Origin of the sequence: Methanogenium sp. S4BF (assembly GCF_029633965.1) — an archaeon.
In the GTDB taxonomy this organism is placed as follows: Archaea; Halobacteriota; Methanomicrobia; order Methanomicrobiales; family Methanomicrobiaceae; genus Methanogenium.
In genome coordinates this window covers 634,388-692,058 of sequence record NZ_CP091277.1, presented here as the reverse complement: position 1 = coordinate 692,058, position 57,671 = coordinate 634,388, and the positions used below count along the sequence as shown (strand labels likewise).

Sequence of the window (57,671 nt, the reverse complement as noted above, 5' to 3'; positions counted from 1 at the left end):
GATAACGATTCCATAACTGACCGGATTGCATCAATCGAGAGGAGGGGCTCACCGCCATAAAAGGTAAGGCAGGGATTCTCATCCATCCGGATAAAACGGCACAAATCATCAATCGTATAGGTAATATCCGTTTGAACCTGCCGGGGGTGGGTGTCCCAGCAGTCAGTGTCCATCTGGGGAAATATCCGTCCTTTACAGTATCTGCAATTCAGATTACAGACATCATTTAACAAGATATAATAATACACACTGATACCCGGATTCAATCATCAGTAATTGTTATGCTGCCGGAACCGCCATCAACGGATGCGGATGCGCCGTCTTCCAGATCATTGATTGCTGTCTCAGGACGGTCGACCATCGGGATTTCTGCGATTATTGCACCGACAGCGATTATGGGTTCGGCTTCGGTATTGATTATCGCAGAAGGTGCCACATTGTTCCGTCTGAGTGCATAAATGACATACGAACCAACCGTAGATCCTTTTCCATAAGGGAACGCAAGCACTTTTCCTGCTATTGACTGCCCTTCCAGAGGGTGACCGGATTCAATCACAACACCAGTTTCCGGGTCTACTCCTGAAAGAAAAGAGATCGGTTCACTGCTGACAAGAACAGCACCGGACCCGATCCCTGCTGAAATGCCACGTGCCTGAATTGTAATGGACATACTACATAAATGTGGTGAGAACAAAGATAAATATGACATGGATGAGACCATCATCGACAATACTCATACCGAACGAAATCTGACCAGCCTGACCGATCAGGAATACGAGGAAATAATTGACGATCTGCAGGGAAAGATTGAAATCCAGACCAAAGAAATCTTCAGTCTGAAAAAAGAGGCTGAACAGCTGAGGAAGGAGAATAATCAGCTAAAACGGACGCCACTCTTCGTAGCAGCTATTATTGACATTCTCGATTCAGGAGAAGTGTATCTTCGCCAGCAGGGAAATAACCAGGAATATATTACCGGAAGCACGGATGAACTGAGGCCCCAACTGAAACCCGGCATGAAGGTTGCTGTAAATAATGCGCTTTCCATTGTGCGTATCGTTGCCAATTCTGTTGATTCGCGCGTCCGGGTGATGGAACTTGTTGAATCTCCGGATGTATCCTTCGAAAAGATCGGGGGACTCAGAGAGGAGATTGAAGAAGTGAGGGAAGCAGTTGAATATCCATTGACAAAGCCTGAGGTATTCCGCAGAATCGGTGTCGAACCACCCAAAGGAATTCTGCTCTACGGTCCGCCGGGTACCGGAAAAACGCTGATCGCAAAAGCAGTCGCCCATCAGGCAAATGCCACCTTCATCAGGATGTCGGGCAGCGAACTGGTGCATAAATTCATCGGAGAAGGTGCGCAGATGGTGCGGGAGCTCTTTACCATGGCACGGGAACGGGCACCATCCATCGTATTCATTGATGAAATTGATGCAATCGGTACAATGCGGATGCATGACGGGACGTCCGGAAGTGCTGAGGTCCAGCGCACCCTGATGCAGCTCCTGGCTGAGATGGATGGATTTGACAACCGGGGAGATGTCAGGATAATGGGGGCAACAAACCGGGTGGATATGCTTGACCCCGCACTGCTGCGGCCGGGACGGTTTGACAGGGTCCTGCTGGTTCCGCTTCCGGACACCGCGGCCCGTCTTGAAATCCTGAAGATTCATTCCGCAAAGATGCAGCTCAGGGGCGTACCTCTTGACAAACTGGCAGCGGAGACAGAAAACACCACTGGTGCAGAACTCGAAGCAATATGCCGTGAGGCAGGAATGATGGCTGTCAGGCGTGATTCAGATGCAATCACCTGGACTGATTTCGAAGAAGCCATGCGGAAAGTCAAGGATAAAACCCAGAATCCGGACATCATGTTCCTTTAGATCATGAAGGTCCTGCTCATACAAAAGGAAGGGACTGACCTCCATTCCACCCTTCTGGCATCCGAGACCAGCCGGGAAGTCCTCCGTTTTTATCACCCGAAAAAAACCGACTGGGGCGTCTGCATCGAAGCATCAACCCTGGGAAGTGCGTTATCGGTCATTTCAGAACTGAAATGGTACATCCAGCGGTATGTATCACAACCGCTCTGTCTGCTCTCAAATGGCGTTATCTGTACTCCCGGATATGCAGGAATTATCTATGGGCGTGAGGAATCCGTTCATGACAGCTGGGACTGGGAAATCCTCTTTGGCATAAAATACCACACGGTCATGGACCGTATTGCCATCACTCCTGATTCCGCGCTGAATGATATCACTGAATTTACATCAGGAATGGACACCACATTCCGTGCCCGGTGTTCTGAAGAAGAGCTTGAAAAAATATGAGAGTTCAGGCAAACATCGCACTGTCGTACGGGCTGCACTTCGGGTGATGGGAAAGATCGAAGGTAACTTTGTCAATTGCCTTGATGAAATCTGACTGATACACCTTTGTCCGTTCAGCACGAATAGCAAACATTCCTGCCTCGGTGCAGACCGCACGGAGTTCAGAACCGTTTTTCCCTTCTGTCAGTTCAGCAACTTCACGGAGATCAACACCACTGTCAAGAGCCATATTTGCTGAATGAATTTCCATTATTGACTGTCTGCCATCACAGTTGGGAAGTGGTATCTCAATGATGCGGTCAAAGCGCCCGGGACGCAGCAGTGCATGATCCAGAATATCAATCCTGTTTGTGGCGGCCACTATCTTGACATCGCCCCGGGACTCAAAACCATCCATCTCAGCCAGGAGCTGCATCAGGGTCCGCTGCACCTCCCGGTCACCGGACGTGGTGCTTTCACTGCGCATTGCCCCAATCGCATCAATTTCATCAATGAAAATAATTGATGGGGAATTTTTCTTCGCCAGTTCAAACAGTTCCCTGACAAGACGTGATCCCTCACCGATGTACTTCTGAACCAGTTCAGACCCGACTACGCGGAGAAACTGTGCCTGTGTTTCATGTGCCACCGCACGGGCAAGGAGAGTCTTTCCCGTTCCGGGTGGCCCATACAGGAGTACTCCTTTCGGAGGCAGAATTCCCACAGAGGCAAACAGGTCCGGGCGTGTTAACGGCAGTTCAACAGCCTCTTTTATCTCACGGATCTGTTCTTCAAGTCCGCCAATATCATCATATGTCTCATCGGGAGAATCGACGACTTCCATGCCATATATCTGGCTGTCAAATGCTTCCGGCAATACTTCAACAACAGTCAGTGACTGCTGATTCATCGTGCACCTCAGCCCGGGCTTCAAATCTTCCGGCTTCACAAAATTTGATACCCGGACCATAAAACGCGGACCGGCACTGCTCTGCACGATCACGCGCTGTTCATCAATGAGATCAGAAACAGTGCCGATAACCAGGGGGGGGCTTCTGAGTTTTTCGACTTCACTCTTTAGTTTTCTGATTTCACGTTCATACCGGATTTTTTGGTTTTCAATGTTCTTTTTTTCAATATCGAGCTGACGCACCTGCTCTTTGTACTGCATATTTTTAGATTCAAGTGCTGCAATCCGGTTCAGAAGATACTCTTTCAGGTCTTCATCGCCGATTTCCGGATTTGGCACAGAGTAATCCCCCATTTGATACCTCAATTAGGTATATCTGTTCATATGACTATAAATTTGTTTACGATTTGAAATGTCCGAATGTGAAGTGTGTGGCGCATCTATCCCTGGCGAACCAATTCTCGTTCAGATTGGTGGGGCTAAGATGTGGGTGTGCCCGAAATGTGCAAAACTTGGTACAGAGATTAAGAAACCGCCAGGAGCCAGAGTCCCTGGAGCAAAACCAAAGGTCAGCTCAAAAAAACCACAGACAAGCAGACCCCGTGATGTCTTTGATCTGATGGTAGGGGATATTGTCGATGATTTCAATGTTGAAATCCGTGAAGCCAGGATGGCGAAAGGATGGACACAGAAAGATCTCGCGCTCGAAATCAAAGAAAAGGAAAATCTCATCAAAAAAATCGAAACAGGATTTATCCCGGAAGATCAGGTCTTAAAGAAGATCGAGAAGGTCCTGGAGATTCAGCTTATAGAATCAGTTGATGGGAACATGAAAACATCCGGAACCTCTGCAATGACAACAACGCTTGGAGATGTTATACGGATAAAAAAGCAGGGAAGATAAAAAAAAATAATAACAGAAGCGTAACAGAAGGTAAACAATATGACAGTTCCATTCATTCTCATAAACCTGAAGTCCTATGCAGAAGGATTCGGGCATAATGCACAGAAGATTGCACAGAGTGCAGAACGAATAGCACATGAGAATGATGTCAGAATCGGTCTTGCACCCGGATATATGGATATTCACCCATTCCATGTTCATTATTCGCTGCCGGTTTTCGCCCAGCACGTTGATGGCGTTCTTCCGGGGGCGCATACCGGTCATATTGTTGCAGACGCCCTGAAGGCAGCAGGTGCCACAGGCACGCTGATAAACCATTCTGAACGCAGGCTGACCCTGGCAGACATTGAATCCGCGAACCGTTCAGCACAGAATGCAGGTCTTGAAACGGTCATATGCACAAACAATGTTGCAACGAGCGGTGCCGCAGCTTTTTTCCACCCTGACTATATTGCGATTGAACCCCCGGAACTGATTGGCAGCGGGGTATCTGTTTCAAAAGCAGACCCGGGAATTATTGAAAAATCCGTCGAAGCCGTCCACTCCGTGAATGCGTCGGTAAAAGTGCTGACGGGAGCAGGCATCAGTACCGGTGAATGTGTCAGAACAGCACTGGACCTTGGCACTGATGGCGTGCTCCTCGCATCAGGTGTTGTGAAGGCAGCGGATCCTGAAGCGGTTCTTCGCGATCTTATATCAAAAATTTAAGGCAGGTGCCGTATACAGTCGTGCTTGGTGATTACACCAACCACTTTCCCTTGCTCCATCACAAGAACGGCATGATGGTTTCGGAGACTGTGGACAATGGCATCTATTTTTTCAGACGGCGGGACGGTGGGGAATCCTTCTTCCATGATGTCCGTGACAGCATTTTTCATCGAACGCTGAATCGTTCCGTTCTCCATTGCCCCGATGATTGCTGATTCTGATACACATCCAATCGGGACGCCGTGTTTTATCACCGGAACCTGTGAAATACCATACTTTTCCATCACATCCACGGTATTTTCAATCGTTTCTTCCGGAGAGATGCTGATGACAGGCGTGGTCATGATATCACCGGCCGATGTCCGGGATGTCTCGGATTCATTGAGAATAGCAATAATCCGCCGGAGTGTACTTGCCCGCGGATCAACGGTCCCTGCCTCTATCCGTGCAATCATTGACTGGGAAAATCCTGCCCGTTCTGCAACATCTGATTGCGTCAGACCTGCCTTGATACGTTTTTCCCGAATCTCACCAGATGTTGGAATCTGCATATTATTATTAGAGGTGATAATCACAGAAATAATATATGCCCTTAGAGGATATTCTGCCGCTCAATTGTCAGAGAGCCTCTTCTGCTTCCTCACGGTAGAGTCCAAGGCGCTGAATGAGGTAATCATAAAGGTGCTCTTCCATCGCCTGCTCATCCATCGGCGAAGAACAGACAGCCACCCCATATAAGAGCATCAGAGCGGTATCAAGCATATATGCATCACGGATATCTGCCTTTTCTTCAGGGAGTGGCACAGCCAGCCACTGAATGCTGTCTGTATCGAATGCATACTCCGTATCATCACCGGATATGACCGTTGTCCCGTTGTGTGAGGGGCCCTGCCCTTCCCAGTCGAAACTCGATTTAATGGTCACCTGATCAGGCATCTTTTCCCGGGCATCACTCGTTATGATTGTAACCGCCTGTAAAAGGGCCCCGGGAATAGTGTTCTCCTCTTTGAGAAGCAGCAATGCCTTTTCCCCCTGTGCAACAGCCCGGTCATATAATCCCATCCGGTGTCCGATGAGCATGGAGGCAATCGCATGTCCGGCCATTTCATCAGGAAGAGGGCATGCAGTCTTTATTTTCAGAATATATGCAGAAAAGTAATCGGCATTTTTCATAGCTACCATTTCCGTACTGATACCTTATGGTACACCGGTATATACCTTTTTAAAAGTAAAGGATGAGTGGGAGTAGTAAGCCCCATTCTGTTTCTCTGCGGCATTCAGCTACGCGCCATACCTGGGCAGGCCCGGACGACCCTGATGCCCTGTTCTGGCTTGCACCCGTAGGGTTTCACCGTTCCATCGAATCCTGCCGCTGTGCATCAGCGAGTTAACTCAGCACCGAAAGTGCCTTCTCGCCACCAGTATGCACCGATGGCTCAGTCGCATCATCGCTAACGGCAGGCCGTGTCGTTTCTGTGTCAGAGCCGTGACTCTCGCCACCCGCACTTGCATGCGGCTACGTATCCGGCTGGTGTGGGGACTTTCCTCAGCAGCATTTTCTGCCACCGTCAGCCGCACACTCCCTCTCCTATTAATATCGTATCTCGCAATATATATGGGCATGGACGGGATCAGCAGTGAAGAGGGTGCGCTGGCGGTAAAGCTCGCACGAATGGTTCTTCTGGAAAACATTGGCGGTGAAACAATGCCGGAAGTTTCAATTCCGGCTTCGTTCCATGAAAAACGGGGTGTATTTGTCACTCTGACCCTCAACGGCCAGCTCAGGGGCTGTATTGGATATCCAAGACCGGTACTTTCACTTGCAGAAGCAATTCCCGGGGCCGCACTCTCTGCCGCACTCGAAGATCCACGTTTTCCACCCGTACGCGCCGACGAACTTCCCGAAATTTCAATAGAGGTAACGGTACTCACACCCCCCGTTCTTATTTCATCACCGCCTGCCTCACGTCCGGAGGCGGTAATCGTTGGAAAACACGGGCTTATCATTGCAGGGTACGGAAGAAGTGGCCTTCTCCTTCCGCAGGTACCGGTCGAGTATCACTGGGACGCACGCACATTTTTAGATCAGGTCTGTGTCAAAGCAGGCCTTCCTCCCGGAACATGGAGAAGTAATGACACTGAACTATACACATTTGAAGGACAGATATTTTATGAGGAGGAACACACGTGATCACCTTTGAGAGCCAGCATAAAGACATATGGGCGAGGACGGGGAAACTCCGGGTCGGGGATAAAACCGCAAAAACACCCCTTCTTCTTCCGGTAATAAACCCCCACATCCAGTTAATCCCTGCTGAGGAGATGCAGAAGATGGGCGTTGAAGCGCTGATCACCAATGCATACATCTTCAGTAAAAGTGAGGAGTACCGGGAACGGGCAATCAATGAAGGTCTTCATTCCGTTCTCGGGTTTCAGGGGATCATCATGACGGATTCCGGTGCATTTCAGCAGTCTGTATACGGAGATGTGGCATTTTCAAATACTGATACCGTACAGTTTCAGCGCCGGATTGGGAGTGAAATAATTGTTCCCATGGACCTTGCTACCCCTCCTGACCGGGACCATGAAGGAGCAGCTGAGGAACTTGCTGTGACCATGCAGCGGATTCGCGAAGCGATGGAGATCATTGATGATGGTCATCTCGCAGCCCCGGTGCAGGGAGGCATCCATCCCGATCTCCGGAGGAGGGCAGGAGAGGAAGTCCGTGAAACCGGAGCCATATTCTGTCCTATTGGTGCTGTGGTGCCACTCATGGAGTCATATCGCTACCGCGATCTGGTAACGGTTGTGATGGCGGCAAAACAGACTCTCTCCCCCGGCTCATGCATCCACCTCTTCGGGGCAGGTCATCCGTCGATGTTTGCCCTTGCAGCAGCGATGGGATGTGATGTCTTTGATTCTGCCGCATATGCACTCTATGCCCGCGAAGGCCGATATATGACACCATCCGGGAGTTTTAAACTTGCTGAACTCAGTGAGCTCCCCTGTGCCTGTGAAGTCTGCCGCGCCCATACGGCACGTGAACTGCAGGCATCGCCGGATAAAGAGAAACTGCTTGCCAAACATAACCTCCTCGTGAGCCTTGCAGAGATTGCCCGCATCCGGCAGTGCATTCAGGATGGCACTCTCTGGGAGCTCGTGGACGAACGCTGCAGAAACCATCCCCGCCTGCTTGACGGCTACCGGGAACTGCTGAAATATTCAGAAGAACTCCTGACACGGGATTCGGTGACAAAACGCCGGTTTTTCTATCGGGGAAGCGAATCCTGCAGCCGGACTGAAGTGATACGATATCACGGGATGATTCCCCGGTTTTCCGTCGGAGAAGCCATCCATATCAGCCTGAATGATGAGGAAGGCCCTGCCGGTGCAACAGCATTCCGCTTTAAGCCCCCTTTCGGTCCGTATCCACCTGAACTGAGTGAAACATTCCCGATAGGTCAGAGCGAGATTCCGGAATGGGATGAAGATATGGTCAGAAGCGGGTGCAGGGGAATCATCGAACTTATTCATGCAAACCCCGGCATTCCGGTCACCATCAATGCAGGTGTGCGATGGAAACCGGTCATCGCAGATGCACTGCAGAATATGGAGAAATGCTATGAGTTTATTTGAGCGTATCATTCGTGACGGTCCGGGCCGGACGGGAAAATACCGTTCCGGAGACACAGGTGTGGCGACACCTGCTGTCATCAATCCACAGGAGATGTTTCCCGATTTATACAACCATCCGTTCGCAAATACCCCTCCTGAATTTCCGGATAAAATCCGGTGGCCAAAGCCAGTCCAGTATGAAGGTGTCCTGAATGCATTCGTCGGGGAGATGCCGGACGGCTCAGAGGAGTCAGCGGTAATCGTTCCGGGATGCCACATCCTCTTTGAAAACCCACGCCGGTTTACGGATCTTATAATTGACCTGAAAGAACGGTTCCCGATGGACACTGCCTGGTATGCACCGGCAAGTGCGCTGCCGTCGAATGTGTCCGTCCTCATCTACTGTGGATTTGATCTCTTTGATTACCGGGCAGTTGACCTGATGACGGTACGGGGAATGTTCTGCACGCCGGACGGTGAGTTTTCGTATGATGAGGTGCGTGATTCCGGTATCTGTTCATGTGATGGCTGCAGGAATGGCGATCTAAAACTGCATAACCGGACTGCACTCGATACAGAGATTGCATCCGCACGCTGGTTCATCCGCTCACACGTGTTCCGCGAATTTATAGAGAAACGGGTTCGGAATGCTGCCTGGCAGGTGGCTGTTATGCGCCTCCTCGATGCCGCATCCGCATACTCTGAACCGGTCATACCGATTGTACGGACCACACCATTCTCGGCAAACAGCGCAGACTCCCTGAAGCGAACAGAGGTCACGCGGTTTGTCAACCGGGTGATTGACCGGTTCATCCCGACCCGGACAGACACCGTGGTGCTTCTTCCCTGCTCTGCGCGCAAACCATATTCCCTCTCACAGAGCCACCGCAAATTCACGTTTGCCATCCAGAACAGGGCACATGAACTGATTCTGACCTCCCCTATGGGGATTGTGCCACGGGAGCTGGAGGCCATTTATCCGGCAGGCCATTATGACATTCCGGTCACCGGCTACTGGGACCGTGAGGAGCGGGAATTTATCTCGTCATCTCTTGCACGCTACTTTGAAAAACATCAGTTCGGAAGAATCATCGCGCATCTTGATGAAAAGACGCGTATCCTTGCAGAAGATGCGGCGAACCGTGTTGGTATGGAGATTGAATCCACCTGCGTCGGCGACCGCACGACATCTCCGGAATCCCTCAGGCGGCTCGAGGAAAGCCTGAAAGGGAACCGCAAGATGGGATCTGATGTTATCCGGGGAACACTCTCCTGGCAGTTTGATACAGATGTGGATACCAGCCGTCTGATGCTGAAGGGCCGCAGGGGCCGCCGGAAAGTGATGAGCGGACGTACCCAGCTATTCAGTATTGATGAATCCACCGGGCTGATGCGCCCCACAATGGAAGGCTGGGGTCTGATTGGTGACCGGTATCAGGTTCACATTGATGACTTCATCCCGCAGGGCGATGTACTTGCTCCCGGTGTACTGGATGCAGACCCTGCAATACGGGAAGGGGATGAGGTATTTGTCACCGGCCCCCGTGCGCAGGCAACCGGCAGGGCAGTCATGGGTGCCAAAGAGATGCTGCATTCAACTCGCGGTGTCGCAGTAAAGTTGCGTAAGGTAAAGAAGGGGTAACTCCCAATAATATTCACATTATTTGTATCTCCTGGAGATGGCGCTGTGTACAGGATAATTAAACGGAACCAAATAGCGGATAATATCTACGAATTCTGGATCAATGCACCCCATGTAACAAAAACGGGTCGTGCAGGACAGTTTGTCGTACTTCGTATTGATGAACACGGGGAGAGAATCCCCCTGACCATTTCGGCCACCCGCGGGGATGACGTCAGGATTGTCTTCATGACAATCGGCAAAACAACCCAGCAGCTGGCTGCTCTTCAGGAAGGAGAGAGTATCCGCGATATTGCCGGTCCCCTTGGCACACCGTCAGAGGTGAAAAAATGGGGCCGCTGTGCAGTCATCGGCGGCGGCGTCGGTATTGCCTGTCTCCCTATTCTCGCACGGGAATTAAAAGCTGCAGGAAATGAGGTCACCGGCATTATCGGTGCACGAAATGCAGGGCTTCTCCTGCTGGAAGATGAACTCCGCGAGGCATGTGACGAACTGGTCATCTGTACGGATGACGGTTCAAAAGGGCATCACGGATTCCCTGCTGATATCCTGAAGGAGAAGGTCGCTGCAAATGCACTGGATGCCGTCTGGATTATCGGCCCTGCTATTATGATGAAAATAACCTCGCTTGCAACACTCGATACCGGCATTAAGACCTTTGTCAGCCTGAATCCGATTATGGTTGACGGTACCGGCATGTGTGGTTCATGCCGGGTGACCGTCGGCGGCGAGACGAAATTTGCCTGCGTCGACGGCCCGGAATTTGATGCGCATCAGGTTGACTGGAACGAACTGATGAACCGTCAGCGCACATACAACCCACAGGAGAAGGAATCTTTGGAGCATTATCATGAACACAAATGCCGGTGTGGTGAGCATCAATGAACCGAAGACCTCCGGAAGAACGCATTCACGATTTTGAAGAGGTGGCGACAGGCCTTCCGGTACAGACCGCAGTATTTGAGGCACTGCGATGCATGGGATGCCCCCGTCCCCTCTGTGTAAACGGGTGCCCGGTCTCAATCGATATTCCCGGTTTCATCAATGCAATAGCCAATGAGGACTTCAGGACTGCTGCAAGAATTCTCAAACAGGACAATATGCTCCCTGCAATATGCGGCCGGGTCTGCCCTCAGGAGGCACAGTGCCAGGGCACCTGTATTCTCGGAAAGAAAGACAAGCCGGTGCGCATTGGAGCGCTTGAACGGTTTGTTGCAGACTGGGAGAGAGAGAATGGTGTTGAAGCGCCACAGACCGCACCGGCAACAGGCAAACGGGTGGCCGTTGTCGGGTCCGGTCCTGCCGGTATCACGGCAGCAACAGAATGCCTCCGTGCAGGCCACGAGGTCACCATCTTTGAGTCCCTGCATGAAGCAGGCGGGGTACTGACCTATGGCATTCCCGCATTCCGGATGCCAAAGGACATCGTCAGATTTGAGATCGACCAGGTCCTTGCCCTTGGTGCCGAACTGCGCCTGAACCATATCGTCGGAAGAAGTGTCCCGGTTGATGAACTGCTGGCCTATGACGCCGTATTCATCGGCACCGGTGCCGGTCTTCCCTACTTCATGGGTATTGAGGGCGAGAATTTCAGCGGAGTGTATTCGGCCAATGAATTTCTGACCCGCATAAACCTGATGCACGCCGATAAATTCCCGGAGTATGACACCCCGGTCATCCGCGGAAGCAGGGTGGCCGTGGTCGGCGGCGGCAATGTGGCAATGGACTCTGCCCGTGTCGCCCGCAGGCTCGGGGCAAAGGTATACCTCATCTACCGGCGGCGTGAAGAGGATCTGCCTGCCCGGCAGGAGGAAGTGGAAAACGCCATTGAGGAAGGGGTGGAGTTTGTCTGCTGTGCCAACCCGACCCGGATTCTGGGCGGTCCGGAAGTGCAGGGAATCGAGTGCAACCGGATGGACATGTGCGAGCTGGATGAGAGCGGCAGACCGGTTCCCCGTGCCTGCACCGGAGAGGGCAGCACATTCACCCTCGATGTGGATGTGGTCATCGAAGCAATCGGCCAGGGCCCGAACCCGCTTCTCGCAGGACTCATCCCCGGACTGAAACGGGGCAAACGCGGCAATATCGAAGTGGATGAAGACGGACGGACATCCATTTCGCATGTGTTCGCGGGCGGCGACATTGCAACCGGGGCCGCAACGGTCATCTGGGCGATGGGATCTGCGAAGAAGGCGGCGGGTACCATCAACCGTATGCTTGCCGGAACTGAGTAAGAATATTCATTTCATTTTTTTCGGAAAAAATAGGTTCTCCTGACTCTATTCACAGGACTCTTTGCTGTATTTTTTGGATAGATGTCTCCGTGTTTCTCTAATGGAATGGAGCGGCATAAAATAATCGTGCATTTTGCACGTACATTTGATTCTGCACTGAAAATTCGGACAAAAATTGTCCTTAATCCTTACAAATAACAGGACTGCCACATTCATTCCGACTATTTAGAGATCGGTAATTATCTCAGATCAACATACCCCCTCTCACCCGCCCGGCATACGCCGGGCTCCTCCTCTCCCCCCAGAGGGTGAGAGGCAGTTCATGTGACAGAACCCTGATTTAAATGTCACACATAACCCACAATATAAACAGGGGGATCAAATAACTGGAACATACAGAACCAGTGGACTATTTTTGCCCATCTCTCCTGCGATTCCATCGTACCTGGGGGGTGAGTCTTGCAGGGAAGGGAGCCATCACATGCGATTCTTCATAAACCGGCACGGACAAGAGTGAAAAATGAATTATTATAAATGGTGTTCTCTGCTCGACACAATCCGGGGAATCGTCCTGTGGAACAGGATTGAGGAATAATAATTCCTCAGATTACTTTGATTCCCTCATTATCCACTTTGGTTTCAAGGGCAATCTCTATCCCCAGTGGTTTCAGGACGGCCTCAACCTCTGCACGGGATGCTTCGGTTACAACAGCGATGGTGGGGCCGACTGAACTCATCGCCACAAACTCAAATCCTGCCTCCCTGAGATGACTCATATACTGGTAGATCATGAAACTGTTGTGCTCCACTTCCGCACGTTTTGAGCCCCGGAACTCGATCTCCCAGACGACATCTCCCGCACGCCGCAGGTCGTCATGAATCAGGGCGGGGATGAGGTCCATTAACACCAGATATGCCTTGAGTTCACGGTCCCGGTAATCCAGTACACGTGCCCGGTTCATCAGTACATTGAACTCACTCTCTCCTGCTGCTTCAGCCTCCACCGGAGGGATGATGATGAACACATTCTTGTCTTTGGCAAAGGGATGGCAGCAGATCAGGGTCAGTTCATCTCCCAGCACGGCCATTCCGCCGTAGGCGACAGCAGCAGGCCCGACGCCGGTCTCAAATCCCTGGACGACTTCGCCGGTCGCGGTCTCCTCAACATAATTGTGACCCACCAGAAGGCGCAGCTGTTTTGTTGTCAGAGGAGAGCCAATGGCTGTATTCACTGCATGCGCAACCGCCGTCAGCACGGATCCTGTTGATCCGAGGCCAACATGCTTTCGTTCATGGTCAACCACAGTGATGCTGAATCCGCCGGTATAGCCGGTGACCTTCTGGAGCACCGCCACCAGATGACGGAGCATCGGCACACGGGTATAGTGTATTTCCACACCGGATGGAATGCATTCAACGGTTGCGGTGGAATAGAGCTGAAGGGCAAATCCAAATCCGCCTCCTCCCGGCCTGTTGGGTGCAAACCGGTTCATATCGAGTACTGTCAGATGGATACGTGCAGGCACGCGGACGGTCACGGGTTTCTCAGATATCTCAAGTGGGTAGTCCTTCTCAAACCCTAGGGTATTGATGTAATCCCCTGGTGAGAACGGGGCGAAGTCATACTCGACAAGGTCGAGGTCTCCGCCCCGGATGGTCATTTTCGCCATAATGCCTCACGCCTTCCTGTCAAAGAAAATATTCTTCCCTGCCGCCCGGACGGGTATCGCGTATGCCACTGAACACCCTTCCAGCCAGCCAAGGCTCAGTGCCGCCACACCCGCTGAGTACATGATCCGGTTATCGAGGTTATGGATGGATGCGGTCTTCACGGCAGAGCCAACGGCAATACCCAGGTCTGCCATCTTGATGACACAATTTGGCCCGGAGAATGGCTGATTCTGGTCTCTTTCTGTCCATGCATCGGCCATCTCTTTGCAGGTGGCATAACCGCATCCGCCGCAGTTGAGGCCAAGTATGGTGCCCCCGGCGCATCCAAGGATCACGCATGCATCAGCGGACGTAACATTCCCGGCATCACGGATGAAAAAGCCAACGCCGTCACGTTCCCCAATCCGTTTCATCTCATCAGAAAGGATTGCCAGTTCATTCCCTGTCTTCACAACTGCTGTGACAGAATCAGTTCCTTTCCCTTTCGGGGCGGTCCGTGCAGAGAGGACCATCAGGTCTGCGACCATTCCTGCCGCACGGGTTTCAGGATTCATATCAGATATGAGCAGAACCCGTAATAAAAAGCCTCCTATCCGGAATATTTTCGTTTAAATAAAGAGACTAAAAACCATGATGCATTGTATCCATTATTTTCAATGATATCTTTTGGGAATGGCGGGAACAGAAAAGTCCAGATCAAAACAATGGAAAGGGGGTGAAAACAGAAAAATTCCCCCTCTCACCCGCCCGGCATACGCCGGGCCCCTCCTCTTCCCAGAGGGAGAGCCAGTTCATGGGATGGAACGGGTTAATTGAATGGCATTACAAATCGCAAAAAGAAAATTGCAGTTTGTGTCAGATAATCTGATGCCAGAATAATCTCAATAAATATTTTTGTATGAGGTAAAAGCAGGATATTTACTGGTATTCACGTTTTGAATACTGGCACTCATCGGAGTCCCCGCCCTTTCGTACGATATGTATCCATTCACGGAGGGATTTTATGGTCCCGAACTGATCATATCGGCGCATGGAGAAGGCGACCCGCATCTTTGGACAGAAACGGACAGCTCCTTCATGGACAATCCGCCGCGCAATCTCCAGGTCGTCTCCTGCGTCGCAGACTTTGTACCCGCCAATCTTCAGGAAGGCTGCTTTCCGGAATGCCGTGTTACATCCCAGTGTGTAATAGAGCATCTTTGTGTAATATCCAAGCCGGGAGAAGGTATTCGCGAGGCCCAGATTGATCTGGTTCTTTATGCCTTCCTCAAGCGGGTAGACGGTCCCGTAAATGGCTGCCGCTTCCGGATGGGCTGCAAATTCGTTATAGACTGTCTCGATCCATTCCGGAGGCAGGACGCAGTCCCCATCGGTGGTGGCGATGATATCAGCTGTTGCAAGGTCGGCGCCGTCATTTCGTGCACCTCCTACCTTCGCACGGGTCTGGATGATTACCTGGTCTGCATACTTCCGGGCAATATCACGCGTGCTGTCCTTTGAATTGCCGTCAACCACGATGAGTTCGTAATCTGTTCGGTTCATCGTCTGGTTACAGAGTGATTCAAGGCACCTGCCGATATTTTTCTCTTCGTTGTATGTCGGAATAACTACTGAAACTTTCATGGTCAGCCACCGGTGATATTGCAGAATTGCAGAATACCGTGGGTATATATTGCCGGTAAAAATACTTGAACGTGTGGAAGGGGTTATATTACGGGTGACAGGCACCAGATGTACTATGCTGTTTGCTCTTTCTCTCCTGAAACTGCGGTGAAACGATCCACGTTATTTTTGGTAAAATCCCGGAATATGGTTAAACAACGCATAAATAACCCATAATATGCTCTTCGTATTGGAAAAACACGTCCACACAGAAGCCCTGAGGTGGCAGATCTCAACCGGAGAAAGCCTGTAGATCCTCTCAAAAATATCTGCCAATGGCGACCTTCAGTAGTTCGCAATTATTCATCATTTTAGCAAATAGGCGGCATTACATCCGTATTTTTACGAGTAGGAAAAGAGGGCTCTAAATACGTCCATTCTACCCCCAATTCTCCAAAACATGAGTCTAAAAGGGGGAGGCATATAATCCGGTTCCAGCTGTGCCTGTGGCATTGCTGACCATGTCTGCAATGATTTTGACGATGCCATCACTGGGCAGTTATACTTAAATATTACCTCTTTAAATTAAAGGCACAGCTAAACAGGGAATGAGCCGGCAGAACCAGACAGAGGATACCAAAAATCCCGGAGATATTTCACAGAAGTGTGGAATCTGGATGGAAGCCATTACCCACGGATCACCAATCCCCCAGTTTGCTATAGACAGCAACCACCGGGTTATCTACTGGAACAAGGCCCTTGAAATATACAGTGGGATAAAAGCCGAAGAAGTGGTTGGAACAAAAAGCCATTGGAAAGCGATTTATCCGTATGAAAGACCATCAATGGCGGATTTACTGGTTGACGGGCTGGAAAGCCGGATTCCGGAATTGTATGACGAAAAAAAGAGAAAAATACCCTTTATCAAAGGCACCCACGATGGAACCTTTTTTTCCCGGGCATGGGAGAATCAGGAGTCTGGCTCCACCTCACTGTCTCTCCCATCAGAGATGAAAGGGGCAGGATAATCGGTGCCGTAGAAACGCTCGAAGACATCACCGAACTCAAAGAGACAGAGGGGAAACTCAGGGAGGGCGAGGCTTATATCAGGAAAGTCCTTGATAATCTGCCAATCGGTGTCTCAGTACATTCTGTCGATCCAAATGTTTCATTTAAGTATTTCAATGAAATTTTTCTGAAAATCTACCGGACTACTGCAGAGGCTCTTTATCGCCGGACTTATTCTGGGATATGGTGTATGAGGACCCGTTCTTTCGTGAAGAAATAAAGCAAAGAGTTCTCGAGGATTCTGCCAGCGGCGATCCTGACAAAATGCACTGGGAAGACATCCCCATTACCCGTTTGGGAGATGAGACAACCTTCGTCAGTGCGATGAATATCCCTATTCCGGGAAAAAACCTCGTTATGTCAACAGTATGGGATGTAACCAAACGCAAAATGGCGGAGAATAGACTAAAAACAAGCCAGCTCAGGCTTGAGGAGGCGATGAATCCGGCACACATCGCGAACTGGGAATTTGATGTCACAATGGGTATGTTTACCTTTAATAACCTGTTCTACGCTCTTTATGGCACGACAGCGGAACGCGAAGGCGGCAACCGGATGTCATTAGAGGATTATGCCCAAAGATTCGTTCACCCGGATGACAGGCACTTCATGACAGAAGAATTACAAAAAGCCACAGAGGCCACAGACCCCGGATACATATCAAAATTAGAGTACCGGATCATCCGCAGGAATGGTGACATGAGATATACTGTCGTAAGTCTGGGAACGATACAGGACAAAAACGGCAGGACGATAAGAATCCACGGTGCGAACCAGGACCTCACTATACGCAGAAAAGCGCAGGAAGCTCTTTGTGTGGCAAATAAAAAACTTCAGATGCTCTCCTCCATAACAAGGCACGATATCCTGAACCTGATTATGGTAGTCCGTGGCTATATTCAATTGTCAGAGGATACTGAGGACAAAACCGTTCTGAAAAAATATATTTTAAAAGAGAAAGAAGCCGTGGACGCTATTCATCCGTCAGATCGAGTTTACGCAGTATTATCAGGATATCGGAATGAAGGAGCCGAAATGGCAGAATCCCGGTGAAATTGTTGACGAGGTTTCAGGATCTCTGAATATAGAAGGTATCCGGCTGAATAATTCTCTGAAAGGAGTTGAAGTCTTCGCCGACCCCCTTATCGGGAAGGTATTTTATAATCTGATTGAAAACTCAGTCCGCCACGGCGAACACGTAACCGCCATCTCTCTCATACTCGGAAACTGATGCAGGACTCATGATTACCTATCTCGACAACGGTGTGGGGATTACAGAAATTGACAGGAAGAATCTTTTTCAAAAAGATTATGGCAAACATACCGGGCTTGGCCTGTTCCTTTCCCGTGAGATCCTGTCCATAACCGACATCACCATTCCGGAAAACAGCATTTCGGGAGAAGGTATCAGATTTGAAATTACCTTCCCGAAAGGAAATTACCGGTTTCATTCGGATTACGATTGAAATTATTGTATATACGGATTATACATCCCATTCGGAAGGATTCGGGGCGGATAGTTTAGCTTATATCATTTTTCCGGAGGAAAGTTTGACATGATTATCCCATATTTCCTGATGCACAGAATTTTAGTTTCCGGAAAACCGGCTAATATCGTAATTGTGCCCGACGGCATTCCAACTGATATCATTTGGTCATGCAGGCAGAATGTACGAATTCTCATTGAGGAGGGTGGGTGGTTTTTATTTGTCAGGCCGTTGTGACCCGCTGATCCGGATAAAAGATAAACGGATATTTTATCGCATTTTATTCCTTCTTCAGCGTCATAACAATAACAATGATAAACATCAGGATAACAAAACAGGAAACATACAATCCGGTTCCTGTAGCACCGGCTGCAATATTATAGATACTCGCAATAATTGCAACAAGACCTCCGACAAAAATAACAAGCTCTCTTGCTGTATACGTCATAAAAATTGTTTCACACAGAATTTATTTATGCATACCGTTATGAATGGCTTTATAGCGACCTTTTTTTGAAACGGTGACAAAATGGGAGTTCACTCCACAAAACCTGTGGTTTTTTGGTTCTCAAAAAAGCGCTGCGATTTAGCCACAACCTATAATGTCACACCAATCAGAAATGGATGCACGTGACAATAGAGCAAAAAATTGCATCCCTTTTTCAGATGGATGATGAGACATGGGCCCGGCATGCAAACCCATGGAGTCATCTGGACGTGGATAAACCCGCGTCTCTTTAAAAAGCCAGAATCAACGGATAACTGGGCGTCCATGGCTGTGCTTGGCGAACGGGTCTGGATGAACAGAAAAGAGATCCCCATACCAGAACATCATAGGCTTGCGCCGAATATTCTCTCGTCTCTCTCCGGCATAGGGGCATTGTTTGTTATCTGGGGCGTATTTAGCCTCGAAGTCTGGCCAACCCTGTTTGGTGCGGTTGTCGTTTATCTGAGCAAACTGTGGTTTTTGGACCGGATGGCATGGCTGTATCAGGATATGAAGGACGCGGCACCCGAATACACCGGCTGGATGTATGGTTCGGATGCATAAATACTGTTTATACAAAAAAAGAACAAAAAATTTTAATCCTATTTTCTAAATAGATCCGGGTTTTGCCTCTGGATCAACCAGCGCCTTACAAACAATGCCCCTATGATAGTGATAATCGCACCGATAACTCCGACAACAATCATCATCAGAGGCATCCCCCCATCCGGAGATGTAACTGGCGTAGGTAGTGCTACGGTCGGCGTCAGGGTTGTAGTATTTGCAACGGGTGATGAGGAAACGGGTGTGGGTGTATTTGTTACTGAGGCCGTTACCGCCGCCAATGTGGTTGGAATGGGAGTAACCGTTCCCATATCCGTGCCATCTTTCTGGTATGCAATCGCAAAATACGAGAATGTCGGCGTTGTCGAACGGTAACGAACATTCCCACCGATCTGTGATACAAACTGGGTATTGAGTGTCTGCCACTGCCCTTCCACATTATGCATCATAACGATATCTTCAACGGAAAACCCATGCTCGGTAAGCCATGATAGCGGGATATTGAAATCCAGAGTCGTCTGGTTGACGACTCCGGTTATCGTACTCGAGGTTATTGACATGTACTGGTATATGGTCGTGGGTGGGGCAGCCATTGTTGCAGGCAGGGTACTACGGGGGATGGCCGTGATTACAAGGTTCTTTCCAAGATCAGTTCCTGTCATCTCAGCGCGGGTTACTGCCGATCCGCCACCGACATTGATGATTTCTGTCCGGGTTGGACCAGGAGGTCTGACAAAGGTTTCATCACTGGAATCATAGTATGGAGTCGGAATCGGCACACTAGATTTTACTTGTTTGACCAGTTCTGCATTGTATGAACCATTCGGCAATGGGGACAGCGGATTGTCGAATATCTCCTGGGCGGCGACACCATAAAAACGCGATTTCGCCGCAAGTGACCCGTCACTAACCGCCGGATCAACGTTGGTTATAATGATTGAAATTGTCTCATCGCTGTTGCGGAAAATCTCAAACGTGCGGTACTGCTGAGGATAATCCCGTAATGATGAAGTCTGAACCTCCCAGAACCCGAATTCCGGATAGCTTGGATCCGGTGATGGAAATGCGGATACCGTATTCTGATGAAGATGTCCAGATATCCACAATATGAAGTTCGGGTAGGTATGAAGTTTGTCAATTATCTCTGTTTCGCTTTTATACGAATAAATGCTCCAGCCTGCCATTTCACCCGGATCTAAGACTCCTATCGGTACATGCGCAGCGATTATCATGAGCTTCCCTTCACGCTGACCGTTATCAAGTTCGTTTACCAGCCAGTCATACCGTTTCTTATCAAGAGTGCCATGTCCATATCCGAGAGAATTGGGATCTTCGGGATCGCTATCGGTCTGGGTATCATCAAGCACAATAACCTTGATCGGTATGTCCGAAACTGGTTCGAACGAATAGCAGGCAAATCCTGCTGCTACATCAGATTGATTGAACCCGTGTCCCTGGGGACTTGTTGTGGTATTAAAAAATTCGTTCATCCATTCGGATACGGTGAATGAATGGCGGTTCGGATCGGCTGCAAGTACCTTCGGAGGGGTGATGGGAAAGGTACTGTTCGGGCCAACACCGAAAACCGTAGCATTGGGTGTGGAACCGTTGATGGAACCCATATAGAAACCACGGGAGTTCATGCCGTGAGAGTTGGTGAATACATCTCCCAGGTTGAGGATATCAAGGCCGATCATCGTCTGTCGGGAATAATCATCCTGTGGCAGGAAACCTGTCCAGAAATGATCGTGGTTGCCGAGCGTCTGGTACCACTTGATTGATGGATTAATTCCCGCCGCCTGGAATTCATCCTGGTAATCATTGTGTGTTCCGTTGACCGGATCATCTTTTACACCGGAATCGGGGTCTACCAACTGCCCGTCGATGACATCGATATACCATCGCAATTCGTTGTACTGATTGCTGTTGGCTGCATCGCCAAGTGAGATACCGAAATCAAACGGCTTTTGCAGGTGCTGGGCGTTTATTGTCTGAACGGCTGCGTCTAAAACCTGTGTCGTTAAGGACATAACCGGTGAATATCCCGAAGAAACAGTGCCGTAGATGCCAAAGAATATCGCTGAAGCAGCAGTTTCTTCATCGGTTATATGGATATCGGATATGGTAAAAAAATTGAGAAGTTTTGCCGTATGGTTAACTGAAGATCCGGTATATCCGGATGGCATAAGATCCAATCTTTTTTCATGGCTCAGCTTCGGGCCATACTGCCAGACACCATAACCATACGAAGTATAATTTGCAATATCATCACTACGAAGAAGTGAGGGAGAGTCCGTAGGAACGGGAACAATGTCAACAGTCCTGTTGGCAGTTGTTAACACCGTGGAATTTATTGGATAACTGGGTGTACTCGCCGCAACGATTGTCACGGATACCAACATACATAAAATAATTACCGAGAGAATTTTGCGTCCCGCCATATAATAAAGATCTGTTAGGAAACTGGATATATATTCGGAATTGGTTCTTCGTGAACCATTTGAAAAATTTTTAATTTGCTTCATTTTTTGTTCCAGGTGTTTTGGATAAATGCAGGTGCCAGATAATCCCGGAGTAAAGCCGGATTTTTCGCATTTCTTCTTTGCCCATTCGGGCACCTCACTCTGGACAGCCGGCAACCATGGTCCCGTTCTTTCCCCATCTTTGCAACATTTCCCGACCAGGAGTATGCCCGGAAGATAGGAAAGGGAAGGAGGGGGCAGGCTTTCGTTAAACGAACAGGGGGAGAACGAAGCAACAGAGAGAGCTGTTGTGAGATATATACAGAAAGGCTAGCAGTGATCCTGTCGTCAAATTGCGGCAGGTACATAGCATTAAACCATTATAGAGTGATATTCACAAAATTTCTATGGTGTATATACCCGGATGAGATGGAGATGAAATCGTATGCAAAAAAAGGGTAAAGTAATACGTAATATTCTGGTAATCTGCGTGGTCCTCATCGGATGTTCTTTTCTTGCAGGATGTACCCAACAGGAATCAGAACCCGATGTTGTAAAGACTGACGCCGGATATATTTCAGGACTACAGCAGGACGACCTCCGGATTTTTTTAGGTATCCCGTTTGCGGCTCCTCCGACCGGAGACTTGCGGTGGAAACCGCCTGCACCTGTACAGCCATGGGAAGGCGTTAAGGAGACAAGGGTGTTTTCACCGGCCTGCCCCCAGCCGGCCGCTGCGGATTCCGGAGTTTCTCTCAATATGAGCGAGGACTGCCTGTACCTCAATGTCTGGACCCCGGCAAAGAGTGCTGATGAAAAACTGCCGGTAATGATCTTTTTCTATGGAGGGGCATTCGGAAAGATTGCCGGCTCCATGCCGCTGTATAACGGCACCGCCCTTGCAGAGAAAGGAGTCATTGTCGTCACGACCAATTACCGGGTTGGGGCTCTTGGGTTCCTTGCCCATCCCCAACTGACACGTGAGTCACCGAATAACAGTTCGGGAAATTACGGGCTTCTCGATCAGATTGCCGCTATGCAGTGGGTCCGGAAAAACATCGGGGCGTTTGGCGGCGACCCGTCCCGCGTGACCATATTCGGGCAATCAGCAGGAGGGGAGAGTGTTCTTATCCATCTTATCAGCCCGCAGAGCAGGGGGCTCTACCAGCAGGCAATTGTCGAGAGCGGTACATTCTGGACAAACGGAGCGGAAATTGATTCTTTCAATACAAAAGCCGATGCCGAGCAGCTCGGGGAGACATACGCACAAAGCCTCGGGTATTCCGGCCCGGATGCGATTACACAAATGCGAAAGCTGAGTTTCCAGGATGTCGCCAATGCAACCCCCTGGCCGGCATCCCCTTTCCAGATGGTGAACAGCAGGCATTTCGAGCCAACGATTGACGGGTGGGTAATCCCTGATTCCCCGGACAACCTGTACCGTCTCCACCGTCAGAACCCGGTCCCCATCATCATCGGAAACAACGCTGATGACGGAACCACGCTTGCCGCAGATGCAAACATGACCGTTCCGGAATACCGGACATATATCCAGAACCGGTTCGGTGAGGATGCAGATAAGGTTCTGGTACAATATCCTGCCAGTTCAACCGCAGAAGTCCAGCTCCGGCTTGAGCAGATCATGACCGACTATGACTTCACAGATGCAGCGAAGTTTGTGGCGGGATCGATGGCAGATATCGAACCGAATACCTACCTGTACAGATATTCTTACGTACTTCCCGGACAGCCCTATGGGGCATTCCATGGCAGTGAGACCCTGCTGTTGTTTGGGGTTCCTATACAACGTGATCAGGCGACTGACTCGGTTGCCGATAACATGATAGATCTCTGGACACGATTTGCAAAAACGGGGGACCCGAACGGCGGTATGAATGTAACCTGGCCACAATACACCCGGGATGGAGGCCTGTATCTCGATATAGGGGATATCCCGACGGTGAAGAGCGACAATTAAGTCATTCTTTTTTCACATATTTTTAACAGCCTCAAACGGAAAGGAAAATCCTGTACATCCTGATGAAGAAGGTTTTTCAGAACGTCAATTGGAACGTAATTAATTAAACCTCCGTAGAATACACGATCGAAATCTGCCGGAGAATTTCATTGTTCAGGAGAGGCTGTTGCATGAACTGTTTGCTGTAGACAATGAGGACAATTGGAGTGCAAAATGACATCTGTTGTGTGTTTCATTGTCACCGAAGTATACCTTATTGCCATCATTTGCCAATAAAATTCATTCGTGCAACAGCCTCAGGAGCAGACATAAATTGGATTTTCTGAAACGAAGATCAATGAAAGGTATTCCATTAAAATACCAATTTATTCAAAAGAGGAAAAGGGAGCTGCCACCATGGAAGAAGAGATCATCAGATATGAGAATGTGTCCGTTGTATTTGATGGAAAGACCATCATCAAACAGTTTTCCCTTCCCGTATGCAAAGGGGATAAAGTCATACTCCGGGGACCATCGGGTTCCGGGAAATCAACTCTTCTGAAGATGGCACAGGGATATGCCAGACCTAATACCGGCACGGTTACGTACCGGACGCATGAGATTGATGCTGAGACAGCATGGAGAATACGGCAGGAAACCGCATACATATCACAGGATACCGATATCGGAGAGGGAGTTGTCAGGGAACTGATTGCAGGTGTCTTTGCATACGCTGCAAACACAACAATCCCGTATCAAAAATCCCTGAATCAGTATCTCAGCCTGTTTTCCTTGGACAAAACCATTCTCGACAAAGATTTCCGCTCGCTTTCCGGTGGGGAAAAACAGAGAATCGTCATTATCATCTCACTCCTGCTTGGACGAACGATATTTTTCCTTGATGAAATCACCGCAGCACTCGACGGCCGGATGAAACAGCAGGTTGCGGACTACTTTCTCTCCCATAATGAATGGACAGTCATTGCCATCTCACACGATGATGCCTGGTACCGGGAAGGGGTCCGCATCATTCCCATCGGAGGCACGAAACCATGACAACCCCTGTCATCCACCTCTCGGGCATTCTTTTCGCATTTCTCCTGCTCACAATTCCCGTATACATTATGTACAAAACCCGGCTTCCGATGATCCGGGAGACGGTCTGGTCATTCCTCCGGATGTCCGTTCAGCTTGCTCTTGCGGGAGTATTCCTGACAGTGCTCTTTGAGTATAACGACCCTCTTTTAAACGTCCTCTGGCTGTGTGTCATGATCACTGTTGCGGCATATGAGTCCGTGCGCAAACAGGAGTTAAATATCAAAAAGCTCTATCTGCCGACCTTTGCCGCCTTCGTCATCGCAGTCACACTATCGCTCATCTATTTTGAGACACTCATTCTCCAGGACGGCGGAATTTCCGAGGCACGGTTTCTAATACCCATCGCCGGCATGCTGCTGGGCAACTCGCTTGGAGGGACGATTATAGCGGTATCCCTCTTCTATAATGACCTGCGCAGAAATGAAAACCGCTACATCTCGGCACTTTCCTTCGGCGCCCAGCGAACAGAGGCGCTCCTTCCGCATTTCAGAACCGCACTGAAGTCCGCCCTCAAACCCTCTCTTGGGAATGTCGCTGTTATGGGCATTGTATTTCTCCCCGGCATGATGACCGGACAGCTGCTTGCAGGGCTCTCCCCGATGACTGCCATCTCATACCAGATTGTTTTGATGGTCACGATTTACTCGACCACAACCGTCTGCGTTACGCTTGCGATTATTCTTACATCCTTCATCAGCTTTGATGGGTATGGGATGCTCAAAAAAGAGATCTTTCTCAAAAAATAAGAGCCGGATTTTTGCCTTTCAATCAGGCCGGATTCTTCAAATCCAGGAAATCAAGGACACGACGGATACAGCCGTCCATATTCAGGTATTCAAATTCTCCAAACCGTCCGAGCGGTTCGATTCCCTCATCCCGGAGATAGGAAAGAACAATCCCGATATTTTTCTGATAGGCAAGGTCATACACGACATAGGCATAGTCCTGCCGCCGGACAGCAGCATACACCACATCATCCGGCGATTCCAGAATATTCATTTCTGTCAGTCCTTTCACCGTGTGGGATATTATCGCATCATCCGTCATCCGGGAGACCTCATCTCCTTCATTAAAGGTAATTTCCGCAAGAACCGATGACTGTCCTGAAGGGGCAACGGCATCCGAGTAATTGGACGGGAAGGAAATGCGGTTGAACATCCCAAGCTCCTTCTGGGGCACATACAGCCAGGAATAATCAAACACCTTATGGGATACTCCCAGACAGACGGAAAAGAGGGAGTTATACCGGAGGGCAGTGATGGCCTCACGGACATTCTTCGGCACATCGGAGAGGCATGGCAGCAATTCCTGCGGAGGAATCGTCGATATGCACCGGTCCGCCACAATTGTTTCTGTGCCATTGCTGATTATAAATCCATCAGCAGTTTTCTGAATGGATGAAACGGAAAAACCGCATCTGATTTTATCTTCAACAGGTGCGGCAATTGCACGGACAAGCGCCTCGATGCCGCCTGTCACCGGATAGGTAAAGACTGACTGGTGGGTATAGCCCTCTGTTTCAATCCCTATCGCGGATTTGATGATATCTTCCACCGGAGGGCGGGGGATGCGACCGTCCACCCAGTGCAGTGACATCTTATCTGCCGGATAATTCCATATTTTCTCATTATACGGAATCATATAGAGGTCGGCAATCCCGGCGCCGAAGGTATAGAGAATCCATTCCCGGAAATTTTCCGGAGGCAGCAGTTCTCCTTTTTCAAGAGCGATGAGCGTTTTGATATACTCATTGATGCAGTAAAACCGGTCTTCCGGGGGAAGCCCGGCAAGGCCGTTTTCAAACGGATACTTGACATATGCTCCCTTAAAAAAGATCTTGGTGTTCCGGTTCCGCTCCGCTTTGTTATCCTGCAGCACATCACGCATAAATGACTGGACCTCAGCATCACGCGAGAATATAATATGGGAGCCTCCGTCATCAAAGGTAAATCCATTTTCTGTATGGGAACGGCAGAGCCCTCCGTATGTGTCGTCACGCTCCAGAATAACTACTTCCTCACCCTGTTGGGAAAGGAGTCTGGCAAGCGTGACACCGGTAAGTCCGCCACCGATTATCGCTGTCGTCACAATCTAAATTATTATGCCGCCGGGGCATAAAAAAGGCAGGGAAAAATTATTTGGGCTGAATGAAAGGACCGGTCAGGGTATCATTCAGCACATCTTCACTGTTCTTCGGTGTCATCAGGCTGAACGCAATCATCGCAATGATAGAGAGCGTCAGTGCATAAAGACTGAAATGCACCGGCAGCGGTGACACAAACTTGTGGTAATATCCAAAGATGCCGGACCCGATGAGGCCTGCAAGCATACTTGCAATAGCACCGGCACCATTCGCCCGCCGCCAGTAGAGTGCTGCCAAAAGCGGCACGGCAAAGGTAGCAAGCATGACGCCAATTCCCATCCAGATGAGCCATGCAAGCATTGCAGGCGGATTAATTGCAAGGAAGAGTGACACTGCTGCTGCAATAACCACACAGACCTGACTCACTTTCAGTACCTCACGATCGGAGGCTTTGGGCTTCAGCAGATTCCGGTAGACATCCCAGGAAAACAGGGTGCCGATGGTAAGCATCAGCCGGTCCGTTGTTGACATGACCGCCGCAAGCACAATCACCGCAAAAAATGCCCAGACCAGCATGCTGGGCATGGCATACTCCACGCCATACATGAACGCAAAATCCTGGGTATTTACGGTCGCAGGCAGTACCAGTTTTCCTTCCTCAACCAGCGTCCGCACGGCAAAACCGGTAAATTTCACCAGAAACATCACAACCAGATAAATTCCGAATGCCACCAATGGAGACCACCGGAAGAATCTGGTCTCTTTTGCAGCGAGAATGTTATTGATCACATGCGGGGCGCAGGCAAGACCTACCATCAGAAGAATGCCAAATGAGAACAGAAATTCCGGTGTACAGTAAGCATATGCCGCGTAGGCAGGGGATGGGTAGAAGGGCTGCACCATATTCGGATCAATGGATGACAGCACTTCGTTGATATGGGTCAGACCGCCGGCAGAGATAATGACAAGAGGTGCCATGATGAGGACCCCGGCAATGAGAATGATGCCCTGAATCAGTGTGGTCCATGAGACTGCGTACATCCCGCCGATAACCGTGTATACCGTAATAATGATGGCTGATATAATCAGTGCTGTTGTATGCGGAATATTAAAGAGCCATACTAAAACAAGGCTGATTGCCGTATACTGGCCAACAAGGTAAATCAGGGAAACCACAATGCCTGACACTGCAGCGAGCCCCCGCACCGTCCGCGGGCTCTCATACCGGTGTGCAAGGTAATCCTCGACCGTCATGTACCCGGTTTTTCGCGAGACCGCATGGAGTTTTGCACCAAAGACAATGATGGCAAAGGATGCAGCAAGCGGGACAAATATCTGCTCCCATATACCCGGCCATCCGGATGCATACCCAAACCCGCTGACGCCGACGAGCGTCATTCCGGAACAGACCGATGCCACCATCAGGATGGTGAACACCCAGAACCCAAGAGAACGGCCCGCAAGGATATAGTCTTCAGTGTTATGAATTTTCTTTGAGGCCCACCCCCCGATACCGATGAGCATGATACCGTAGAGGGCAATTATTCCGAGAGTAATGATATCAGACATCGGGCTCGTCACCTCTGAAATGCAGGCCCCACCAGATGAGGAGACCAAAAGATACTGCAAGCGCACAGCCCACAGACACCATCGTTAATACCGGTAATCCAAACATGTAACTATGCTAGTATGTAGCATGCTAACATATAACATGATTGGATATTTTTCCGGATGCCTCCGGCGATTCCTGAAAAAAAGAAGAATAGTTATTTCCTGGGGGAAACGGTCTTTGAACCGCGCGGCATGGCAATCTTTCCGGTCCGCACCAGTTCTTTGATGCCATACTGGTGGAGTAATTTCTCCAGTGCGTCAATCTTAACTGTGTCACCCGTCACTTCGAGAACGACAGTCCGTGTCCCGACATCAATAATACGCGCACGGAAATTATCTGCAAGCTGCATCACCTCAGCACGCGATGTGCCGGGTTCGGCTGAGACCTTTATCAGCGCAATCTCCCGGGCCACGTGATCGATATAGGTGATATCGCTCACCTTAATAACATTGATGAGTTTATTCAGCTGCTTTTTCACCTGCTCAATAATCTCATCGTCTGCAATCACGACGGCAGTAATTCTGCTCATTCCCGGCTCTTCGCAGGTCCCGACGGCAAGACTTTCAATATTAAAACCCCGGCGGGTGAAAAGACCGGCCACACGGGAGAGAACACCCGGTCGGTTCTCTACCAGAATCGAGATCGTATGCGGTTTCATCTTTTATCCCCCAAAATCATCTCATTGATGGCAGCGCCTGCCGGGACCATCGGCATGACATTCTCTTCCCGCTCAATTCTGAAGTCAAGCAAAAACGGCCCGTCACAGGTGAGTGACTGCCGGAGTGCATCCTTTACATCGGCCGGGTCCGTGACACAGATCCCCGGCACGCCGTATGCCTTCGCAATACCGACAAAATCAACCGAAGGCAGTTCGGTGTAGGAATATCGTCTGTCATAGAACAGTTCCTGCCACTGACGGACCATGCCGAGGTACTGGTTATTCAGGATCATGATCTTTACCGGAATATTATACTGGACAACGGTTGCAAGCTCCTGAATATTCATCTGGAAACTGCCATCCCCTGCAATATCAACAACCGTCTTATCAGGGCATGCAATACTTGCGCCGATTGCTGCGGGGAATCCGTATCCCATAGTACCCAGGCCGCCTGACGTAATCCACTGGCGCGGACGGGTAAATGAATAATGCTGTGCAGCCCACATCTGATTCTGGCCAACCTCAGTCACGATGATCCCGGAGTCTGTGAGCAGATCAGAGAGCGTCCGGACAATATACTGAGGCGTTAAAAGACCGGTATCAACTGCCGGAGGCTGTATGGATTGGCTCTTCCATTCTGCCAGCCGGTCATTCCATGGACTCTGAACGCGTTTTTCCGTCAGTTTCAGGTTAATCTCTTTTAGGACCTGCCTGACATCTCCCACAATCGGAAGGTCCACGGCCTTATTTTTACCAATCTCAGCGGGATCGATATCGATATGGATAACCTGTGCATTGGGGGCAAATGACTCGAGTTTTCCGGTGACCCGGTCATCAAACCGTGCACCGACCGCGATAAGGAGATCACATTCGGTCACTGCATAGTTTGCACTCTGGGTCCCATGCATCCCCAGCATTCCCAGGTTCAGGGGATGATGGGCGGGAATAGCCCCAAGGCCCATCAGGGTGGTGGTGACCGGGATCATCATGGTTTCTGCAAAACGCATAAGCTCTGCATCGCCACCGGATGCAATCACACCGCCTCCTGCATAGATAACAGGGCGGGAAGCCCCGGATATCATACTAACAGCCTTTTCAATCTGTTTCGGGTGCCCCCGCACCGTCGGCTGATACCCCCGTATCGAAACCTTCTCCGGCACAGTTTCCGGATCCGCAACAACATCAGTCTGTACATCCTTGGGAATATCGATTAAGACCGGGCCCATCCGTCCGGTGCCGGCGATGTAGAAGGCTTCATGGACAATCTTTCCGAGTTCACCCGCATTATTCACGAGATAACTGTGTTTCGTGATCGGAAGAGTGATCCCCGTGATGTCTGATTCCTGAAATGCATCATTTCCCAGAAGGGTGGTGGGGACCTGCCCGGTAATTGCCACGACCGGTACAGAATCCATATAGGCAGTGGCAATTCCGGTGACCAGATTACAGGCACCTGGTCCGGAGGTGGCGAGGCAAACACCCACTCTGCCGCTTGCCCGTGCATATCCGTCTGCAGCGTGTACCGCTGCCTGTTCATGGCGAACAAGGATGTGCCGGAGTGAAGAATCATATAATTCGTCATATATCGGCAGAACAGTGCCTCCGGGGTATCCAAAAATGGCATCCACCCCTTCGTGCAGCAGGCTCTCAATAAGTATTTTAGCCCCGGTTTTCATTCTCTTCCCTCATTAATCGGTTCATCCCGGCAATTACTGCTTCAACACTCGCGGTGATAATGTCAGTCCGCGCGCCCCGGGATGTTATTACTTTACCGTCTTTCCTTAATTTAACAGTTACATCTACCAGTGCATCTGCACCACCGGTAATCGCATCTACATGGTAATCCTCAAGCCGGATATCAGCAACACCGGAAACCGAGTCCTGCAATGCCTTAATGGCTGCATCAACCGGCCCGTTGCCTGTGGCAGCACCGGTTTTCTCCACTCCGTTCACTGCCATTGTTACCGAGGCAGTAGGAATTGACCGGTTGCCGGAAACAACGGTAAACTGGCGCATACTGATCACCGGAGTGCATACCAGCTGCAGGACGGTATCTGCTATTGCCATCAGGTCAGCATCCGTAACCCGCTTTCCTTCATCTCCCAGCTTTTTCACCCGTGTCAGGATCGCTGCAAGCTGTTCGGATGTGGCCGTATAGCCCAGTTCTGTCAGGGACGCCTCAACAGATGCACTCCCGGAATGCTTTCCCAGGACAATCCTTCGGGTTCTTCCGACCATCTCGGGCGGCACGGGCTCATACGTTCGTGCATTTCTGAGCACTCCGTGGGCATGAATTCCACTTTCATGGGTAAATGCCATGGAGCCGACAATGGCCTTGTTTGCCGGAAGATCAATCCCGGTAAGGCGTGACACCAGTGTCGAAAGGGGATATATCCGTTCCGTCTTTATGCCGGTGTCTCTTCCATAGAGTACTTCAAGCGACATCACCACCTCTTCGAAGGGGGTATTGCCTGCACGCTCACCAAGACCATTCACCGTAACATGCGCACACGAGGCACCTGATTTTAGTGCGGTGATGGTATTCGGGAGTGCAAATCCGAGATCATTATGGCAGTGGATACTGACCGGTGCAATGCGGGTTAACGGAGGAATATACTCTGCCGTGTGTTCCGGTGTGAGAATACCAACAGTATCACAGAAGCAGAGCCGGTCGGCTCCATGGGCAACACCATCGGTAAACAGATGGGCAAGAAATGCCTGATCTGCACGGGACGCGTCCTCACCGGAAAGTTCAACCACAAGCCCCCGCTCCTTTGCATACTCAACAGCGGACATCGCCATCGCATATACCTGTTCACGGGTCTTGCGCATCTTTTCTGTTATATGCAGATCACTTACCGGAACTACAAGATGAACGGAATCGGCACCTGCGTCTGCAGCGAGGTCAATATCATAGGCAAGTGCCCGCACATAGGTGCAGCACTCAGTGCCAAGACCTGCATCAGAGATCAACCGGATTGCAGTAAGCTCCCCTTCCGAGGCTGCGGCTGAACCTGCTTCTATAACATGGACTCCAATATCAGACAGGGCACACGCAATCTCCATTTTTTGTTCAGGAGTCAGCGTAACACCAGGTGTCTGTTCACCATCCCTCAGGGTGGTGTCAAAAAAACGGGGCTTATCGACAAATAAAGCAACCACTCATAGGTAATACACCCGGACAGAAATGTACCTGAAGATATTATAATCATTTGCTTCCGTGCAAAAATAGAATGAAATAGGTTTAATGTCTGAAATGCCGGACTCCGGTAAATACCATCGCAATATTGAGGCGGTTTGCCGCATCAATCACTTCCTGATCCCGAATGGAGCCGCCCGGCTGAATCAATGCTGTCGCGCCTGCCTTTGCCGCTTCTTCCAGAGCATCAGGGAATGGCAGGAACGCGTCAGAGGCAACAGAGGTGCCTTCAAGGGAGGAAAGTGCCTTTTCGACAGCAATCTTTGCTGCATCAACACGACTCATCTGACCTGCCCCGATGCCAACGGTGGCAGTGGAGTTTGCAAAAATAATCGTATTGCTTTTTGTGTGCTGACAGACCTTCCATGCCATCTTCATTGCATCAAACTCTCCGGCAGTTGGTTCACGTTCGCTCACAACATGCCAGTTGTCGGTTATGGATTCGGGTGATACCTGAATGAGAGCTCCGCCGCTGATGGAGCGAACAGCAGGTGCCGTCTCTTTTTCCGGTAATATCAGAACACGCATGTTCTCTTTTCTCTTCATGATCTCCCGTGCGGAATCAGTATAGCCTGGTGCAATGACGACCTCGACAAAGGTTGACGCGAGTTCTTCTGCGACATCATCCTCCACCATGCGGTTCAAGGCTACAACAGATCCGTATGCTGAGACCGGGTCCACATCACGGGCACGGAGATATGCAGGAAGCAGTGCGTCTCCCGTTGCAACGCCACAGGGATTGTTATGCTTCACAATGACTGCCGCAGGTTCATCAAATTCATACAGAAGGGCCGTTGCGGAATCTGCATCAAGGTAGTTGTTATACGACATCTGTTTGCCCTGAAGCGGTGTCTGTCCCGCAATACCGCTGGTGCCGTAGACTGCCGCCTTCTGATGAGGATTCTCACCATACCGGAGTTCACGGCCGTTTTTCAGCTGGAATGAGTATATTTCCGGGAATTCGCGGTCAATATTGTACAGATAATTAGAGATTGCCGCATCATAGGAAGCGGTCCGCGCAAAGACTTTCCGTGCAAGGTGGAGACGGTCTTCTTCTGAAAGGCCCCCTTCTTTTATTTCTTCCATGATTGCCGGGTAATCCGACGGATCAATGACCACTGCTACATCCCGGAAATTCTTGGCAGCGGAACGAATCATTGCAGGCCCGCCAATATCGATAAATTCAATCAGTTCGGGGAGAGAGAGATCTTTTTTCGCCATCTCTTCAAAGGGATAGAGATTCACAACAAGGAGATCAATAGGTCCGATTCCCTGTTCAGCCATCACCTGTTCATCTTTCCCTCTCCTGCCCAGAAGTCCGCCATGAATCTTTGGATGCAGCGTTTTTACTCTCCCGTCCATCATCTCAGGAGAACCGGTATATTCAGATACTTCCGTAAACGGAATCCCTGCTTCTGCAAGGGCCTTTCCGGTCCCTCCCGAACTCAGAATTGCAATGTCGGACTCAGACAGGAAACGGGCCAGTTCAATAATTCCTGTCTTGTCCCACACAGAGAGAAGTGCAGTTTTCATGCGCATATTATCAGCGTAAGATATTAAGAAACTAATGACCAGCGTCTGCCGCAGTAACACGTATTTTTGCGTCAGAACAACACACACTATAGCATTATATGAGAGAATCTATTCGAGAACCACCATTTCGAAAAAGCCTGTTCTGGTGTCCGGACTGTAATGTCCCGCTTGTTGCATCTACCTGCGGATGCGGAAAATCAGGGTATGAGATACCCCTTACCCGGCCGCATGATGTTCGCCCTGTGCTGGAGCATGACAGAAATATCATCACAGAATACCTGAATACCAGATTCGGTATTGAAACGCTTCCTCAAATCCTTCTCCTCAATAAATCGGGGGGCATTGACCGTACGGATACCATTATTGCAAACGGGGTTCAGTTCGGCCGTTTAACATTTGATCCGCTTCTGCGGGAATATACCATAGAACTCACCCCTGATGCCCTCCCGTTTGTCATTAGCGAAGTTTCCAAAGGAATTGTTGATATCACGAATGAGATTGCAGAAGGGGCAAACCGCCATCTGGGTGGCAAAAATATTCCCTGCAAATCCGATCTCACAGACGGACCGGTTATCGTTCACGCAAACGGGCGATACGGAACCGGATGGCTGCGGAACAATGTGGTGAAAGTAAAAAGTATGGGGAGACCCCGCCCTGCAGTATTTCCGGACCCGGACCGTGAACAGGTGATACGCTGCAACAAACCCCATCTCAAAAATCTGGAACGCCATGCCATACGGTTTATCAAAATAGAGAAAAACCGGCGTCCGGAGTGCAATGTTGCATTCTCCGGTGGTAAAGACAGTGTTGTTGTTCGTGAACTCGCGCGGAAGGCAGGTGTCACCGACTGCTACTATGTCGATACCGGACTGGAATTTCCGGAAACAACCGAATTTGTCCGGTCACTTGAAATTCCATTGACACTCCGGGGTCAGGATTTCCAGGCGGGACTTCGCAAAAATGGTATTCCTGCAAAGGATCACCGGTGGTGCTGTGAATGGCTGAAACTTGAACCCGTCCGTCAATGGAGAGAAACCAGAGGGGAGTGTGTCACCGTTCAGGGCAATCGCTGGTATGAATCATTTGCACGGGCGGGACTTCCCGGCGTGGCTGAGAACCCCTATTATTCCGGACAGCTGAACATATCCCCTATCCGGGGATGGCGGGCGCTTGAAGTATTCCTGTATATATGGTGGAGAGAGCTTCCGGTAAATCCATTATACGAACAGGGATTCGAGCGCGTCGGGTGCTGGATGTGCCCTGCCATGCTCGAATCAGAATATGAAATAACACGGGGACTTCACCCGGAAAAGATAGCAGAATGGGAGAAAATTCTTGCAAAATATGCCAAAAAAGAGCATATTTCAGAAGCAGCGATGAAATGTGGATGGTGGCGCTGGAAGAGCCCGCCGCCAAAAATGGCAGAGCTCATGAAAGAGAGTGGCATTCAAATAAACACCCAAAGATCAATAAAAATAAAAAATAAGCGATAAACTCCCATTTTTTTAAATTTAGGCCACATAGGCGGGACTAAATTTTTGTTTAAAGAGAAACCAATATATAGAACCCCTAGCCATAAAGTAGGTATATCGATCAGAAAATGCCAGTTGGCAGAGGTAATCATGACTGATAATCCGGACCTGAAAAAAGATGAAACATCTGCACCTTCGGATGGCACCTCGTCCTCTGATATGGCAGAAAATGACCAGACCGAACTTACAGACGCTGAACGACTGGTTGAACTCTACAGAGAGTGTGATGAGCAAAACAAACGATATCTGCGGCTTGCTGCTGATTTCGAGAACTACAAAAAGCGTGTCGGACGGGAATCAGAAGAACGCTCAAACCGTGCTGTGGAGCAACTGGCCCGTGAAGTGCTGGTTATTGCCGACAACATTGAACGGGCACTCGTATCGGATGAAAGTACCCTCCGTGAAGGTGTCGAACAGATTCATAAACTGCTTGAATCAGTGCTGGATCACCATGAAATTACCAGGATCGAATGTCTGAACCTTCCATTTAACCCGGAAACACAGGAAGCGGTGGCGTATGTGCCTTCGGACTGTACTGAAGGAACAGTCATTGACGAAATTGAACCGGGATATTGCAGAAAAGGAAAAGTAATTCGCTGCGCGAGAGTCGCAGTGTCACAGGGAAACACAACAGAGGAATAGGAATATGGCATCAGAAAAAATTCTCGGAATTGACCTTGGTACAACAAACTCATGCATGTCAATCATGGAAGGCGGAAAATCAATCGTTATTCCAAATGCAGAAGGAGGACGGACAACACCGTCAGTTGTCGCATTCTCCAAAGAGGGAGAGCGCCTAGTTGGCAATGTCGCGAAACGGCAGGCAATCACAAACCCGGGACGGACCATCATCTCAATCAAACGTGACATGGGGTCTAACCGGAAAGTAAAGATTGATGACAAGGAGTACACACCACAGGAGATATCAGCAATGATTCTTCAGAAACTGAAGACAGACGCTGAAGCATACCTTGGTGAGAAAATTAACAAGGCAGTCATCACCGTGCCTGCATACTTCAATGATTCCCAGCGCCAGGCGACCAAAGACGCAGGGAAAATTGCCGGCCTTGAAGTAATGCGTATCATCAATGAACCAACAGCAAGTGCTCTCGCATATGGCATTGACAAAGAAGAAGAGGCGACCGTCCTTGTCTACGACCTTGGCGGCGGTACATTCGATGTCTCCGTGATGACCCTCGGTGACGGTGTCTTTGAGGTGCAGGCTACAGCAGGAGACAATCTCCTCGGTGGCGACGACTTCGACCAGTGCGTCATTAATTACCTCGTTGATGAGTTTAAAAAGAAGGAAGGTATCGACCTGACAAAGGATCCGATGGCCATGCAGCGTCTCCGTGATGCAGCAGAAAATGCCAAAAAGGAGCTTTCAACGGTTCAGAAGACAAATATCAACCTTCCGTATATCACCACTGATGCAGCAGGCCCGAAATTCCTTGATATCGATCTTACCCGTGCAAAGTTCGAACAGCTCATCGGAAGTCTGGTTGACAAAACGCTGGGCCCGGTCAGGCAGGCCCTTGACGATGCCGGTCTCACGGCAAACGGAATCGACCATGTCCTTCTGGTTGGTGGTTCCACCCGTGTTCCGCTGGTACAGGAAAAAGTCAAAGAGATCCTGAAAAAGGACGCAGATAAAGGGATCAATCCGGATGAATGTGTGGCACTCGGTGCTGCAATTCAGGGTGGAGTACTTACCGGTGAAGCAAAGGACATCGTTCTCCTTGATGTTACGCCACTCACACTCTCCATTGAAACCATGGGTGGAATTGCCACAAAACTCATTGAACGCAATACAACCATCCCTACACGAAAAAGCCAGATCTTTACCACTGCCGCAGATAAGCAGACCAGTGTTGAGATTCATGTGGTGCAGGGTGAACGGGCGCTTGCCAAGGACAACTTCACCCTCGGCAAATTCCAGCTGACCGGCATCCCGCCTGCACCCCGCGGCATCCCGCAGATTGAAGTGACATTCGACATCGATGCAAACGGCATCATCAATGTCTCGGCAAAAGATCTTGGAAGCGGAAACCAGCAGGCCATCACAATCTCCGGTGACCGTCACCTCTCGGATGAAGAGATTGATGAGATGGTCAACAAAGCCAAGGAGTTTGAAGAAGAAGACAAACGGAAGCGCGAAGAGATTGAAATCCGCAATAATGCTGATACTGCCATATTCTCCTCTGAAAAACTTCTGAAGGATTCTGCAGACAAGATCACCGATGATGAGAAGAAGTCGGTTGAAGACGCTGTTGAAAAGGTCAAATCTGCCCTTGAAGGTGATGACACCGAGACCATTAAGACGGAGACCGAGGCACTCACCGAAGCAGTCTATGCAGTAACCATACGCCTGTACCAGGAGGCTGCGGCTGAAGCACAGGCAAGCGGTGAAACCGGAGAACCTCAGGCATCTGCACCGAATGATGATTCAGTCGTCGATGCAGATTATGAAGTTCACGAAGATAAGAAAGAGTGAGCAGGATGTCCGGGAAAAATTACTATGACATCCTTAATGTTCCGCGTAATGCCGATGAAAAGGAACTAAAACGTGCATACCGGAGTCTGACAAAGAAATATCACCCGGACATAAACAAGGACGAGGGCGCAGAGGATAAATTCAAAGAGATCAATGAGGCGTACAGCGTCCTCTCTGACTCCCAGAAACGGGCCCAGTATGATCAGATGGGCCACGACACCTATACCAGCGCGTCAAAAGGATCATATCAGGGCGGCGGATACGGGTCAGGTGGATTTAACGCAGACTTCGGTGGATTCGGAGATATCTTTGATTCCTTCTTCGGCGGCGGTGCACGGGGCCCCCGGGGCCCCCAGCGCGGGTCTGATCTCTTAATGCGCATCCAGATCACCCTTCAGGACACCGTCTTTGGCGTTGACAGGGACATTGATGTGATGCACAATGAACCCTGTACGGCATGTGACGGAACAGGAAGTGCAACGAAAAAGACGAATGTCTGCCCCAGGTGTGGCGGAAGCGGCCAGGAACGTCGCGCAAACAATACCCCATTCGGTCAGTTTGTCAGCATGGCAACCTGTTCACAGTGTGGCGGGTCCGGACGAATTCCTGAAGAACGCTGCAAAACATGCAATGGCAGCGGTCACTCACGGGTGAAGAGGACAATTACCGTTAATATCCCTGCGGGGATTGAGAGCGGCATGCGCCTGAGGATGGAGGGATACGGAGAAGCAGGAGATGCAGGCGCTCCGAATGGTGACCTCTTTATAGAGGTGCATATAACCCCGAATCCACAATTCACCCGTATCGGGGACAACCTTGAAACGACAGCCGACATTTCTCCTGCCCAGGCGGTGATTGGATCATCGATCACCATTAAATCAATCGACGGCAGGAAGATTGATCTGAAAGTCCCTGCAGGCGTTCAGAATAATACCGCACTCAAGATTCCGGGAGAAGGCGTTCGCCGGCGCGGCAGACCGGGAGACCTGCTTGTCAGAATGAAGATCATCATCCCGAAACACCCGGGTTCACAGGAGAAAGAACTCTATGAAAAGATTCTGGAACTGGAAGGGAATAAAGAATCAGGACATGGTTCAAAGGGATTCTTCCAGGATCTGAAGGACAAAATCAAATAATTCTGAATAATCATTCTTTTTTCTGTCTGAAGCGCAGCTGTATATACTCAAATAATACTTCCATTACCCATTCCAAAGGAGTTATCACTCCGGATGGAGTAGAACTATACCAGTATATGAAATGTATCTTTGAGCTCTCCGGGGAGCATCCTGAACTTCCGTTTGCAGAAGTTGAAACCTTCGCCTGCATTGAAGAACAGGCAACACAGGTGGCTGTCGCTGAATGCTCCGACCCTGAAGCCTGCTGCAGGCTGGCCATGACACATACCGTCATGGAATATCTGGGCAGATGTGATGCAGATGAAGCCAGTATCACGGCCATGCTTCAGGCACTTTCCATTACAACCGAACAGACGTTTGCCGCACGGGTACGGAAAATGGAGGATGCAGGTCCAGGGATATCACAGCTTTCACTGGAGAGGCTGATTGGTACCAACATAAAAGGCCCGGTCTCGCTTGATGCACCGGAGACGGAATACCGGGCGATTCTTACCGGCAACACATGTTATTTTGGCCGGGTCATCCTCCACATCGACAGGGGGAGTTACCAGTACAGAAATCCGATGCGCAGGCCGTTCTTTCACCCTGGTGTGATGATGCCGATTACGGCCCGCACGCTGGTGAATCTTTCTCAGGCAAAAGCGGGCGATATCATCTGTGACCCGTTCTGCGGAACCGGCGGCGTACTGCTGGAGGCGAAACTCTGTGGAATGGAGATCATCGGAAGTGATATGGATCCGATGATGATTGACGGATGCCGCAAAAATCTCCCGGACGCTGATCTCTTCCTGGCAGATGCAACAGCTCTCCCGCTAAGCGACAACTCTGTTGATTCAGTGGTAACGGACCTTCCTTATGGCCATTCCGTGTGCATCATGGCAGAATCAATGGATCAGTTATACACGGATTCGCTGCGTGAAATCCGCAGAATTGTCAAACCGGGTGGACGATGCGTCATTGTAACACATGTGGACATCCAGACTCTCGCGGAGAAGGAATTTACGATTGTCAGAAAATTCTCCCAGCGAATACACAAAAGCCTGACCCGGCAGATCATGATTCTGAAATCTCCGGAGAATACTCCGGCCGAAACGCATACTGCATAGTGTGGAGGGTTTTCTTTCGGATAATGCAATACATATTTTTTGTTTTTTTGAGGGGACGATCCAATCACCAGACGTTCGCCACTATAATATAGTATTCAGGTAAAAGTACTATCAGGCAACACGGATAATAATATCAATATCATTATACTGTATTCCGCATTGCCTGGGCGAAAAAGGTTATCACATGAATACTCTCAGGTGGATAAAGGAATCCTTCAGATCCTGTAATCCAAATAAAGCAATTGCAAAGCGGGCAATCCGGCATCTGAAAAAAATCGAGAAGAAACAGCTATTTTCAGATGATATTTCAACCATGCGTGCAGCGGAAGGACGATGGTATGAATCGCTGATGTATGAAATGCTGCTGGAATTCTCATGCAGATCCAGCAATCTTCAGCATATCGTCCGAAAAGGAGCAGATGCACCCTTCCCTTCAATTCCTGCAAAATTTGGCCAGAATGGCCTGTACTTCTCCAACCGGGGAGATATAAATATCCGCGGAAACGGTCAGGATATTGCTGAAGTTGATATGCTCTTTGTCGGAGGAGACGGAAAAATCGGATTTGCAGAAGTAGTTACATCCGGAACCGAACTCAAAGAACTCAGAGAAGAGGTCCATTACAAAAAGAAACTTCTTGGATACCTCTATGGACAGATTACCGTGCCATTTGTTCTGTTTTCCTCCGTTGACATCTCACGCTCTTCCGTCGTGAAAAAACTGATGCGTGAAACAGAGAGCGTACTGATTGTCACGAAATCCTGTGATACGCTGAAACATCTTCTCAGCAGTGCTTCAACCAGAGGTATTCCGCGCAAACCACTGAACCATGCAAAACTCATTGATGTGAAAGATCTTCAGCCACGGCGGCCCTTTGACTATAAAAAAATTCATGACTACCGAAGGGACAGAGTCCTTTCAGAGATTACTGCAGGCAGACCAAAAGAAGAATTTCATGAGAAAGATGAACTCCCGCCTGTCGCCAAAAAACTGCTGCTGGGTGCCCTCCATGAATCGGGCTCACGGGAAATCTGGGATGGAAAAAAACTGCTCATTAAAGGAATAGCATATGATCAGGAGAAAATCGCAAAGGAATTTTCAAAAGTAATTATTGCACTGGATATCCCGGAATTTGAACCCGTCATTTACCTCCGCTCACGAAATAAAAAGGAGTACCTGAAAGTCGTTGTGCGAAAATCGGGCGGTTTCCGCGTTGAAAGTAAACGGACCCCACAGATGACCGGATTTTTCCTCTGGCTTGAATGTCTTAAACCGACAATCGGGGGAAAGGTTGCCCGTAACTATGCAGATATCTTCCTTACCCGGGCCTGATATCCGAAAAAAAGTGGATTACTGTTCTGACTTCTGTTCGCAGGATGCGTCTGATGCATACCTGCACTCCCGGTTTCTGCAGCAGCATTCTTCTTTTTCTGAATCAGCACAGCCTGCCATCTCAAGACGCTTGCCTTCAACGAGAGTTTCTACAACCTTTCTGCGGCCTTCATGGAGATCACGCCACAATGTTTTCCGGGAAATTCCCATCTTTACAGCTGCAGATTCCTGGTCATAATCCAGCAAATCAACCAGCCTGAGAGCCTCAAGCTCCTCAGGTTCAAGGACATTCACCCTCCCCTCAGCATCAGGATGGCAGCATGGCTGAAAACAGCGGTACTGTGAATCTTTATTCAGAAATCTTCTTTTACGGGGCCTCCCACGCCGCGATGGGGTTTCTTCCCCGGAATTGCACCTTCTCATCTGTACTGAATCTTCTATTAGCAGATTATTTATGCATACGTAATATGTTCACTCAGAAGAAAGGGTTGAATCATGCCGGACATGGGCAGAGAGGAACCGCTCCACCACCCATGTATTGCGCACTTCCGGGTGAAACATGACGCCATATGCAGGGTTATCCTTATGCCGAACCGCCTGAACGCAGGCGTCTGATTCTGCAAGAGGAATAAACTCACCCCCGGGGACTGTACTAAACCGGTGCAGTTCATATGCGGTCCATCGGTTTTCACGGAATATCGGATCACCGGTTGCTGTGCAACGGATGGCAGTCATGCCAATTTCAGGGTTTTGCTCAATGCTGCCGCCATATGCAAGGATGAGCGCCTGCATGCCTGCGCATATTCCAAGAACCGGCACCGGCGATTCCGGGATCCATGTGAAGCATTCAGTCATTCCGGCAAAGCGATTGTCTCTGAGCGGTGTTCCGCAGAGGATCGCTGCACCAGCTTTATCCATGGATGCAGATTCCCATTCGGTAAAATGACAAATTTCAGGCTGATACCCACAACCCTTTACAATATCTGCGATTGGACGAACAAACTCATCCTCACCAAGAGAATGCGGTCGATAGCAGAGATCTACGAGGAGGATCATTTATCAGTCACTTCCGCGGCGTGTATCTGATACCGACCGTTATAATTTGCATACACTGACTCTGACTTCAATACGGCAATTTTTTTCTTAAAAAACGGTGCATTAGTCACCAGGGTTTCCAGTTCGCCCCCCTCTCCGGTAAGGGTGATGCCATATTTTGCTGCATAGAGCCGCAGAAGCCTGAGGGCTTCATCATCAATACGTCTTCCCAGCCAGGTTTCGTCAAAGGGAGCAGAGAAAACACCGGAGATAATTACTTCAAAGCCCTCATCAATCAGAGTCTGCATGTACCAGTCCTGATCAATATGCCAGAGCGGGTTATAGCACCAGAGACCAAGGGCATCACAGATCTTCTGAATACGGGTCGCCTGATACACAGAGAGAACGGCTCCGGTCACAATACCCTCAATACCGTACTGCTCAACAGCAAGGGATATCGCACGCTTCAGGTCTTCCAGTTCTTCTTCTTCTATACCTGTGGTAGTATATTCCAGTATGGGGAGGCCCATTGCCTCTGCCTGCAGTGATGTGAGATGAATATTCGGCGTATGAAACATGTAACTCTCGTCATTTTCAGATACAAGCGAGATCAGGCAGGAGACCTCTTCTTTCTGCATTGCCCGGTATGTGGCATATACTGAATCTTTGCCGCCGGAAAATAGTACACCAAGTTTCATATTTCTTTCCAACACTCTTTTGTTTTCAGATATCAGGTACACCTGATCGTGCTTAGATAACTCTCAGTGAATAGATAAAAGGTAAACGGCATCACGGCGGTTAGAGAGAACGATAGTATGACTCTTATCAGAGTAAATATTTTGTGAAATAATCAGAATCAGCACTCAGAAACCTAATCATCCGGTCGCTATTCGGCCTGTCTCTTCTTTCCCGTAAACGAAAAACCAAGATGACGGGTAAAGAAATAATACCAGAATATGACCATCCAGGCAGTAAACAAAATCCAGCCGGTATGAATATGCACCTGTTCAATGATTCCCTCAGGCCCGTAAATATAGCCACTCAGGGAAATGATTGCAATCCTTCCGATATTCGATGCATACGTTCCGATATATCCAATGAGTATCAGAAGGGCTCCCCGCTTTGAGATCGCCTCAGGAAATGTTGACAGAACAATTATGGATGCAACAGTGAACGTTCCAAGTGACCAGATGCCGGTACAGTCTGACACCACGGCAAGTCGGATTGTTTCACCGGAAATGGATAAAAATGAGATGATATTTCCATTCACACTAGGATCAATTCCCATCAGGCGGATGATACCGGTTGTAAGGGTGATTGTCGGGGGAATCAGGGGGGCTATCAGCCAGTCCTCATGGCGAATGAAAATTTCGTACATTTCAAACCCAAGAACAGCAATGATTGGAAAGAATAACGGGAATATCAATGTTCTGAATGCAAGCAGTCCAAACACTACTATACTGATTCCTGAGAGTAAAAGAGAGAATTCAGCAATGGAAAACGGGGGATTGCCAAGGCCAAGAGGGATATTGAGAAAACTGAATATACAAATCCCGAATCCTGCCAAAACTACAGCAATCTGTTCTCTTTTTCCGAGGTACTTCTGGGTTTTGGTAGAGAAATAGATCATTGAAATGCAGGTCAGTATCCAGATACTGACTGCATCAACTTTTGAGTAGGATAGGGAGGATAACACAAAAAAGAGAGAGAGGGCAGCAATCGCAAGGATTACCCAGATCTTCGCAGCCTTTTGCGGAGTTGTGATATTGATTGAATTACTATCCATGATTCCCCCGGTTATGATTCCATAGAGTATTGTTAGTTTCTACATATCTAACTGAATATATATTTGTTGTATAAAATTCCGGATTCACTCAGGTTTTATGTTCTGAGTATTCATTATTTGTACCTCAGGATTTCGGTCCTGACAGGACCGGTAACTGACTCTCCCCCGGAACAGATATGCACAGAATACCATCCCTGTAATTATCGCCTGAGATAAGGCAATTCCCGGAAATTCAGGGGCGAAGGTAACTTCATTCATGCTGCTGTCGCCATAATAAATTGAATTTATTTGTGGATATCCATTCATACCAACATCTGTTTTTCGGATGGCAATCTCAATAACATAATTATCAAACCCGTTATCTGTACGGGTCAGCCAGCTATTGGTATATGATATCTCTGCCTTTCCCACATAGGAACCCGTTCCCGACTGAATGAAATCGGGTTTGGCCGGGGAGAAATAGTCTGACTTTTCCCATACCGGACTCCGAATAATCGATCCCTGAAGTGAGTCTTCCCGTATTTTCACTCCATATTCATATCCAAGATCATCCAGTACCGGATTATTGCCAAAGTTGAGCGCAAGATCCATGGGACGGGTATCCCCCTCCCCATCCGGTTTCAGAGAAGTTACAATGGCCAGGTAAATGAAATCCGGGTCCTGATCAAAATAGTATGCTTCCATATCATACTCTTCTCCGCCGTATGGCTCATTCAATCGTCTTTTGGTTATTGAATGAATTCTCTGCTGCTCATTATAGAACTTCCATGATTCAGCTGTTCCTGATATATGTACACCACGATAATCAGACAAAAACCAGGGATTTGTATTATCCTCAATAATAAATGATACACCATCGGCAGGAATCCATGTTTTATTTTCTGACCAGTCACCTGTATTTAATCCGGAAAGACCCCAGTCACTCAGATCTCCGTCTATTGTATATGCCATTGCCGGCGTAAACAGAATCAAAGCCATTCCAACCCAGAGAATTCCCATCATGATTCGCATATTCATTGAACCGCCAGACTGTGCAGAAAATACACGTGGTAATAACAAGTGCCTGCAACAGCCACTCTGATGCCAACATATTCATACCAGCATATAACCAAGTGCCAGTTAATAGTGCCCAACGCAAGTGCCTGACATTGATACGCCCCAAAAAAATTCAGACCCGGCTCATTTTGCATTAAAGTATCATTCAGCCACGGGGGATAAATCGAAAAAAATACTGCTGATCTTCAGTTCAATGCGAAGATCGCATCAATCCCTCCCTGTATTGAAGACTACACATTACCGATGCAAAATAATCGTAAAAGAGAGAATATGAAAAATCTCCTCACATCTGAAATTTATTCTTGTTTCGTTCTACCGATTAAATCCCGAATAATGGATACATCCAGATATCGGGTGGCAAAAATCAGGCCTCCAAACAGTAATGATGACACAACAATCCCTGGAAATAACGAGAGATTCCCAACAAACAGTACGAGATACACTGCAGCGAATGAGATAATCAGATACACAACCCTGTGGAAGAGTACACAAAGAGGCTCAATATCCTGGGATACCAATATTGTAGCAAGAGAATAGAGGACAAGAATTATAATAAATGCCAGATATGCTCCCTGAAATCCAAAATACCCAATTAGTATATGGCTAAAAACAGGGAATATCAATAAACTGATTACGGTAATGAGAACAAATGGTTTCGTTGATTTCTCATAAAATGAAACATTTACATAGGCACTAAACTGTTGAATAAATATGAAAACATATCCAATTGCAATAAGAAGAATGTAATCACCTGCAGGTGCATAATCGGCGGAAAATAACAGGACAATCAGTTCTTTTGCATAAAATGCAAGAATAAGCACACAAAACAGGGTCATAGCAAAAAGAAGTCTCCCAATGTCCCCCAGTCCTCCGGGCCGGTTCAGGAGAAGAGATTTATCCTCTGCTCCTGTGGATTCGGGAACTGATATCAGATATAATGCCGATGAAAAAAAGGTGATTACCGCTGCCAGTGTAAGTGATACATCAAAAAAGGCCTGAAATTCAATCCCAAGATCATGGCTGATAACGATTTTATTAAGATTTTGGCATAATGTAAGCCAGACGCCAATAATATACACTGAAAAACCAAAAATCAGAATTTTTCGGGACGGAATCTGGATAGAATGAATTGAATTAATAATTGTCTTTGCCTTCCTGAGAATTACTGCAAGAAGGACGATTAGTGGCGGGATGGCAAAAATAATGAATATGATATCAAAATCGGTTATTCCCAATACTGACACTGCCAAAAATATCAAACCAAGCCTCAATAGACCCGGCGCTGCGGAGATGGCAGCAGCAATTGAATGGTTTTTCTTTCCCCGCAATAATCCCATGATGTCCACACTTAACGTAACAGAAAGCAACACAATAATTAATATTGAAAACAGGAATGGCCACATCTCCACCGGTATATTCAGAAAATTACAGATCTGAACCGGAAAGGCAAAGAGAAGCAGCCCCACACCAATGGTTGCAAGGATCCCATATGCCATAGAAAAACCAAAATATTTTCGTCCCTCTCCCGCATGGCCCAGAATATCAAAAATGCAAAAATTGGTCATCAGCTGGAAGATAGCAGGCAGGGAAATCACAATAAGCATAATGATTCCATATTCAAAGGGGGTAATCGCACGTGCAAGGATAATTTTGGTAATGATCCCGCAAAAACGCATGAGAACAAGTGAACCTACATAAAACAGGGTATAAAAAGAAAGATTACGATCCATTATCTGTCCTCACTTTGGGCAGTGGATGTGCAGGATTTTACCAAATCCATCTCCTTTCGCAATGCATCCAGGTCATTAAACCGACTCAACGCGTCTTTAACAGTGGTTAATGGTTTTGCCGGAACACCTGCCACAATCGTGCCTGGCGCAACATCCTTTGTAACAACAGCTCCCGCTGCAACAATGGCACCCTCCCCGATCGTAACACCCGGCAGGATAACCGCTTTTGCTCCGATATACCCATTCTTACGGACTATTACCCGTCCAAAAAGTATCGGAACTTCAGGACTGATGCAGTGAAAACTTGAATCATGGGCTACAATCACAGCCCGTGGGCCAATATTCACTCCATCCTCAATCTCTATGAGGTATGGGCGTGATTCCTCAATGAAAACCCCATACCCAATCCCAACATTGTTCCCGATTTTCGTTCCCCGCCATCGGTAGAAGGTATTGCGTAGGCGGTCATTGGGGATATTCATTGCAAGAATATGCAGAAATCCTTTTACAAGAAGACTGAACCGAATTCGTTCGTACACTTCAGCAATATTTCGCAATACCCCCCCTCCTTCATCAGAAATTTTCTTTGACGTTCAATCCGGCGTTAAACGGAGATCTCATCAAATTTTAACATGATACCCGGTTTTTCGGGATGCCGTCCTTGCGAATCCATATATCGGATGAGAATATTTCTCTGCAGAATACCAGATGGACAGCTCAGGATTAAATTTCGATTTAAATCGTCTCAATCGTGGATTATCTCCCCCATCCATGATATCATAATATCTCATCCCCATTTCACGGCCTGACTTTATGCTTTCCCAGACCAGCAGATCATTTGGTGAGATGCCATCGATTTCTTCTTTGGGAAGTCCCACCCATTGATACATAATGCCATTATAATTCAGATGAATAACACCGCTTACGGTTTCCCCCAGATATTTTGCCACAAATATGTCCAGATTGCGGCCATTATACTGATGAAAAACCTCATCTAAATACAATAAAATATCATCTTTTTTTCTGCCCTGTTCACCGAATCTTCGTTGTATTTCAGAATGAATGTAGAAAAGATCATCTTTATCCCCCTTTTCAATGACGATTCCTTTATCCTGAGCATTTTTGATATTTTTTCGAACCGATCTGTGCAGGCTGGTCCATATATTATCAAGCCCCGTATTCAAATCCAATCGATAGGAGTATAATGGTTCAACGTGGTAACCTGCCCATCGAAGAGACCGTGAATCCAATAATCCCGGTGCTGTACGAAGATTTACATAATTGCATCCGAGGTCAGAAAAGAGAAACTTATCAATCTCAGACTGAATACCCATTAGATACTCTTCTTTTTTAGGTTGTTTAAAGGATTCATAATGAGATATAACAGGACCAAGATATAGTATGTCTGTGTTATAAGGAGGAGAAAGGGCAACTTTCACAAACCCTTTTTTCTTAAAAAAAATCGGATAGCTGGCAATATGCGTCGTTCCTTTGAATATCTGAAGGGGATACAACGTACTATTCGTGTGTTTTTCCATAATTTTCAGCCATTGCCATGTATGGAAAATTGTACCAAAGGATGAAGATTGGATATAATCATCCCACTCTTTTTGATGATTATCATCAGCAATCTGTATATAAAATCCCATGTTACCAAGCACCAATAAGTCCAGCTACTATTTAGATATTTCCTTGAAAAAATTCAAACGTACCTGATCTGTCTTTCTTAAAAGATAATATTCGAATATTGAGATAAACGGGCGAATATCTTCGGATGAAAAGATAAAATAGGCATCATCCTGATAAAATTTAATAAAATCACTCATCGTTTTCAGTTTATATGGTAACGGAAACCTTCCCCTGAGAACGGTCAGCAGGTGCCGAAGATCATTACAGAAAACATTTCTCCCCGTTATTCCTGCCCGATAATCATACGAAACAGCAATAGAATTATCTGTAGCGATCTCATACAGCAAAAACGGAAAGTCAACTCCTGCGGAGATTGCGCACTGTACTGAGCCCCAAAATCGGGGATTTATCTCCAATAACTTAGGCTTTCCATCACGTTCGTCGATAACAAAATCAAGTTCGGTTACGCCCCGGATTTTTAAAGCATTCATGATATCAAATGTCAGATTCATAATCTCTTCATTGGCAACAGTCTCAACAAAACAGCCTGGACCGGTATTAAGCGGATAGGTTCTCTTTTCCTGTATGATACAGATCCTCTGAATCTCAAAAGTATTATCTGTCAAAACAGCAGAGGAATACCGCTTCGTAAAAGGGATGTATTCCTGAATCGTTGAAGGTCCGTACTGAAAAAGGATGTTTGCATACGTTTCCTCTACCATATCAGGACTGTCAACCCGTACGATGCCTCTCCCTCCTCTCCCCCGGTTTGGCTTAATTATGGCAGGATATGTCAGACTATGGGCTATTTCATGAAGAAAATCAGGATCATCAATGAAAAATGTCTTTGGAGCAGAAATATGATGCATTTCTGCAAACCGCATCAGGTGTGATTTATCAATGATGGTCTCAAGGGTTGCATAATCAGGAAAAGCAAGTGAATAGTCATACAAAGGGGCATTCTTTGCAAAAAAAAGCATTTCATCTTCCCCGTTGGGCATTATGATGTCATTTTCTGTTAATTCAGAAAGAAATTCGTCGTTATATTCGGCAATTCGTTTTTTTGTGCAGTATTTCGAGTAAAACGGCATTGATCTCTTTTCATTCGAGACAACAGTGGTAGAAATTTTCTTTTTTCCAAGGGAGCGTACAACAGCAAGACCAATATGATCTCCAACACCCGTAGGCACAACAGCATTCATATTTTTACTCCCCCTTTTACAACACTTCACGAATTAAGAATGAATAATAATGAGCCATATAAATAGATTCTCAGGGAAATCCTGATTTTTTAATATAGGATTTCGCAGGTTTGTATGCATTTGCATATGCCGATTCAAAGCATCCGATAATGGAAGAGCATTTTTTCGCTGAAAAACGGATATCCAAATCCGGGTTGAATTTCGAAGAATAATAGGTATGGAGACGCTCATTGCCGGCAGCCCCCATCGTAACATATGAGGTAAACCCATGTTCACAGCAATATTGAATTTCCTCCCACAAAAGGAGGTCATTTGGAGATGGTGAAATCTCAGTCAGTGGTTTCGGATTTCCAATCCAGCTATATAATGAGTTGTTGTAGAGAACATCAATCAGTCCGGTTGCTATCTCACCTTCATATTTTGTAACAAATATCTTAATCTGATCACAGTACGCGTCATATATTTCGAATAAGTATTCCTTCGGAACAAGTACTGATCGGCCCTGTTCCCTGTAGCGGTCAACCATCAGATTATATATTACTTCGAGCTCTTCTTTTCCACCCATTTCAACCGTGATACCCCGCTTGTAAGCCCGGCTAATATCCTGTCGCTTCTTTTTTGGAAGGCTTTGTATGAGATAATCAGCCCCGGGACTCAGGTCCGTTACATAGTTATATTCGGGTTTAACGGTATACCCTGACCACGTAAAGGGGCGGGGATCACATAATTTCGGGGGCAAAAAAACCTGCACATACTGAGCATGCAGGTTCCGTTTGATATAATCATTGATCCCCTCCAGAAATGAGCAGTATATGTGTTCTCTTCTGCTTTGCTGCATCTTCTCATCAAATCGAAATACGGGTCCAAGGTAAAGAAGAGCCGTGTGAGGCGGAGGAGAGAACACAAAGTTCAGACCGAATTTTTTTCTATGAAAAAGAGGGAACAGAGCTACTGGTTCATTGTTCACATATCCTATAAGCGGATGCAGAGTGAATCCACTGTGTTTACCAGCGATGGTAAGCCAGTTCCAGGTATGAAATATCGTCCCCTGAGGGGATTCATTGGCAATTCTGTTCCATTCGTCAGCCTTCTCTTTATCCACTCTGCATAATTTCACATTCATCGTAATCGCACCACCATTTTATTCGGCATATGCCCATTTTCAGAAGATAGTATATAGTGCCCGTTTTCAGCCATAGAAAGTGTTGCATTTTCTGAAATCAGTTCAGCAGAACGGTTTTCCGGAACATACAAATCATAAGAGCATTCGGCGTTGCCGTCGCAGCAAACTGATAGTTCACCGTCTGAATACAGGCATTCATATGCAGTTGCCTCACGTGAATGCCACCACGAAGCAATTTCCCCACCGGTTGTCACCCATCCGCCGTTTTCTTTGCATGCTTCAATAATCTTCCAGTACCAGCTCCCGATTTCGGGGTATTCCAGATTATTAAACACTGCAGGATGCCAGAGCAATGTAAGGACACCCCTCACATTTCTTACCTGCTCAATCATGCTGTTGCAGATATCCCATCCAGCACCCCCATCCTGAAGAGTAATATCCATGAGAGAGAGAGGGATCTCAAGAAGCGGAAGTACCCCGGTTGCACCCTGCGGATGGAAGGGAAAACAGGTTCCCCACCGAAAACCCGTACCATTCGCTGCCTTGTATCCCAGAGAAGTATCATAAACAAACCCGGCATCTGACTGAAAATCCCATGTATCAGGGATTGTCAGATTCAGACGATGCTGTCGGATTCCTCTGACAGGTATGCCCAGAAGTGTTTCAATTTCTGCCTTCTCGCAATTGAGAAGGATGGGGTTATTATGGGAAAATGTAGACCCATGCACACCAATCTCATGCCCTTCTTCAGACAACTTCCGGATTAACCCGATGACACACGGTTTCTGCAAAGAATGAGAGCGACCGTACAGATGCCAGGATTCCGGTCTGAAAAGGCTTTTTTTTCCGGACTCCTTCAGGAAAAAGTATGTTGAACAGACACCCTGTTTCTTTTCATTTTGCATAATCTCTTCAAAAGTCCAATATGGTTCATGCCCTCTGATCTTTCGGGAAAAAGACTTCATTTGGTTTTTTAATCCATTAAAATCCCCTCCTTTCAGATATCTCAGCGGACGGGTAATCCATTGATAGGTCTTTGTAAATTCATCAACATCATGGGTGAGGCAGACCGCAAATTCCCTGCCGGGAGGCCAGTATGATTTCCTGACGAGAGGCATCCCGATTTCGCTGCATCCCATCAGAATAGCTTTGAACAGCATATCTTCATAAAAATCAACAAGAGGTTGTGATATCAGGTGTGGATAGTGTTCATCATCAGATCCGGCTCCTGTTTTATCCAGATAACCGGATAAGAGAGATCCTGTCAATCTGAAAATATCAAATCCAATGAGTATCCCTGAATCTGAACCGGATATGCAGGGGTATTTCAGGTTCTCTGACCTGAATTCTGCAATACACCGATTTCCGGCATCATATGTATCAATCGGAACCTGAAACAGGGGGTATTCCAGATTATGCGTCGCAATTTCTCCGGCATTTACTTCAATAGCTGTATTTCTCACAACGCTGACTGAAAATTGGCCCATCCCCTCTGTTTCATACCCGATGCATACGCCGGAGTCTGTGTTGCCACCCGGCAGAACAGACAATCCGGCGGTATGGATAAAATGATCAATGCCATACCGGGAAACCGGATCGTCCGTATTGCAGACAAATGATATCATTTCCTGCTCTCTCTCGTTGTAAGATATTTTTGGTAGCTTTCCGGATAATCTGCGATGAAGTCCGTCATCCAGGCGGAGACATTAATTTTATCCACAAGAAGACGCTCTCGTTTCTGCTGCCATTCCTTTTTCGAATCGGTATTTTCAAGAATCTGAACTGCTTTTTCAAGAGCGGCATCTTGATCCGGGAAAAAATACATCAATTCATATTTATCCCGTATCTCCAGGAAATTTCCACTGGTATTTCCCGTTGCTTCCCCTTCGGAATTCGCTTCGATATGAATCGCAGGTGTTCCCAAAACTGCGGCTTCAGTAGTGATAGTTCCTCCTTCCCCGATGTATAATGTGGCGTAGGCCAACAGAGAATGGAACTTATCCGGAGAAATATGGAGAATATATTTCTCAAGTTCAGGATCAGGAGGTTTCTCAGAACTTATGTATACAGTTCCGTATTTTTCCAGTGTTTTCACAACTTCTATCGGGTTTTTCATCCCTTTTAACCCGACATCGTGAGATGCTGCCCAGGAGATGAATCGTACAATGATGAACCGGTCATCCACCGACAGATTCAGTTCATCCAGCACGGAACGGTCAGGCTGAAACACTTCCGGATGGAGATATGCGAGTTCTTTATACCCGTCAAACCGAACCTGGCGTTCACCAAAATCCCTGAGAAAACAGGACGGAGTACAGATAATATCAGTGAACGGCGATGTCAGTCTGATAATCAAATTTGCATCCTCAGTATCCCAGAATGAAATATAGGGCTTTTTTATCAGCTTTGAAACATGTGCAAGATAGGGGGAACCCAGTGCTATAAGAAGATCTGGTCTGAATTTTTGTGCAATCCGAAGTATCCGGTAATCAAACTGTATAAGCGCAAATGCTTTGCCGGCCATACTCGTTTTATGCTCACCGACATTAATATAATTAAATCCCGATTTATTCAGAAGGTCTAAGGTCATCTCTTTGTTTCTGGTTACGATCAAAATTTCATGGCCTTTACTCAACAGAGCCGTAATCGTTCCCTTAAAAAAGTGAACATGTGCGGGATGTCCGATATCAATTAGTATTTTCATAATGCCCCCTACCTTGTGAATAGTATCTTCTTAAACTCATCAAAAATCACTACAGTCCCCAGCCTGATATCTCTCTCCTCACCGGAAGGGAAAAGAGAATTATCCACGACAAACACAAAATCACTCACCGCAACACCCATTTAATTACCTCAAAGGCCTCTGCATACCGTTCTTCAATCTGGGTCCCCCTTGTTAATGCAAGGCCCCGGATAAAGTCGCAATTAAAGTATGACCTCTCCTTCTGAGTTTCATAACAGCCCAGTGCATCAATTTTCATCTGGAGATATTCTTCATTTAACGAAACAAACGCAAGGGTATTGAAAGTAATATTATTCCATGGCTGTTCGTATCCAAGGATAGTACACTGTTTGAAGGCGCGTAAGGTCTCTTCACGGGTCACTTTATGATCCTGATGAGTGTCAAAAGAAGATGGCGTAAATACCGTAACCGGCTTTATTTCTTTTTTTAATTCAATTAATGCATCGAGAATCTGCTGACGATACTGAGGGAATTTCCGGACCTCATATTCAAGCAGGATCGGATCATCTATTCCAAGTCTTTTTGTTGCAGCCTTTACTTCAGTTCGGAGAATATCTCTCGGATATTCTTCAGGGACTGATTGTTCGCAACAGGAAAGTGCCACATATTTAACATCATATCCTTCACGAATAAAACGGGCGATGCTTCCCCCACATCCAAGTTCCCCATCATCCGTATGCGGACTAATGATTAGCATCCGTTTTGTCATTTAGTTTTTCACACCTATAGCAGACATATTTCCGTATAAAACCGGTATTTCATCCGGAGAAAATCCTGATTCTTCTCTTCTGTCATATACAACATCCTGTGAAATGATACAGGTGGAGCCATACTTTTCCTGAACAGAACAGTCCAGAGCTTTAACCCAGCTCTTCACAATCTCCTCTCTGTCAAAATTCAGGTACAGATCAAACATAGAGGGGATTGTAGAGAATACCCTGGAAACCATTTCAGCAGTTTTTGCGGATCCAAGAAATCTCCCCCGATACAAACGAATGCTCTTATTATCGGCACCCTCTGCCTCCATTTCGGTAATTTTTTGCTCCATATTTTCCCGGAATTTACGAATCAGCTCATCAATGGCTACATCCAACACCTCTTCTTTGGTGAGGGAAAACATCTTTTGCAACTCTTTTACAGCATTCGCATGTATCTTTCCGAGGTAATAATCCTTTGAGGACCAGGAACATGTCAAAGGTTTGTTAAAACCAATTTCCGATGAAATTGCATCTGATATTTTGCCGTATCTGAGCCCCCCTCCTGCTCCTGAGACGAAGATGTGTGTACCCAGTCCCTCAGAAAAAACCAGATTCCTGCTCACCGCAGAAAAGCTCATATTTTGTGAAAAAGCATCAAATCGACTGAAATCGGTATCAAAATCCAGTTCATATTCGTTTTTGCAGATGGGACATTCACCCCTGCAAATACCAAAAGAATCAATCATAAGAGGAATTTTGCCGCCACAATCGCAATGATACCAAAATGGGACCTCACCTGAAACAACTTGCCGGGACGGAATATTTTTATTTCTGATTACATCATTGTATACTGTTTGGTAACAGTCCATTTTTTCAAGGATTTGTTTGCATTCATCCGAAAACAATTGGTTGCGATGAATGTCGGAGTACCGGAAAAAGTGGACATCAAATCCCAGAATCTCTCTGGAAATCCTTGAAAAGATATATCCATTCAGATCAGAAAACGAATCAGCACGTTCATAACTCTTCCACATAATTTCCATTATTGCAGGAAGTTCTGATTTCGTCCCTGCAGACAAATTTTTCATTTTGAGCATTTCCTCTTCCCACACCTCAGGGAGAGGTTTTTTAAGAGTGTCAAAGCGCTTCCATTTTTCCGAACCTTTCACCGTAAACCCGATTTTTTGCATCCCGGTTTTGTTCAGTGCCGGAACCTGGTTTTTATAAAGAAATGGAGCTGTGGTTGCATTCTGATCTGCAAATCCAAAAAAAGCGATTCCGCAATCACCATTGCTAGCAAGCATTTTTCGAAATTGATCCAATAAAAATACTTTTTTCCAAACACCCGAATAGGGAAAAAAATTCGGTTGATGCCCAGACTCAAGTATGAGAATGTCATCCTGAACGGAAGGGTTGCTGTCACACTCATATTCAGCATTGCGGGCAAATGATCGGGAGATGTCCAAAAGAGAGGAGACGTTTAACTGCTGATTTACCCGTAGTGTATGATTCTCAGGAACCAATTTTGTCAGATCAGAAGTCATCATTATTCCCTTCCTCTTCCGATTCTTTTTCCCTTGAATCGGTATCTCCGGACTTTGACCTGATTATTACTGCAGAAGGGCGTAAAGGAAAGACATTCTGCATGAAATTTTTCTTCAGGATAAGCTCAGTTTTCCAGACGCACAATGCTAAAAAAGAGAAGATAAGAACTGCGCAAACAATGTTAACCGGAGTAGTGTTGAATGCCAGAACCTCATCAATAAAAAGGACAATAAGAAGAACAGAACCCATGCTCATGACTATTGAAAGCCCTGTTCTTTCTATAACTGAAATCTCAGTTTTCCCGGGATAAAGCACCAATGTTAGTGTATACCCCGGAATAAACAAAATGAGAAAAAATCCAAAAATCGCCCGAAAAAATGCTAATAGTATTGCAATAAATTCAATAATTGACCCCCCCAACAACATAACAGGAGAGAAGCTTTTTAAATTTATATTTTTCCCCTTCTATCCGGGAATCATAAATCCAATGAAACAAAATATCCCCGTCAGCGCATACATCACTGTTACTCCCTGCCGTTCGGTCATTGGGAAAAAATATGGCAATACCCACTTCAGGGTAAGAGGATTCGGCACTTCAAGAGTTCCATCCTCTCTGATTTTTCCAAACTTGGCTATAGGATATCGTTTGGTATGAAGACGCCAGTATACATACAGTAAAAAATTCACAACATGAGGAATGAGCATTACAAAACCACTGAAAATGAAGCCTTCTATCACTATCGTTGCACCTATTGCTGCACCAACAGATAACGCCCCAATATTTCCCCAGAAAATACGGGCAGGGTATTTCTCAAATAACCAATATGCTGCAAGGGAACCGGTGAGACAGACAATAAAAAGAATATCCATTATTTCCGCATTTACTATTGTCTTTAAGATTAACGTGATTAGGACAATCAGAGAAAGACCCGGCGCCAGACCATTAAACCCTGAATGCATATTAACCAGGTTGGCAACTACCGGAACATAGAGAGGAAGGATTAGTTGAAGATAAAAAATTCCTAAATCAACTGTTCCGATAAAAGGTAAATAGACAAGAGTAACCGTTGCGCATGATATCAGAGAGTATGAACAGTAATACAGAAGAATAAGTTTGGCAGGACGGCCAATATTTATCATATCATCAAGAATCCCAAAAAGAGCAAAAAGAGTGACAACCATTATTATTACATAATTAGCCGGAAGAATGTAATTACAATAAAAAAGTGAAATAACTGACAGGGAAAGCAGAGATATAAGAAGAATAATGATTCCGCCGTTTACCGCAATATCCGGTTGATCCGCTTTGTACATATCTTTTGCAACAATATTATTCTCTTTAAGCCGTTGGATCAGGTAAGGCATCACCACAACAGTTGCTATGAATGGTACAACAAAAAAAACTGAAATCATAAGGTTTAAAGGATTCACCAAATCCGCAATCGTCATTTTATCTTCATCTCGACATAATAGATTAATATATTATCGGTCATCTGCGGCACCCAAAAACACTGAAGTAAAACCATTCTCAAAAAGCCGGAATTCTAACCGAATGAATATTTTATCTCCCATTTTTAGCACGCATACACTATTTAGAGCCTAATCTGCCAGATATGGAGTGAAGTCGCCCGAATACAAATAAAGTCAACTCTCATCAATTCATCATAATAATCCATAATCTTCTGGACAAATCCTTCCCTTCAGGAAAAAAACGACGAAT

At 47.5% G+C, this 57,671-nt stretch carries 53 protein-coding genes, 1 other RNA gene and 2 pseudogenes (1 of these 56 cut by a window edge); 23 read left to right on the top strand and 33 right to left on the bottom strand.

All coding sequences use genetic code 11. From position 1 onward, the window contains the following. Both L1S32_RS03360 and L1S32_RS03355 read right to left on the bottom strand, forming a co-directional pair. On the bottom strand, positions 1 to 248 hold the 5' portion of the coding sequence (locus tag L1S32_RS03360; protein WP_278156135.1) for a TIGR04084 family radical SAM/SPASM domain-containing protein. The gene continues 874 nt to the left of window position 1, outside the view; the window shows 248 of its 1,122 coding nt (coding positions 1–248); its start codon is at positions 246 to 248; its stop codon lies off the left edge, out of view. 14 nt (positions 249 to 262) lie between these two features. Next, positions 263 to 670 (bottom strand): DUF126 domain-containing protein, encoded by a 408-nt coding sequence (locus L1S32_RS03355; RefSeq protein ID WP_278156133.1) that lies wholly within the window; start codon positions 668 to 670, stop codon positions 263 to 265. Positions 671 to 707: 37 nt separating this feature from the next. On the opposite strand from L1S32_RS03355, the gene L1S32_RS03350 reads away from it, so the two are divergent. Then, positions 708 to 1,886, top strand: a complete 1,179-nt coding sequence (locus L1S32_RS03350) for a proteasome-activating nucleotidase (protein ID WP_278156130.1) — start codon at positions 708 to 710, stop codon at positions 1,884 to 1,886. Positions 1,887 to 1,889: 3 nt separating this feature from the next. After that, positions 1,890 to 2,333 carry a DUF5804 family protein gene (locus tag L1S32_RS03345; RefSeq protein WP_278156129.1) on the top strand — a complete coding sequence of 148 codons (444 nt, stop codon included), beginning with the start codon at positions 1,890 to 1,892 and terminating at the stop codon, positions 2,331 to 2,333. 4 nt (positions 2,334 to 2,337) lie between these two features. Here L1S32_RS03345 and L1S32_RS03340 read toward each other — a convergent pair whose 3' ends face one another. Further along, the gene (locus L1S32_RS03340) at positions 2,338 to 3,576 is read right to left on the bottom strand and encodes a proteasome-activating nucleotidase (RefSeq protein ID WP_278156127.1); all 1,239 of its coding nucleotides are present in this window, start codon (positions 3,574 to 3,576) and stop codon (positions 2,338 to 2,340) included. Between the two features lie 58 nt (positions 3,577 to 3,634). Between L1S32_RS03340 and L1S32_RS03335 the strand changes: the two genes are divergently transcribed. Together L1S32_RS03335 and tpiA are read left to right on the top strand one after the other, a co-directional pair. Next, a complete protein-coding gene (locus L1S32_RS03335) occupies positions 3,635 to 4,126 on the top strand; it encodes a multiprotein bridging factor aMBF1 (protein ID WP_278156125.1) in 492 nt (163 codons plus the stop codon). Positions 4,127 to 4,165: 39 nt separating this feature from the next. Then, the gene (gene tpiA, locus L1S32_RS03330; RefSeq protein WP_278156123.1) at positions 4,166 to 4,834 is read left to right on the top strand and encodes a triose-phosphate isomerase; all 669 of its coding nucleotides are present in this window, start codon (positions 4,166 to 4,168) and stop codon (positions 4,832 to 4,834) included. Here tpiA and L1S32_RS03325 read toward each other — a convergent pair. The 3 genes from L1S32_RS03325 to rnpB all read right to left on the bottom strand — a co-directional run bounded on the left by L1S32_RS03325 (position 4,831) and on the right by rnpB (position 6,422). Further along, entirely contained in the window at positions 4,831 to 5,385 is a 555-nt protein-coding gene (locus L1S32_RS03325) for a CBS domain-containing protein (protein WP_278156121.1), read from the bottom strand. The genes tpiA and L1S32_RS03325 overlap by 4 nt on opposite strands. A gap of 67 nt (positions 5,386 to 5,452) precedes the next feature. Further along, on the bottom strand, positions 5,453 to 6,016 hold the full coding sequence (locus L1S32_RS03320) for a hypothetical protein (RefSeq protein ID WP_278156119.1): 564 nt from the start codon (positions 6,014 to 6,016) through the stop codon (positions 5,453 to 5,455). 55 nt (positions 6,017 to 6,071) lie between these two features. Further along, positions 6,072 to 6,422: RNase P RNA component (rnpB, locus tag L1S32_RS03315), an RNA gene on the bottom strand. A 33-nt stretch (positions 6,423 to 6,455) separates the two neighbouring features. Here rnpB and L1S32_RS03310 point away from each other — a divergent pair. The 5 genes from L1S32_RS03310 to gltA are packed head-to-tail and all read left to right on the top strand — an operon-like array spanning position 6,456 to position 12,325. After that, on the top strand, positions 6,456 to 7,025 hold the full coding sequence (locus L1S32_RS03310; RefSeq protein ID WP_278156117.1) for a TIGR00296 family protein: 570 nt from the start codon (positions 6,456 to 6,458) through the stop codon (positions 7,023 to 7,025). After that, on the top strand, positions 7,022 to 8,470 hold the full coding sequence (tgtA, locus tag L1S32_RS03305; protein ID WP_278156115.1) for a tRNA guanosine(15) transglycosylase TgtA: 1,449 nt from the start codon (positions 7,022 to 7,024) through the stop codon (positions 8,468 to 8,470). The genes L1S32_RS03310 and tgtA overlap by 4 nt, the downstream gene beginning before the upstream one ends. Then, positions 8,457 to 10,091 carry an archaeosine synthase subunit alpha gene (gene arcS / locus L1S32_RS03300; protein WP_278156113.1) on the top strand — a complete coding sequence of 545 codons (1,635 nt, stop codon included), beginning with the start codon at positions 8,457 to 8,459 and terminating at the stop codon, positions 10,089 to 10,091. The genes tgtA and arcS overlap by 14 nt, the downstream gene beginning before the upstream one ends. Positions 10,092 to 10,136: 45 nt before the next feature. Further along, a complete protein-coding gene (locus L1S32_RS03295) occupies positions 10,137 to 10,976 on the top strand; it encodes a sulfide/dihydroorotate dehydrogenase-like FAD/NAD-binding protein (protein ID WP_278156112.1) in 840 nt (279 codons plus the stop codon). Beyond that, positions 10,973 to 12,325 carry an NADPH-dependent glutamate synthase gene (gltA, locus tag L1S32_RS03290; protein ID WP_278156110.1) on the top strand — a complete coding sequence of 451 codons (1,353 nt, stop codon included), beginning with the start codon at positions 10,973 to 10,975 and terminating at the stop codon, positions 12,323 to 12,325. Before L1S32_RS03295 ends, gltA begins: the two co-directional genes overlap by 4 nt. A gap of 602 nt (positions 12,326 to 12,927) precedes the next feature. Here the strand turns inward: gltA and L1S32_RS03285 are convergent. From L1S32_RS03285 to L1S32_RS03275, 3 genes are all read right to left on the bottom strand, one after another. Further along, complete coding sequence (locus L1S32_RS03285; RefSeq protein ID WP_278156108.1) at positions 12,928 to 13,995, bottom strand: GHMP kinase; 1,068 nt, start codon at positions 13,993 to 13,995, stop codon at positions 12,928 to 12,930. A 6-nt stretch (positions 13,996 to 14,001) separates the two neighbouring features. After that, positions 14,002 to 14,550: a DUF2148 domain-containing protein gene (locus tag L1S32_RS03280; protein ID WP_278156106.1), complete on the bottom strand. Its 549-nt coding sequence runs from the start codon at positions 14,548 to 14,550 to the stop codon at positions 14,002 to 14,004. Between the two features lie 364 nt (positions 14,551 to 14,914). After that, a complete protein-coding gene (locus L1S32_RS03275; RefSeq protein WP_278156104.1) occupies positions 14,915 to 15,619 on the bottom strand; it encodes a glycosyltransferase family A protein in 705 nt (234 codons plus the stop codon). Positions 15,620 to 16,556: 937 nt separating this feature from the next. On the opposite strand from L1S32_RS03275, the pseudogene L1S32_RS03270 reads away from it, so the two are divergent. The 4 genes and pseudogenes from L1S32_RS03270 to L1S32_RS03255 form a co-directional block, all read left to right on the top strand. After that, positions 16,557 to 16,886: pseudogene (locus tag L1S32_RS03270) on the top strand (PAS domain S-box protein); the annotation flags it as partial. Next, the gene (locus L1S32_RS03265) at positions 16,850 to 17,719 is read left to right on the top strand and encodes a PAS domain S-box protein (RefSeq protein WP_278156102.1); all 870 of its coding nucleotides are present in this window, start codon (positions 16,850 to 16,852) and stop codon (positions 17,717 to 17,719) included. The pseudogene L1S32_RS03270 and the gene L1S32_RS03265, both read left to right, overlap by 37 nt. Next, complete coding sequence (locus L1S32_RS03260; RefSeq protein WP_278156099.1) at positions 17,688 to 17,897, top strand: hypothetical protein; 210 nt, start codon at positions 17,688 to 17,690, stop codon at positions 17,895 to 17,897. Before L1S32_RS03265 ends, L1S32_RS03260 begins: the two co-directional genes overlap by 32 nt. A gap of 10 nt (positions 17,898 to 17,907) precedes the next feature. Then, positions 17,908 to 18,132: an ATP-binding protein gene (locus L1S32_RS03255; protein ID WP_278156097.1), complete on the top strand. Its 225-nt coding sequence runs from the start codon at positions 17,908 to 17,910 to the stop codon at positions 18,130 to 18,132. 301 nt (positions 18,133 to 18,433) lie between these two features. Here L1S32_RS03255 and L1S32_RS03250 read toward each other — a convergent pair whose 3' ends face one another. After that, on the bottom strand, positions 18,434 to 18,601 hold the full coding sequence (locus tag L1S32_RS03250; RefSeq protein ID WP_278156096.1) for a hypothetical protein: 168 nt from the start codon (positions 18,599 to 18,601) through the stop codon (positions 18,434 to 18,436). Positions 18,602 to 18,777: 176 nt separating this feature from the next. On the opposite strand from L1S32_RS03250, the pseudogene L1S32_RS03245 reads away from it, so the two are divergent. Then, positions 18,778 to 19,204, top strand: a pseudogene (locus L1S32_RS03245) (DUF6653 family protein). Positions 19,205 to 19,242: 38 nt separating this feature from the next. Here L1S32_RS03245 and L1S32_RS03240 read toward each other — a convergent pair. Next, positions 19,243 to 21,822 carry a TIGR03768 family metallophosphoesterase gene (locus tag L1S32_RS03240; RefSeq protein ID WP_278156092.1) on the bottom strand — a complete coding sequence of 860 codons (2,580 nt, stop codon included), beginning with the start codon at positions 21,820 to 21,822 and terminating at the stop codon, positions 19,243 to 19,245. 289 nt (positions 21,823 to 22,111) lie between these two features. Here L1S32_RS03240 and L1S32_RS03235 point away from each other — a divergent pair, with 289 nt between their 5' ends. The 3 genes from L1S32_RS03235 (at position 22,112) to L1S32_RS03225 (ending at position 25,467) form a co-directional block, all read left to right on the top strand. After that, entirely contained in the window at positions 22,112 to 23,644 is a 1,533-nt protein-coding gene (locus L1S32_RS03235) for a carboxylesterase family protein (RefSeq protein WP_278156090.1), read from the top strand. A 396-nt stretch (positions 23,645 to 24,040) separates the two neighbouring features. Further along, a complete protein-coding gene (locus L1S32_RS03230; RefSeq protein ID WP_278156089.1) occupies positions 24,041 to 24,679 on the top strand; it encodes an ATP-binding cassette domain-containing protein in 639 nt (212 codons plus the stop codon). Beyond that, positions 24,676 to 25,467, top strand: coding sequence for an ABC transporter permease (locus L1S32_RS03225; RefSeq protein ID WP_278156087.1), 792 nt, complete (start codon positions 24,676 to 24,678; stop codon positions 25,465 to 25,467). Before L1S32_RS03230 ends, L1S32_RS03225 begins: the two co-directional genes overlap by 4 nt. Positions 25,468 to 25,489: 22 nt before the next feature. Here L1S32_RS03225 and L1S32_RS03220 read toward each other — a convergent pair whose 3' ends face one another. The 6 genes from L1S32_RS03220 to purH form a co-directional block, all read right to left on the bottom strand. Next, on the bottom strand, positions 25,490 to 26,809 hold the full coding sequence (locus tag L1S32_RS03220; protein WP_278156085.1) for an FAD-dependent oxidoreductase: 1,320 nt from the start codon (positions 26,807 to 26,809) through the stop codon (positions 25,490 to 25,492). Between the two features lie 46 nt (positions 26,810 to 26,855). Then, a complete protein-coding gene (locus L1S32_RS03215; RefSeq protein ID WP_278156083.1) occupies positions 26,856 to 28,373 on the bottom strand; it encodes a sodium:solute symporter family protein in 1,518 nt (505 codons plus the stop codon). Positions 28,374 to 28,570: 197 nt separating this feature from the next. Continuing rightward, positions 28,571 to 29,074, bottom strand: a complete 504-nt coding sequence (gene ilvN / locus L1S32_RS03210) for an acetolactate synthase small subunit (RefSeq protein ID WP_278156081.1) — start codon at positions 29,072 to 29,074, stop codon at positions 28,571 to 28,573. Continuing rightward, positions 29,071 to 30,750, bottom strand: a complete 1,680-nt coding sequence (gene ilvB, locus L1S32_RS03205) for a biosynthetic-type acetolactate synthase large subunit (protein ID WP_278156078.1) — start codon at positions 30,748 to 30,750, stop codon at positions 29,071 to 29,073. The genes ilvN and ilvB overlap by 4 nt, the downstream gene beginning before the upstream one ends. After that, positions 30,734 to 32,236, bottom strand: coding sequence for a 2-isopropylmalate synthase (locus L1S32_RS03200; protein ID WP_278156077.1), 1,503 nt, complete (start codon positions 32,234 to 32,236; stop codon positions 30,734 to 30,736). Before L1S32_RS03200 ends, ilvB begins: the two co-directional genes overlap by 17 nt. Before the next feature lie 82 nt (positions 32,237 to 32,318). Continuing rightward, on the bottom strand, positions 32,319 to 33,806 hold the full coding sequence (gene purH / locus L1S32_RS03195) for a bifunctional phosphoribosylaminoimidazolecarboxamide formyltransferase/IMP cyclohydrolase (protein ID WP_278157127.1): 1,488 nt from the start codon (positions 33,804 to 33,806) through the stop codon (positions 32,319 to 32,321). A gap of 98 nt (positions 33,807 to 33,904) precedes the next feature. On the opposite strand from purH, the gene L1S32_RS03190 reads away from it, so the two are divergent. From L1S32_RS03190 to L1S32_RS03165, 6 genes are all read left to right on the top strand, one after another. Then, the gene (locus tag L1S32_RS03190; protein WP_278156075.1) at positions 33,905 to 35,299 is read left to right on the top strand and encodes a phosphoadenosine phosphosulfate reductase family protein; all 1,395 of its coding nucleotides are present in this window, start codon (positions 33,905 to 33,907) and stop codon (positions 35,297 to 35,299) included. 129 nt (positions 35,300 to 35,428) lie between these two features. Beyond that, a complete protein-coding gene (locus L1S32_RS03185; protein WP_278156073.1) occupies positions 35,429 to 35,980 on the top strand; it encodes a nucleotide exchange factor GrpE in 552 nt (183 codons plus the stop codon). Positions 35,981 to 35,984: 4 nt separating this feature from the next. Continuing rightward, positions 35,985 to 37,832 carry a molecular chaperone DnaK gene (gene dnaK, locus L1S32_RS03180; protein WP_278156071.1) on the top strand — a complete coding sequence of 616 codons (1,848 nt, stop codon included), beginning with the start codon at positions 35,985 to 35,987 and terminating at the stop codon, positions 37,830 to 37,832. Between the two features lie 5 nt (positions 37,833 to 37,837). Then, positions 37,838 to 38,968 (top strand): molecular chaperone DnaJ, encoded by a 1,131-nt coding sequence (gene dnaJ / locus L1S32_RS03175; protein ID WP_278156070.1) that lies wholly within the window; start codon positions 37,838 to 37,840, stop codon positions 38,966 to 38,968. 116 nt (positions 38,969 to 39,084) lie between these two features. Further along, entirely contained in the window at positions 39,085 to 40,074 is a 990-nt protein-coding gene (locus L1S32_RS03170) for a methyltransferase domain-containing protein (protein ID WP_278156068.1), read from the top strand. Positions 40,075 to 40,258: 184 nt separating this feature from the next. Then, positions 40,259 to 41,404: a hypothetical protein gene (locus L1S32_RS03165; RefSeq protein ID WP_278156067.1), complete on the top strand. Its 1,146-nt coding sequence runs from the start codon at positions 40,259 to 40,261 to the stop codon at positions 41,402 to 41,404. A gap of 18 nt (positions 41,405 to 41,422) precedes the next feature. On the opposite strand, the gene L1S32_RS03160 is transcribed toward L1S32_RS03165, so the two are convergent. From L1S32_RS03160 to L1S32_RS03085, 16 genes are all read right to left on the bottom strand, one after another. After that, on the bottom strand, positions 41,423 to 41,827 hold the full coding sequence (locus L1S32_RS03160; RefSeq protein ID WP_278156065.1) for a DUF134 domain-containing protein: 405 nt from the start codon (positions 41,825 to 41,827) through the stop codon (positions 41,423 to 41,425). 48 nt (positions 41,828 to 41,875) lie between these two features. Further along, positions 41,876 to 42,460, bottom strand: a complete 585-nt coding sequence (locus L1S32_RS03155) for a gamma-glutamyl-gamma-aminobutyrate hydrolase family protein (RefSeq protein WP_278156063.1) — start codon at positions 42,458 to 42,460, stop codon at positions 41,876 to 41,878. Then, the gene (locus tag L1S32_RS03150) at positions 42,457 to 43,137 is read right to left on the bottom strand and encodes a diphthine--ammonia ligase (RefSeq protein ID WP_278156061.1); all 681 of its coding nucleotides are present in this window, start codon (positions 43,135 to 43,137) and stop codon (positions 42,457 to 42,459) included. The genes L1S32_RS03155 and L1S32_RS03150 overlap by 4 nt, the downstream gene beginning before the upstream one ends. A gap of 188 nt (positions 43,138 to 43,325) precedes the next feature. After that, positions 43,326 to 44,225: an exosortase/archaeosortase family protein gene (locus L1S32_RS03145; protein WP_278156059.1), complete on the bottom strand. Its 900-nt coding sequence runs from the start codon at positions 44,223 to 44,225 to the stop codon at positions 43,326 to 43,328. An 84-nt stretch (positions 44,226 to 44,309) separates the two neighbouring features. Then, positions 44,310 to 45,236, bottom strand: a complete 927-nt coding sequence (locus L1S32_RS03140; protein WP_278156057.1) for a hypothetical protein — start codon at positions 45,234 to 45,236, stop codon at positions 44,310 to 44,312. 341 nt (positions 45,237 to 45,577) lie between these two features. Further along, positions 45,578 to 47,011, bottom strand: a complete 1,434-nt coding sequence (locus L1S32_RS03135) for a lipopolysaccharide biosynthesis protein (protein WP_278156055.1) — start codon at positions 47,009 to 47,011, stop codon at positions 45,578 to 45,580. Further along, complete coding sequence (locus L1S32_RS03130; RefSeq protein ID WP_278156054.1) at positions 47,011 to 47,568, bottom strand: acyltransferase; 558 nt, start codon at positions 47,566 to 47,568, stop codon at positions 47,011 to 47,013. Before L1S32_RS03130 ends, L1S32_RS03135 begins: the two co-directional genes overlap by 1 nt. 63 nt (positions 47,569 to 47,631) lie before the next feature. Next, positions 47,632 to 48,660: a GNAT family N-acetyltransferase gene (locus L1S32_RS03125; protein ID WP_278156052.1), complete on the bottom strand. Its 1,029-nt coding sequence runs from the start codon at positions 48,658 to 48,660 to the stop codon at positions 47,632 to 47,634. A 27-nt stretch (positions 48,661 to 48,687) separates the two neighbouring features. Beyond that, on the bottom strand, positions 48,688 to 49,842 hold the full coding sequence (locus L1S32_RS03120; protein ID WP_278156050.1) for an ATP-grasp domain-containing protein: 1,155 nt from the start codon (positions 49,840 to 49,842) through the stop codon (positions 48,688 to 48,690). Between the two features lie 70 nt (positions 49,843 to 49,912). Then, a complete protein-coding gene (locus L1S32_RS03115; RefSeq protein WP_278156048.1) occupies positions 49,913 to 50,680 on the bottom strand; it encodes a GNAT family N-acetyltransferase in 768 nt (255 codons plus the stop codon). A 281-nt stretch (positions 50,681 to 50,961) separates the two neighbouring features. Beyond that, positions 50,962 to 52,590 carry a polysaccharide deacetylase family protein gene (locus L1S32_RS03110; RefSeq protein WP_278156046.1) on the bottom strand — a complete coding sequence of 543 codons (1,629 nt, stop codon included), beginning with the start codon at positions 52,588 to 52,590 and terminating at the stop codon, positions 50,962 to 50,964. Then, positions 52,587 to 53,669, bottom strand: coding sequence for a DUF354 domain-containing protein (locus L1S32_RS03105; protein ID WP_278156045.1), 1,083 nt, complete (start codon positions 53,667 to 53,669; stop codon positions 52,587 to 52,589). Before L1S32_RS03105 ends, L1S32_RS03110 begins: the two co-directional genes overlap by 4 nt. Positions 53,670 to 53,793: 124 nt before the next feature. After that, entirely contained in the window at positions 53,794 to 54,417 is a 624-nt protein-coding gene (locus L1S32_RS03100) for a PIG-L deacetylase family protein (RefSeq protein WP_278156043.1), read from the bottom strand. Then, positions 54,418 to 55,953, bottom strand: a complete 1,536-nt coding sequence (locus L1S32_RS03095; protein WP_278156041.1) for a hypothetical protein — start codon at positions 55,951 to 55,953, stop codon at positions 54,418 to 54,420. It lies immediately after the preceding gene. Then, positions 55,940 to 56,377 carry a DUF1616 domain-containing protein gene (locus tag L1S32_RS03090; RefSeq protein WP_278156039.1) on the bottom strand — a complete coding sequence of 146 codons (438 nt, stop codon included), beginning with the start codon at positions 56,375 to 56,377 and terminating at the stop codon, positions 55,940 to 55,942. Before L1S32_RS03090 ends, L1S32_RS03095 begins: the two co-directional genes overlap by 14 nt. A 39-nt stretch (positions 56,378 to 56,416) precedes the next feature. After that, positions 56,417 to 57,400: a UDP-N-acetylglucosamine-1-phosphate transferase gene (locus L1S32_RS03085; RefSeq protein WP_278156037.1), complete on the bottom strand. Its 984-nt coding sequence runs from the start codon at positions 57,398 to 57,400 to the stop codon at positions 56,417 to 56,419. Positions 57,401 to 57,671 lie beyond the last annotated feature (271 nt).

Excerpts from the sequence above, each read along its gene's own strand:
- L1S32_RS03355 (WP_278156133.1), bottom strand. The coding sequence starts at position 670 with ATGTCCATTACAATTCAGGCACGTGGCATTTCAGCAGGGATCGGGTCC.
- L1S32_RS03350 (WP_278156130.1), top strand. The coding sequence starts at position 708 with ATGGATGAGACCATCATCGACAATACTCATACCGAACGAAATCTGACC.
- L1S32_RS03345 (WP_278156129.1), top strand. The coding sequence starts at position 1,890 with ATGAAGGTCCTGCTCATACAAAAGGAAGGGACTGACCTCCATTCCACC.
- L1S32_RS03340 (WP_278156127.1), bottom strand. The coding sequence starts at position 3,576 with ATGGGGGATTACTCTGTGCCAAATCCGGAAATCGGCGATGAAGACCTG.
- L1S32_RS03335 (WP_278156125.1), top strand. The coding sequence starts at position 3,635 with ATGTCCGAATGTGAAGTGTGTGGCGCATCTATCCCTGGCGAACCAATT.
- tpiA (WP_278156123.1), top strand. The coding sequence starts at position 4,166 with ATGACAGTTCCATTCATTCTCATAAACCTGAAGTCCTATGCAGAAGGA.
- L1S32_RS03325 (WP_278156121.1), bottom strand. The coding sequence starts at position 5,385 with ATGCAGATTCCAACATCTGGTGAGATTCGGGAAAAACGTATCAAGGCA.
- L1S32_RS03320 (WP_278156119.1), bottom strand. The coding sequence starts at position 6,016 with ATGGTAGCTATGAAAAATGCCGATTACTTTTCTGCATATATTCTGAAA.
- L1S32_RS03310 (WP_278156117.1), top strand. The coding sequence starts at position 6,456 with ATGGACGGGATCAGCAGTGAAGAGGGTGCGCTGGCGGTAAAGCTCGCA.
- arcS (WP_278156113.1), top strand. The coding sequence starts at position 8,457 with ATGAGTTTATTTGAGCGTATCATTCGTGACGGTCCGGGCCGGACGGGA.
- gltA (WP_278156110.1), top strand. The coding sequence starts at position 10,973 with ATGAACCGAAGACCTCCGGAAGAACGCATTCACGATTTTGAAGAGGTG.
- L1S32_RS03285 (WP_278156108.1), bottom strand. The coding sequence starts at position 13,995 with ATGGCGAAAATGACCATCCGGGGCGGAGACCTCGACCTTGTCGAGTAT.
- L1S32_RS03280 (WP_278156106.1), bottom strand. The coding sequence starts at position 14,550 with ATGAATCCTGAAACCCGTGCGGCAGGAATGGTCGCAGACCTGATGGTC.
- L1S32_RS03275 (WP_278156104.1), bottom strand. The coding sequence starts at position 15,619 with ATGAAAGTTTCAGTAGTTATTCCGACATACAACGAAGAGAAAAATATC.
- L1S32_RS03265 (WP_278156102.1), top strand. The coding sequence starts at position 16,850 with ATGGTGTATGAGGACCCGTTCTTTCGTGAAGAAATAAAGCAAAGAGTT.
- L1S32_RS03260 (WP_278156099.1), top strand. The coding sequence starts at position 17,688 with ATGAAGGAGCCGAAATGGCAGAATCCCGGTGAAATTGTTGACGAGGTT.
- L1S32_RS03255 (WP_278156097.1), top strand. The coding sequence starts at position 17,908 with ATGATTACCTATCTCGACAACGGTGTGGGGATTACAGAAATTGACAGG.
- L1S32_RS03250 (WP_278156096.1), bottom strand. The coding sequence starts at position 18,601 with ATGACGTATACAGCAAGAGAGCTTGTTATTTTTGTCGGAGGTCTTGTT.
- L1S32_RS03235 (WP_278156090.1), top strand. The coding sequence starts at position 22,112 with ATGCAAAAAAAGGGTAAAGTAATACGTAATATTCTGGTAATCTGCGTG.
- L1S32_RS03230 (WP_278156089.1), top strand. The coding sequence starts at position 24,041 with ATGGAAGAAGAGATCATCAGATATGAGAATGTGTCCGTTGTATTTGAT.
- L1S32_RS03225 (WP_278156087.1), top strand. The coding sequence starts at position 24,676 with ATGACAACCCCTGTCATCCACCTCTCGGGCATTCTTTTCGCATTTCTC.
- L1S32_RS03215 (WP_278156083.1), bottom strand. The coding sequence starts at position 28,373 with ATGTCTGATATCATTACTCTCGGAATAATTGCCCTCTACGGTATCATG.
- ilvN (WP_278156081.1), bottom strand. The coding sequence starts at position 29,074 with ATGAAACCGCATACGATCTCGATTCTGGTAGAGAACCGACCGGGTGTT.
- ilvB (WP_278156078.1), bottom strand. The coding sequence starts at position 30,750 with ATGAAAACCGGGGCTAAAATACTTATTGAGAGCCTGCTGCACGAAGGG.
- purH (WP_278157127.1), bottom strand. The coding sequence starts at position 33,806 with ATGAAAACTGCACTTCTCTCTGTGTGGGACAAGACAGGAATTATTGAA.
- L1S32_RS03190 (WP_278156075.1), top strand. The coding sequence starts at position 33,905 with ATGAGAGAATCTATTCGAGAACCACCATTTCGAAAAAGCCTGTTCTGG.
- L1S32_RS03185 (WP_278156073.1), top strand. The coding sequence starts at position 35,429 with ATGACTGATAATCCGGACCTGAAAAAAGATGAAACATCTGCACCTTCG.
- dnaK (WP_278156071.1), top strand. The coding sequence starts at position 35,985 with ATGGCATCAGAAAAAATTCTCGGAATTGACCTTGGTACAACAAACTCA.
- dnaJ (WP_278156070.1), top strand. The coding sequence starts at position 37,838 with ATGTCCGGGAAAAATTACTATGACATCCTTAATGTTCCGCGTAATGCC.
- L1S32_RS03170 (WP_278156068.1), top strand. The coding sequence starts at position 39,085 with ATGAAATGTATCTTTGAGCTCTCCGGGGAGCATCCTGAACTTCCGTTT.
- L1S32_RS03165 (WP_278156067.1), top strand. The coding sequence starts at position 40,259 with ATGAATACTCTCAGGTGGATAAAGGAATCCTTCAGATCCTGTAATCCA.
- L1S32_RS03160 (WP_278156065.1), bottom strand. The coding sequence starts at position 41,827 with ATGAGAAGGTGCAATTCCGGGGAAGAAACCCCATCGCGGCGTGGGAGG.
- L1S32_RS03155 (WP_278156063.1), bottom strand. The coding sequence starts at position 42,460 with ATGATCCTCCTCGTAGATCTCTGCTATCGACCGCATTCTCTTGGTGAG.
- L1S32_RS03150 (WP_278156061.1), bottom strand. The coding sequence starts at position 43,137 with ATGAAACTTGGTGTACTATTTTCCGGCGGCAAAGATTCAGTATATGCC.
- L1S32_RS03145 (WP_278156059.1), bottom strand. The coding sequence starts at position 44,225 with ATGGATAGTAATTCAATCAATATCACAACTCCGCAAAAGGCTGCGAAG.
- L1S32_RS03140 (WP_278156057.1), bottom strand. The coding sequence starts at position 45,236 with ATGCGAATCATGATGGGAATTCTCTGGGTTGGAATGGCTTTGATTCTG.
- L1S32_RS03135 (WP_278156055.1), bottom strand. The coding sequence starts at position 47,011 with ATGGATCGTAATCTTTCTTTTTATACCCTGTTTTATGTAGGTTCACTT.
- L1S32_RS03125 (WP_278156052.1), bottom strand. The coding sequence starts at position 48,660 with ATGGGATTTTATATACAGATTGCTGATGATAATCATCAAAAAGAGTGG.
- L1S32_RS03120 (WP_278156050.1), bottom strand. The coding sequence starts at position 49,842 with ATGAATGCTGTTGTGCCTACGGGTGTTGGAGATCATATTGGTCTTGCT.
- L1S32_RS03115 (WP_278156048.1), bottom strand. The coding sequence starts at position 50,680 with ATGCAGCAAAGCAGAAGAGAACACATATACTGCTCATTTCTGGAGGGG.
- L1S32_RS03110 (WP_278156046.1), bottom strand. The coding sequence starts at position 52,590 with ATGATATCATTTGTCTGCAATACGGACGATCCGGTTTCCCGGTATGGC.
- L1S32_RS03105 (WP_278156045.1), bottom strand. The coding sequence starts at position 53,669 with ATGAAAATACTAATTGATATCGGACATCCCGCACATGTTCACTTTTTT.
- L1S32_RS03100 (WP_278156043.1), bottom strand. The coding sequence starts at position 54,417 with ATGACAAAACGGATGCTAATCATTAGTCCGCATACGGATGATGGGGAA.
- L1S32_RS03095 (WP_278156041.1), bottom strand. The coding sequence starts at position 55,953 with ATGATGACTTCTGATCTGACAAAATTGGTTCCTGAGAATCATACACTA.
- L1S32_RS03090 (WP_278156039.1), bottom strand. The coding sequence starts at position 56,377 with ATGTTGTTGGGGGGGTCAATTATTGAATTTATTGCAATACTATTAGCA.
- L1S32_RS03085 (WP_278156037.1), bottom strand. The coding sequence starts at position 57,400 with ATGACGATTGCGGATTTGGTGAATCCTTTAAACCTTATGATTTCAGTT.